The sequence below is a fragment of the Pseudomonas reinekei genome (assembly GCF_001945365.1).
Classification (GTDB): domain Bacteria; phylum Pseudomonadota; class Gammaproteobacteria; order Pseudomonadales; family Pseudomonadaceae; genus Aquipseudomonas; species Aquipseudomonas reinekei.
On sequence record NZ_MSTQ01000005.1, the window covers coordinates 400060 to 456762 of the forward strand.

Sequence of the window (56703 nt, forward strand, 5' to 3'; positions counted from 1 at the left end):
AAAAGCGCTACAAACCTACTTCCTGGCCGCGATCATCGCCATGAACGCCGGCATGGCCGCTTCCTTGTCAGCCGCAATCCGCTGCACATTCGGATTCTGTTCCAGCCGTTGCAACAGTGCCTTGGCCGCCGGCAGCTCGGCGAGCAAATCGATGTCAAACAATTTCTTGGCGACCCCGCAAGCCAACGGCACGCTGTACAGGAAATATAAATCCGCCACACTCAAACGGTCGCCCGCGACGTAGGGGCTGAATTTGCCGTGCCTGCCCAGGGAAGCGATGCCGAGCAGTAACTCGGCCTTGGTCTTTTCCTTGATCGCATCAGGCAGTGTCATGCCGAAAAATGCCTCCGCATAGCAAGCCCGGCCCGGCAGTTCGATATACAGCTCGATCTCCTTGGCCAACGCCAACACCTGCGCCCGCTCAAAAGGATCACTTGGCAGCAGCGGTGTGCCTTTCTGGCTTTGCTCGATGTATTCGAGAATCACACTGGTTTCATTGATGAAACCCTGCTCGGCGCCTAATACCGGTACTTTCCCACGCGGGCTGATGGTGAGGGCTTGCGGGGTTTGCCCGGCATAAAACGGCACTTCTTCAAACGGCAGGCCTTTTTCCAGCAGTGCCAGTTTGACCATGTTGTAATAGTTGCTGACAGCGAATCCATAAAGCTTGAGCATCACATAGCCTCCAGGCCGTGCGGGGTGGGCAGTGCCCTTTTATAGATCGCTCCGTGGTTTCTTGCCAGCAGCATCACGCGCCTGAATACGGGTAAACTGGCCACCTTTCCCCAAGGAGCCTGCCATGAGCGAGCCAACCGATATCGACGCCGACGAAGAAGAGTTCGCCGAAAATACCCTGGTCGAAGCCATCGAAAACCAGATCGAAAGCGACAACCCGCCAGCGGCCAAGGCAACGTTCAACAAGCTGACCCTGGTGGGCTACGAGCGTGAGGAAATCCTCAACCTGATGGCCCACGTTTTGGCGGTGGAAATCGACGCAATCCTCGAAGAAGACCGCGCGTTCAATACCGAATGGTACGAAGCGGCCCTGCGCGCGCTGCCAGAACTGCCACCGGAAAAGAAATAAGCATCGACATCAATTTCTGTGGCGAGGGAGCTTGCTCCCGCCGGGTCGCGAAGGGGGCCCGAAGCGTTGCGTCTGCTTCGCAGTCGAGCGGGCACAAGCGCCATCGCCACACGAATGCTGCTCCACACAATTTGTTGCCAATCCGTCCTGCTGCCTCCCAGACCCTGACTACACTGCAAACACCCCGCTGCCACACGGCCCGACGGGGAATGCTGCCCAAGGCGAAAAAACCCTGTCGCGAGCACTGGACATGCCGCACAAGCGGGTTCACCTTAGGAGCGCTGTCGTCCAATTCCTAGAAAGTCTGGAGTCCTTATGTCGCTTACCCCTGAGTTGGTTGCCGAACTGGAAGTCCTCGCACTCTTCAACCTGGACAGTTCCCAGGAAGGTCTGAAAATTCATCAGACCGCTGCCCCGAAACACATTGCCGCCGCCAAACGTCTCTTTGAAAAAGAACTCACCGACCAGCCTGACGGCGGTTACCTGACCAGCCTGGGTCGCGATGCCGCGCAAAATGTGCAAACCGTGCTGACCATTCTTAACGCCGAAGTAACAGCCTGAATTCCATCGAATCGCCCACGGAAACCCCGCCATGGGATTTCCGCGGGCCTGCCCGGTTACCCGCCTCTGCCAGCTGCTGTCGCCGCGCGATAGAAATCTGACGTCAAAAAACAAAATCAGCTTAAAAATCCCGAGGCCGAGGCGCTAAACTGCCCCTCACCCGAGAGCCCCACATCCTCGCCCTGCGAGCCGGTTTGAGCTGACATGACCCGCACCCATGAAATTCGCCCCGATCTGGACGAGGGAATCGACCGAAAGGTTCTCAGCCAGCTGCGTGCACGTTTTCTCAAGCTCAATGAGGGCCGTCTGGCCCGCGCCGTTGAAGGCCTGTCCACGCGCCAGCAGGCGGTGTTGAGCCTTTTGCCGTTGTTCTTCCACGTCAATCATCCGCTGTTGCCGGGTTACGTTTCGGGCACCACGCCGGCCGGTGTGTCGAATTTCGAGCCGGACACCAATGTCCTGGCCGAAGCCCAGCGCCTGACCCGCTCGTTTTCCTACAAGCCGCGCCACGGCAGCAATCCGCCACGGCCGATTCACGGCCTGTTTCTGATGGGCAGCCTCGGCACCCTGGCCCAGGCCGATCAGAGCGATATGGACGTGTGGGTGTGCCACAGCCCGGACCTGACCGAAAACGAGCTCGCCGAGCTGCGCAAGAAATGCCAGCTGCTTGAAGCCTGGGCTGCCAACCAGGGTGCCGAGGCGCACTTCTTCCTGATCGATCCGGTTCGTTTCGTTCGGGGCGAGCGCGACAACCAACTGAGTTCGGAAAACTGCGGCACGACCCAGCACTACCTGCTGCTCGACGAGTTCTATCGCACCGCGATCTGGCTGGCGGGACGCACACCCATCTGGTGGCTGGTGCCGGTTTATGAAGAATCGAGCTATGACCGTTATACCCACACACTGCTGTCCAAGCGCTTCATCCGCGCCGACGAAAGCCTGGACCTGGGGCACCTGGCGTTTATTCCACCCGGCGAATTCGTCGGCGCCGGCCTTTGGCAGCTGTTCAAGGGCATTGAGTCGCCGTACAAATCAGTGCTCAAGCTGCTACTGACCGAGGTCTACGCCAGCGAACACCCCACGGTCCAGTGCCTGAGCCTGCGCTTCAAACAAGCAGTGTTCGCCAATCAGCTCGACCTCGATGAACTGGACCCGTACGTGGTGGTTTACCGGCGCATCGAGGAATACCTCATTGCCCGAAATGAACCGGAACGCCTGGAACTGGTGCGGCGCGCGCTGTACCTGAAGGTCAACCGCAAGCTGACCGGAAGCGGCGGCCGTACCCAGAGCTGGCAACGTTCGCTGCTTGAACGCCTGGCCCATGAATGGAAGTGGGACCCGCGACAACTGGCCCTGCTCGACAGCCGCAGCCAGTGGAAAGTCCGGCAAGTCAGTTCGGAGCGTCGCGCGCTGGTCAACGAGCTCAATTACAGCTACCGCTTCCTGACCCAGTTTGCCCGCAACGAACAAACCGTCAGCCTGATCAACAAACGCGATCTCAGCGTGCTGGGCCGCCGCCTGTATGCGGCGTTCGAGCGCAAAGCCGACAAGGTCGAGTTCATTAATCCGGGCATCGCCCCGGACCTGGCCGAAGACACTCTGACGCTGGTTTACTCGCCCGACAAAAAAGAATCCGGGCAAAGCCAATGGGGCTTGTACAACGGCAGCCTTACCGCCCATGAATGGGAGCATTTCGCGCCGATCAAGCGCAGCCGCCATCTGCTCGAATTGCTCACCTGGTGCCATCGCAACGGCGTGATCGACAGCAGCACGCGCCTGGCCTTGCACCCCGGCAGCAGCGACTTGAGCGAATTCGAGCTGTTCAATCTGTTCGGCAGCCTGCAACAAAGCATTCCCCTGCCGCTGCCGGCCGTTGCCGAAGAGCCCTTGCTGCGCGCCAGCGTGCCGAGCGAAGTGCTGATTCTGGTGAACGTCGGCGTCGACCCGCTCAAACATCACCGCGACTTGAACATCCTGATGACCACCGAGCGTACCGACTCACTGAGCTATGCCGGGGTCCGGGAAAACCTGGTATTGACCCTCGACCAGGTCACGCTCAACAGCTGGAACGAAGTGCTGGTCAGCCGCTACGACGGCCCCCACGCCCTGCTCGACTGCCTGCGTGATTACCTCAACAACCTGCCGGACGGCCCGCTGCAGCCGAAGTTGCGCGTGCGCTGTTTCTGCCACAACCGCGCACAGTTCATCGCCCAGCGCGTCGAAGACATTCTCGACACCGCGCAGAATCTGCTGCTGAGCCAGCTCAATCTGCGCTACCTCATCCAGGTCCAGCAGCATTACCACGTGCTGGAGCTGGTGCCTGGCCAGGTCAAACATGCCGCCCTCACCTCGCTGCCGGCCCTGTTCGAGTACCTGGCTCAGGAGCCCTCCGGTTATAGCCCGCTGCACCTGGACCCGATGGCGCTCGAAGACCACGATCTGTCACTGCTGCTGCCCATGGGTCAGCCTGACAGCCTTCAAGTGTTCTATCGAGTGAGCGAAGGCCTGGCCGATCTGTACGTCCTCGATGAGCTCAATGCCATGTGGCATCAGCGCTTGCCCTGGCATGACGAGCAAAGCCTGCTGGTGCCTATGCAACGGTTCCTGCTGTCCATCCAGTACCGCCGTGACGCGGCGCTGCCAATGGATTCGGCGCAACCCAGGAATCCGCACATCCTGTATTACCAGCTACTGCCGACCGGTACAGGCCGAGCACGCCGGGTCGAAGCCCGGCCGACACCGCAAACCCCGGTCAACAAGCCGTTCTACGACGTTCAGGCGATCGTCGGCAAAGCTGCACCGGGCAAGGTGCAGGTCACGCTGTATTGCAATCAACGGGAGTTTTCAGAGCTGGAGCATGGCGACCAACTGTTCAGCGTGGTCGCCCGGGAGATTGTCGAGCAGCGCCGCGAGACCAAGCGTTACCGCTGCTACATCACCGACCTGGATCTGTCCGGCCTGCTCGGTGATGCTCAGGGCTCAAGCAATCTTTATTTGCGTTACAAGGCCGACCTGGAGCGCGCATTGAACGCAGCGCTCGATCAGGTCTGACGGGAAATTATTCCGGAAAGTGGCCGCCCTGGGCCGGCTGCGATTCGACTTCCAGCAAGGTCAGCTTCAGCGTCTTGCCGCCCGGTGCCGGCCAGTCGATATGCTGCCCGACCTTCAGACCCAGCAGAGCACTGCCGACCGGCGCCAGAATGGAAATCTTGCCTTCGTCGGCATTGGCATCCTTGGGGTACACCAATGTCAGGTGGTAGTCCTTGCCACTGCTTTCTTCGCGGCAGTGCACACGGGAATTCATGGTCACGACATCGGCGGGCACTTCATCGTGGCCGACCAGCGTATCGGCGCGATCCAGTTCGGTTTGCAGCGCGATAACGCCCGGCAGCGTGTCATCCAGGCTGTCGATCAGACGCTCCAGACGCTGAACGTCCAGACGGGTAAGGGTGATGGAAGGTGCGGTCATGATCAGGGCAGACTCCTTTCTTCTGCGCGAAAAAAGCAAAACCCCGCCAGAAGAAGGCGGGGTTTTCACAAGCCTCGATGGGTTGAGGCGTACCCGGACACTATCACAGCTCAAAAAATATACAAGCCGTGGCCCGGAGCCCGCATTTGTTGCAGGTCAGGTGTTGGCTTTGCGATACGCGGCCTGGGTGCAGATCACCCGTCGACGCTCATCATCCGCCGAGCGCCATTCGCGGATGTCTTCGACATGGCGAAAGCAGCCCAGACAGACTTTTTGCTCATCCAGGCGGCATACACCGCTGCAGGGCGACGGCACCGCAGGACTGACATTGCTGTAGAGCGGCTTGGGTGGGCGCACAGGTGCAGGCTGGGTCACGATCTCACAGACCTTCGAAATCGAATTCAACGCCGGCCTGCTGCTGGACGATGCGCTCAAGCATCTCGCCCAACTGCTCTTCGCTCTTGTCGCACATCCAGCGCTCGCTTTCTTCGTCGTAATCGAAGTGGAAGCCACCGGACACGGCCGCCAGCCACAGCTGACGCAGCGGCTCCTGGCGACTGAAGATCAACTGGGTGCCGTTCTCGAACTTGACGGTCAGCACACCGGCCGAGCTCTCCAGATCGATATCCAGATCGCTTTCGTCAAAGATGTCTTCCAGTTTTTCCTGGGTTTCGTCGACCAGATCGTGGAAACGGGCTTCGGACAAACTCATTGCGGCAACCTCAAAAAATGTCTGATCAGGCTCAAGCGCCGCAAGATACGGGCGAGCCCTGTCGATTGCAAAGGATAACGACCAAGGGGGCCTAACACTTCACCCTGTGGGAGCGGGCTTGCCCGCGATAGGGCCGGCAAATTCAACATCAATGTCGACTGAACCTCCGCTATCGCGGGCGAGCCCGCTCCCACAGGGTTCGATGTGCTTGCGGCCAAGCCCCGCCGGACGGGAGCCCCCTCGCATAGGCAAGCTGCCGGGTGGCCGGTATACTCCGGCGCAATTAATGCATTTTCAAGGATTTCGCCATGAAGCGCCTGATCTCTTCCCTTGCCGCGCTCCTCGCGGTCGCCTGTCTCGTGTCGGCCTGCGGCCAAAAAGGCCCGCTGTACCTGCCGGACGACAGCCAGGACCCTGCAGAGCAGGCACAGTCCTCGCAAAAGCAGCCGTCCAAGGCGCACAAGCACGACGTCTACCAATAAGGGAACATCATGGACGCTTTTAACTACCGTGACGGTGAACTGTTCGCGGAAGGTGTTGCCCTGTCTGCCATCGCCGATCGCTTTGGTACTCCGACCTACGTTTACTCGCGCGCGCACATCGAAGCTCAATACCTGGCTTACGCCGATGCGCTGGCCGGCATGCCACACCTGGTGTGCTTTGCGGTCAAGGCCAACTCCAACCTGGGCGTACTGAATGTCCTGGCGCGCCTGGGCGCCGGTTTCGACATCGTTTCCCGTGGGGAGCTGGAACGCGTTCTGGCCGCTGGCGGCAGCGCCGACAAGATCGTGTTCTCCGGCGTCGGCAAGACCCGTGACGACATGCGTCGCGCCCTGGAAGTCGGCGTACACTGCTTCAACGTCGAATCCACCGACGAACTGGAGCGCCTGCAAGTGGTTGCCGCCGAGCTGAACGTTCGCGCGCCGATTTCGTTGCGCGTGAACCCGGATGTCGATGCCGGCACCCACCCGTACATTTCCACCGGTCTCAAAGAGAACAAGTTCGGCATCGCCATCGCCGACGCCGAAGACGTGTACGTGCGTGCCGCGCAGCTGCCGAACCTGGAAGTGGTCGGCGTCGATTGCCACATCGGTTCACAACTGACCACCCTGCCGCCATTCATCGACGCCCTCGACCGCCTGCTGGGCCTGGTCGACCGCCTCGGCGATTGTGGCATTTACCTGCGCCACATCGATCTCGGTGGTGGCCTGGGCGTGCGATACAAGGACGAGGAGCCGCCACTGGCTGCCGACTACATCAAGGCCGTGCGCGAGCGTCTCGACGGTCGTGACCTGGCGCTGGTATTCGAGCCGGGTCGCTTCATCGTCGCCAACGCCGGCGTGCTGCTGACCCAGGTCGAGTACCTCAAGCACACCGAGCACAAAGACTTCGCCATCGTCGATGCGGCCATGAACGACTTGATCCGCCCGGCGCTGTATCAAGCCTGGATGGACGTCACCGCCGTGCGCCCGCGTAGCACCGCTGCCCGCGCCTACGACATCGTCGGCCCGATCTGCGAAACCGGCGACTTCCTGGCCAAGGAGCGTGAACTGGCCCTGGAAGAAGGCGACCTGCTGGCCGTACATTCGGCTGGCGCCTATGGGTTTGTCATGAGTTCCAACTACAACACTCGCGGCCGGGCCGCTGAAGTGCTGGTGGACGGTGATCAGGCATTTGAAGTGCGTCGCCGTGAGACGGTAGCCGAGTTGTTTGCTGGCGAAAGCCTGCTGCCGGAGTAAGCCATGCTGCTGCGTTTTACCAAAATGCACGGCCTGGGCAATGACTTCATGGTCCTCGACCTGGTCAGCCAGCACGCGCATATTCTGCCCAAGCATGCCAAGCAATGGGGCGATCGGCACACCGGCATCGGTTTCGATCAGTTGCTGATCGTCGAAGCGCCGAGCAACCCGGATGTGGATTTTCGCTATCGGATCTTCAATTCCGACGGGTCCGAAGTGGAACAATGCGGCAACGGTGCGCGCTGTTTCGCCCGCTTCGTCCTCGACAAGCGCCTGACCGCAAAACGGCAGATTCGCGTCGAGACCAAAGGCGGCATCATCGAACTGGACGTTCGTAGCGACGGCCAGATCGGCGTGAACATGGGCGCCCCGCGCCTGGTACCGGCGGATATTCCGTTCCAGGCACCGGAGCAGGCGACGAGTTATCAGGTTGACGTCGACGGTACACCGGTCGAGCTGACGGCCGTGTCCATGGGCAATCCCCACGCCGTCGTGCGGGTCAGCGACATCAACAATGCACCGGTGCATGAACTGGGGCCGAAAATCGAACATCACCCGCGCTTCCCGGCGCGGGTCAACGTCGGTTTTCTCCAGGTCATCGATCGGGGCCGCGCGCAGTTGCGCGTCTGGGAACGCGGCGCCGGGGAAACCCAGGCCTGCGGGACCGGCGCTTGTGCCGCAGCAGTAGCCGCGATCAGTCAAGGGTGGATGGATTCGCCGTTGCTGATCGACCTGCCTGGCGGGCGCCTGTCCATTGAGTGGGCAGGCCCTGGCCAACCGGTGCTAATGACCGGCCCGGCAGTCCGCGTATACGAAGGACAAGTACGTCTTTGAGTGAGCCAAAGCCATGACCGACAAGCCACAGGTACCAGCCCGACAGTCCGACGAATCTCCGTCCGAGCGCCTGGAGGCGGCGGCAATTGCCGCGTACCTGGAGGCTCATCCGGATTTCTTCGTCGAGCACGAAGAACTGCTGCCGGCAATGCGCATTCCCCACCGGCGCGGCGACACCGTTTCGCTTGTGGAGCGGCAGATGACCATCCTGCGCGACCGTAACATCGAGCTGCGTCATCGTCTGTCGCACTTGATGGATGTGGCTCGCGACAACGACCGCCTCTTCGACAAGACCCGCCGCCTGATTCTCGCGCTGATGGATGCCACCAGCCTGGAAGACGTGGTGATCTGCGTCGAAGACAGCCTGCGCCAGGATTTCCAGGTGCCCTTCGTCAGCCTCATCCTGCTGGGCGACAACGCCATGCCAGTGGGGCGCTGGGTCACGCACGCCGACGCACAAGTGGCCATCGGTGGCCTGCTGCTCGAAGACAAAAGCGTCAGTGGCAGCCTGCGTGAACATGAGCTGGACTTCTTGTTCGGCGAAGAACAGCGCAAGCAGATTGGCTCCACGGCCGTCGTCGCCATCAGCCATCAAGGCATCCACGGCATCCTCGCCATCGCCAGCCGTGATCCGCAGCACTACAAGAGTTCGGTGGGCACGCTGTTCCTCAGTTACATCGCCGAAGTCATGGGCCGCGTGCTGCCACGGGTCAATAGCTCCCTGCGCTCGGTTCGCTGAACATGGAACGGCAACTGGACGCTTACTGCGAACACCTGCGCAGTGAGCGGCAGGTGTCACCGCACACGCTGTCGGCCTACCGCCGTGACCTCGATAAAGTCCTGGACTGGTGCGTCAAACAGAACATCGGCAGTTGGGCAGCACTGGACATTCAGCGCCTGCGTAGCCTGATCGCCCGCCTGCATGCCCAAGGCCAATCCTCGCGCAGCCTGGCACGGTTGCTGTCGGCAGTGCGCGGTCTCTATCACTACCTGAACCGCGAAGGCCTGTGCGACCACGATCCGGCTAACGGCCTCGCACCGCCCAAGGGCGAACGACGCCTGCCGAAAACCCTCGACACCGACCGCGCGTTGCAACTGCTTGAGGGCGGTGTGGAGGATGATTTTCTCGCTCGTCGTGATCAGGCGATTCTGGAGCTGTTCTATTCCTCTGGACTGCGGCTTTCAGAGCTGACCGGTCTCAACCTTGATCAACTCGACCTTGCAGACGGCATGGTCCAGGTACTCGGCAAGGGCAGTAAAACCCGCCTGCTGCCAGTGGGCAAAAAGGCTCGCGAGGCATTGGAACAATGGTTGCCGCTGCGGGCGATGGCCAATCCGGCAGACGATGCGGTGTTTGTCAGTCAGCAAGGCCGGCGCCTCGGGCCCCGGGCGATTCAGGTGCGGGTCAAAGCCGCCGGCGAACGCGAACTGGGACAAAACCTGCACCCGCATATGCTGCGTCACTCCTTCGCCAGCCATTTGCTGGAGTCCTCCCAGGACCTGCGGGCGGTGCAGGAATTGCTCGGCCATTCCGACATCAAGACCACGCAGATCTATACCCACCTGGACTTCCAGCATCTGGCCACGGTCTATGACAGCGCCCATCCACGGGCCAAACGCATGAAAGGCGACGATTCATGAGCATTCAGTTGATCACCTTCGACCTCGACGACACCCTGTGGGACACCGCCCCGGTGATTGTCAGCGCCGAAGCCGTTTTGCGTGAATGGCTGACCGAGCACGCGCCCAATCTGGGTGCAGTGCCGGTTGAGCATTTGTGGACCATTCGTGAGCGTATCCTGAGCAGCGAGCCGGGACTCAAGCATCGCATCAGCGCCCTGCGCCGGCGCGTGCTGTTCCATGCGCTGGAAGAATCCGGCTATGCCCATGCGCAAGCCTCGGATCTGGCAGACAAGGGCTTCGAAGTGTTTCTGCACGCTCGGCATCAGATCGAGGTGTTTCCGGAAGTCGAACCCACCCTGGAGATTCTCGCCAACCACTACGCCCTCGGCGTGGTCACCAACGGCAACGCCGATGTACGTCGGCTGGGCCTGGCGGATTACTTCAAGTTTGCGCTGTGCGCCGAAGACATCGGCATCGCCAAGCCTGATGCGCGGCTGTTTCATGAAGCGTTGCAGCGTGGCGGCGCGACGCCCGAGAGGGCGGTGCACATCGGTGATCATCCGGGTGATGATATTGCCGGTGCGCAGCAAGCGGGGCTGCGGGCAATCTGGTTCAACCCGGCGGGCAAGGCGTGGGAAGCGGACCGTTTGCCGGATGCGGAAATTCGCAGCCTGACCGAGTTGCCGGCGTTGTTGGCGCTGTGGAATGCCGCCTCGCGATGACACAAAACATGTGGGAGCGCGCCTGCTCGCGAAAGCGGTGGGTCAGCCGACATAGATCTTGAATGTGAGGGCCTCTTCGCGAGCAGGCTCTCCCACAGGGGATCATGCCGAGTTCAAGGGTTTTGTTTCACCCATGAAAAAGCCCGCGGCGACGGCGGGCTTTTTCAGCAAGCTCGGAGCAGCCTTAGATAGGCCGGCTGCCGTACTTGTTGTCCGGCTTCTTGGGCGGATCGGCGACTACGTTGGCCTCCACTTCCTGCACCTTGCCACCTCTGGCCAAAAACTCTTCCATGGCCCGCGCGAGAGCATCGCGTTCCTTGTTCTTGGCTTCGACACTTGGCAGCTCGTCGACCGATACCGCTGCCTTGGCTTTGCCTTTGGCAGTCGGCGCGGGCGCATCAACGCCGTCGTCGTCAGCAACGTCTTCCGCTGCTGCTTCCAGGCCTTCTTCGGCCTCGTCTTCGTCGCCTACTTCGAGGTCGTCGTTTTCCAGATCATCGTCGCTCATGTTCTACCTCATGACTTGCGAAAAGCAGATTAGTTATAGCCCAGCTTTGCCCTCTGTCGAAGGCTGCCGGAAAAAAATCAACAGCCGCTGCTGACCAGCGGCTATGCCCCATCACCGTGCACGGTGGCGAGGACTTTACGAGCACCGCCATGATCACGGTGCTCGCCCAGATAAACGCCTTGCCAGGTCCCTAACGCCAGTCGGCCTGCCGAGATCGGCAAACTGAGCTGACAACCAAGCACGCTGGCCTTGAAGTGCGCCGGGAGGTCGTCCAGGCCTTCGTCGTTATGCTCATAGCCGTCTGTTCCTTGTGGGATCAGACGATTGAAAAATCGTTCGAAGTCGCGACGTACCGCCGGATCGGCGTTCTCGTTGATGGTCAACGACGCCGAGGTATGCTGCAGCCACAAATGCAACAGACCGACCCGACACGCCTTGAGTTCAGGCAAGCCGGCGAGTAACTCGTCCGTTACCAGATGAAAGCCCCGGGGCCTCGCCCGCAGGGTAATCAGAGTCTGTTGCCACATACAGTTCTCCGCACGTTCGGGGCGCATTCTAGCGCGCTCTGGGAAAAAACAAAGGCCCTAATATTCCTTCCATTGCGTAAGCGATTGCCCGCAGAAAAACCCCTGCCGTAAACCTTCACAAAGCTGTCAGAAAAAACCTTTCAGCCACACGTCCAATGACAAAATCCAGACAAAAAAATGCCCGGCAAGCCGGGCAAGTTTTTTATGCGGGTGCTTACAAGTTGTAGCCGCGTTCGTTGTGAAGCGCCAGATCGATACCGACTGCCTCTTCTTCTTCAGTGACCCGCAGGCCCATGACGGCATCGAGGACCTTGAGGATGATAAATGTGACAATCGCGGTGTAGATCACGGTGAAGCCCACACCTTTGCACTGAATCCAGACTTGTGCGGCGATGTCGGTCACGGTGCCGAAGCCACCCAGCGATGGTGCAGCGAACACACCGGTCAGGATCGCGCCGAGGATACCGCCGATACCGTGCACGCCGAAGGCGTCGAGGGAATCGTCATAACCCAGTTTGCGTTTAAGGGTGGTGGCGCAGAAGAAGCACACCACGCCTGCAGCCAGACCGATCACCAGTGCGCCCATCGGGCCAACGGTGCCCGCGGCTGGAGTGATGGCGACCAGACCGGCGACCACACCCGAAGCAATACCCAGTGCGCTTGGCTTACCGTGGGTGACCCACTCGGCGAACATCCAGCCCAGTGCAGCAGCAGCGGTAGCGATCTGGGTCACCAGCATCGCCATACCGGCGGTGCCGTTGGCCGCAGCAGCGGAACCGGCGTTGAAACCGAACCAGCCAACCCACAGCATTGCGGCGCCCATCAGGGTGTAACCGAGGTTGTGCGGTGCCATCGGGGTGGTAGGGAAGCCTTTGCGCTTGCCCAGTACCAGGCAGGCAATCAGGCCGGCCACACCGGCGTTGATGTGCACCACGGTGCCGCCAGCGAAGTCGAGCACGCCCCAGTCCCACATCAGGCCGCCGTTACCGGACCAGACCATGTGTGCGATTGGCGCATATACCAGGGTGAACCAGATGCCCATGAAGATCAGCATCGCGGAGAATTTCATCCGCTCGGCGAAGGCACCGACGATCAGCGCCGGGGTGATGATGGCGAAGGTCATCTGGAAAGTGATGAACACCGCTTCAGGGAACAGCGCCGCCGGCCCGGTCAGGCTGGATGGCGTGACACCGGCGAGGAAAGCCTTGCCCATGCCGCCGAAGAACGAGTTGAAGTTGACGACGCCCTGCTCCATGCCGGTGGTGTCGAACGCGATGCTGTAGCCATAAATGACCCACAGGACGCTGATCAGACCGGTAATGGCGAAGCACTGCATCATCACGGAAAGAATGTTTTTCGACCGCACCATGCCGCCGTAGAACAGCGCGAGGCCGGGGATGGTCATGAACAGCACCAGAGCTGTCGAGGTCAACATCCAGGCGGTATCACCGGAGTTGAGGACTGGGGCCGCCACTTCGTCTGCCGCCAAAGCAAGGCTGGGCATTACGATGGACAACAGGGCTCCTAGCCCTGCGAATTTACGCAGAGTCATATTGTTTTCTCCTGGGGCGTTGGGTTTGTGGCGGCTTAGATTGCGTCGGTATCGGTTTCGCCGGTACGGATGCGAATCGCCTGTTCCAGATTGACCACGAAGATCTTGCCGTCACCGATCTTCCCGGTGTTGGCGGCCTTGGTTATCGCCTCGATAACCCGGTCGAGATCCTTGTCGTCAATGGCGACATCAATCTTCACCTTTGGCAGGAAATCGACCACGTACTCCGCGCCGCGATACAGCTCGGTGTGACCCTTCTGCCGACCGAAGCCTTTGACTTCAGTAACGGTAATGCCCTGCACGCCGATCTCGGACAACGACTCGCGCACGTCGTCCAACTTGAACGGCTTGATGATGGCAGTGACTAGCTTCATGAAAACTCTCTCCCGAATTGGTGGACTTGCCCCAGGAAAACAAACCCGTCTCAAGTCTAAGCGCAGTGCCTGGCTTTGTAACGCATCGTCGGCTCTAACCTGCCCGTCCGACGCCAGTTAACCGCTCCTTGCGAAACACTCCCCCGTTTCGCCTGGCGCACTGCATTCGTCACAGCGACTGCATCAGTGCATGGGTCACTAGCGTCTAAGCAGAAACCTTGCCATGTCCACAAAACCCTCTGTTTTCAAGCCTTTGCTCGCAGATAGCGACAACTTCACTCCAACACCCGACGTGATACGCACAACAACGGTGCGATGCCGTCCGTCCGCATGCGCGAAAAGCGTGCATTCCTTGCCTGCGAAAATGACTATAGACACTGCGTGATACACTGCCCGCCATTGTTATCAGGACCTCTTCCCATGCTCGCGCCCAAAGACTTCCTCGATGCCCTGACCGGCACCGCCTCCCGCCTCTTCAGCGGCGACACCCCCCTGCCGAAAAGCGAAATCGAAAGCCAGTTCAAGGCATTGTTGCAGAGCGGCTTCAGTAAGCTGGATCTGGTGAGCCGGGAAGAGTTTGATAGCCAGATGGTCGTGCTGGCGCGCACGCGGGCACGCCTGGAGGCACTCGAGGCGAAGGTCGCAGAGATGGAAGCGAAGCTAAGCCCACCAGCAGAAACCGAATAATTGTAAGAGCCAGCTTGCTGGCGATCGCGGTTGTACCGTCGATACATTTGTCGCCTGACCAATCGCTATCGCCAGCAAGCCGGCTCCTACAGACTTAGCATCTGCAACATCCAGTGAAGGTTTGCCTCCTCAAACACCCCGCCAGAAACTCCTCCGCCAACTACCCTTCAAAAAGCCCGCAGGAAGCGGCCCCGATTCATCTCAAGGAACGACCATGTCCCTCTCCATCGTCCACAGCCGCGCCCAGATTGGCGTGGATGCACCCGCTGTCACTGTCGAAGTCCATCTGGCCAACGGTTTGCCATCACTGACCATGGTTGGTCTGCCCGAGGCGGCGGTGAAGGAGAGTAAGGATCGGGTGCGCAGTGCGATCATCAATTCGGGGCTGCAATTTCCGGCGCGGCGGATCACGTTGAATCTGGCGCCGGCGGATTTGCCCAAGGATGGCGGGCGGTTCGACCTGGCGATTGCGTTGGGGATTCTCTCGGCCAGTGTGCAGGTGCCGACGCTGACGCTCGATGATGTGGAATGTCTGGGTGAGTTGGCGCTGTCAGGCGCGGTGCGTGCCGTGCGCGGCGTCTTGCCGGCGGCATTGGCGGCGCGCAAGGCCGGGCGCTCGCTGATGGTGCCGCGGGCGAATGCCGAGGAGGCGTGCCTGGCGTCCGGCTTGAAGGTGATTGCGGTGGATCATCTGCTGGAAGCCGTCGCCCATTTCAACGGGCACACGCCGGTCGAACCCTATGTCTCCGATGGCTTGATTCACGCCAGCAAACCCTACCCCGACTTGAACGAGGTACAGGGGCAGCTAGCCGCCAAGCGTGCGCTACTGATTGCGGCGGCGGGCGCTCACAATCTTCTGTTCAGCGGGCCGCCAGGAACGGGCAAGACCTTGCTGGCGAGTCGTTTGCCGGGTTTGCTGCCCCCGCTGGCGGAGTCCGAGGCGCTGGAAGTGGCGGCGATTCAATCGGTGGTCAGTTGCTCGCCCTTGAGTCATTGGCCGCAACGACCCTTCCGCCAGCCCCATCACTCGGCTTCCGGGCCTGCACTCGTGGGGGGCGGCTGTGGGATTTCGAAATAAATGAGACGTTTTCGAAATTAATGCGACTGATTTAGACGACCGCTTTGTCGTCCGCAAAAAGCATCTTTAAGCAAGAACGAACTCTTTCACATGGAAAGTTTTTTCTTTTCCACAACTGAAGCGGATTGCCTATCGCTTCACTACAATATTCCGATAGCAATATGAGATGATCGAAGACTAAAAGTACTTCTACCTGACAGGGATCGTTATGGCAGCTCCAGATTTCCGCCTCATTGCGTCAGCCAACAGCGACAAAGGTGGGCATTTCGACGATATCGGTGCAATTGGAAAGACGATCACCCCGGAAATCGTTATCGCCCTTTGTGGACCGATGGGTACGCCGCTGCACGACGTAGCCCGAACCTTTAAGGAGCTGCTGCTAGGAACGGACTACAACTACGAAAAAGTTAATATCATCAGGCTGAGTGATGAGATTCGTAAGCAAAAATCTCTCACTGGCGAAAAGTCGATAATCAAGCTCATTGAAGCAGGGAACGAGCTACGCCGAGAGTACGGCAATGAGATTCTTGCTCGCTTTGCCATTCGACGTATCACTCTGGAGCGGGAAGAAGCCCAGCAAGAAGCCGAGGACCACCATGAGCCAGATATGTTTGAGCATCCTGGCGCTGCTCCCATTCCGAAGGTCACTGTCCGCTACTGCCACATTATCGACTCGATAAAGCACATCGACGAACTCAAGCTCTTGCGCTCGATCTACGGCGACATGCTGCATGTGGTAGGGGTCTATTCGCCGATCGAATTACGCATCGCGCGACTGGAAAGATACAAAAGTCAGGGCGACCACATCCACGACCTCATCGACAGAGACTCAGGCGAAGAGATAGATCATGGGCAACGTGTCGAAGACACCTTCCCGCAAGCCGACTTTTTCCTTCGCGTGGAGAAGACCACCGATACCCATCGAAAGGGTCGAGTAAAACGATTCCTCGATTTGATGCTGGGCACTGTTATCGCGACTCCTACGTTGAACGAGAGAGCGATGTACGCTGCCTTTTCCGCTGCACGAAACTCTGCATGTCTTTCCCGACAGGTGGGAGCTGCGATCACCAGTGCGGAAGGTGAGATTTTGGCAACCGGATGGAACGATGTGCCAAAAGCGTTTGGAGGTCTTTATCAAACGGAATCGTATGGAAGCTCACCGGATGAAGATCGACGCTGCTGGAACCTTGATGGGGGCCGATGCTCCAACGATCAGGAAAAGGAAGTCATCTCAAATGCCATCGTTGATCTTCTCGCTCAAGAGGGCCTCATAGAAGAGTCGAAGCGAGACCAAGTCTATAAGGCAATTCGCAAGAAATCACAGCTCAAGAGCTTGATTGAGTTTTCACGCGCGGTACATGCGGAAATGCATGCCTTATTAAGCGCTGGCAGCACGGATGGTGGAAAGATCAGGGATGGGAAATTGTTTGTTACCACCTATCCTTGCCACTCATGTGCAAGACACATTGTCGCGGCAGGTGTTCGTGAAGTGTACTTTCTAGAGCCATACCGCAAGAGCCTTGCGACGAAGCTTCACGAGGATGCTATAACTGAAAACGAGAACGAAACGGAGAAGGTGAGAGTCATGCCATTCGACGGTGTAGCTCCTTCACGATTTCTGCGCTTTTTCTCGGCACATCCCAAAGGTCGGAAAAATTCCGAGGGCAGCATGCACACACGAGAGGCTCATCCCGTCGCCTTTGTCACAATGGAAGCAATTCCGACTCTTGAATCTCTCATCGTTCAAGGACTATCCTCCCGCGGCATTTGAGATCACCCGCATGACCTGTAGCAGCTGTGGAGCATTTTTATGAAAATCGTTGATGACTTTGATATCTCGGAGCGGGGAGCACAGATGGCGTTCACATTTGAAGCCTCTGATATCAACGATCAATCGTACCTTCCAGTACCGAAGGTCATAAATTCCACGAATGCGCTGCCGCTGGCGGAATGCAAGATTGTTTCGTTTCGTCGCCCACCAGTTTCGCCGGCGGAAGCAAGCTTGCTGGCCAGGATTCTACAAAGAACTCGTCATTTCGTTTGAGCGCCCGCCCATACGCTCGCTGGACACACGACGGCAAAAAGTCGCTAATCGAACGTGGTCTGCCTGGAGTTTCGAAAGTTATTACTCTGTTTGAGCCTCATCAGATACAGAGCATAGGCAACGCCGGATGATTACTTGTCCTACAGTTAGCTGGACTGCAATAAAGAGCTTGTCTTAGAGAGGTCGCTCTGGCTGATTCGCGCTACTGGGAGTCCGAGTCCATTGAAGCCTCATACCGAGCACGCATGAACAGCGATTTCGTTTGTTGAGCCTTCGGAAGGGCATCTCATGCAACTATGCGAATTGTCAGGCTACGAAAATTTGACATTAGCCCTGTTCCCGTTTCGCTGGTATGAGACGGGGCGGTGGATAATCCGCGCTCTTAAGTACGTTCAACCGGGGGATGTCACATGGATGCCTCATTACATTGAAGCGAATGGTCATGCGAAGGCCCAAACGTTCCCTACGTATGAAGAGGCCAGAGCATTTTCCACTCAATTCAATGCGCAGATCGCCGACAGAGCGACTTCACTCAACCTCGATGATGTTCTGCGCGCGTCTCTGACGCTGAAGGCAGAGAAAGAAATTATCGTGCAAGAACGCCTAGCGGATGAAGAATGCATGATGCTCAAAGAGGCACTACGCCGAAACGCCCCCCTCGCGCGCCCTCAACAAGCTGACCTAATCCTTCCCCCTGACCTGGAAAATTTAAGTGGCGCACTATTTGAGCAGTTGCAGGAAGCGCCCTATCTTCAGATCGCGTTCTTCCCTAGATACAGGATTGCATTGTCCCGGAGTGGAGAACATGACTGGTCACATCGGTTGAACCCGACTAAAAAATGCGCAATGTACTGCTCTCGCGAAAAGATCGCCCGAGGTTTTGGTCTGTCTGGTACCGCTCATTGGGGCAAAACCAAAGTTGATATCCGCTCCCAATTGCTGCCCAGAGCTAACAAGCTTTTACAATTGGCCAGCGTTCAGAAATTACTGATAGAAGCTAAAGCTCGTGGCCAGCGCGTGGTCGTCGTTGCGGGCTTTGTGTTCTGGTATGAGGAATCGGGTACGCCTGGCTGGACTGTTAAAACAGTCAGTGGTGATTCAGCCAGCAAAAACGGTGAAACCCTATGGCACGAAGGTACGATTATCTCCAAGAACCACGGACGTATCGTGGTGCTGCCCTACATCAAAGAGAATGGCCAGAAGGTACATGGTCATACGAAGAATTCGAGCCATGAGAAAAAAGCATTTCCGCGCCATCCGGATGAGTATGTCGAAGTACCGTTCGAAGTGCTGAGAGGCGACCTAATGATTGAGCTATTCGGCGGCCTTCCCTACGAGTGAAACGCTCCAACCTAATCAGGCAGGCCCCTCCACACCCAACAGGAATTGACGTCAACCGTCCACCAGGGGAGTGTCGGCGCGTAGCCTGTGCAAGCAAAACGATCACGGAGTAAGAAATAAGTGGAAAAAACCTTTGAAACACCCGCTGAAAGCTCGCTGCGAGGATGGAGTTACAAAGGTGCATTGGATGCAGGCTTAGAGCTTAAATCCTATGCTTGGGAAGACGTTCCCATCGGCACATGGCTTGCTCGGTTGGACTTCAAGGTCTGGTCAAATAAGACATCTGCTGGGAGCCTCGGGTGTTATTTCACCTCATTGGCCGATGGCCGACGATACCTGCTTTCCGCTTTCCGTCCTTACCGCTCGACCGCAAGAACCTATACACCAACAGACGGATCCGTCGACTTTTCATCCCGAGGCATCGATGGTCAGGTCTTTTTGTTGGAGACCGGCAAAGGGGCAAACGGGACAACAAAATGGCTTTCAGCGAAGCTCAACGAGTAACACTTAAAGGGTCGTTTTTCTGTAACAGGTCGAGAAAATCATATAAAAACATCGCCCTAGTACTCTGCTCGGCTTTCCAACTGTCGAGCGACGTCAGTCGTGGAAGGTAGCCACCCGGTGACGGCCACAGCTCTCACCTGGTAAAGCGGAAATCATGCTTACAGTGGCAATCTCTCCGCTTTGCCAGTCCAGATTGTCTCGCTCAAAAATGTCGCCAAACAGGTGTGTTCGTAGAAATTCGTTAGCGACTGGTGCGAAGTCAAAAAGGGGACCTTGAACGGGCGCGCCCGAGAGCTTAGTCTGATTCGCTGTACCTGCAGCCATGAGCGCTTCTCCCTTGGGGCTCGGCGAACTGGGCTCTTTGCCAGGCGCATCATTTATGCCTAGCTGTTTTCGCGCCTCAATTACCGTCATCAGCTCCCCCAGGGCGTTTAGGCTTCTCGGAAATCCTGCGTACGCATAAATGGTCAATCTCGGAGAGCATGTATGACGGCATAGATGTCGGAGTTCGAATCTCTCCTTCACCGCCACATTCAGTAAACGCAAGCCCCTGATTTTCGTAGAGAAAGTCGGTGGCTTGTGGTTTCTGGAGTCTGAAAAAGGGCCATATGGGACTGAGAGGGGACTGGCGCGCTATTTTGGTGCGAGACAGCCACATCATGAATGAGCGCCCAAGGCAGTGTGATCCGGTTGCATGAACTAAGCTTTTTAAACCTCTCGCCAAGGAAGACGCTCATGCCAAATAGCCCAGACTCTAATATCGCCACGGCAGATGCGCTGACACTGCTTCTGCACAACCAGCATGCTCTGGGGGCGGCAATAGAGGAGATAACGAAATGGCTTTCAGACAATGGCGTAGAGGGCGTTGCAGATAGCGCATTTGTGGCCATGGAAACCTTGGACACAAATGCAAAAGCGATTACAGACGCGATTATGCAACTACGGCAGCTCTAGAGAATCACCGCCAGAGGGCAGCAGTTGGCCAGCAGGCGCTGCTCAAATGCGTCTAACAAAGTGAACGCGATAACGTGTATCGGTAGAACCGGCTTGGGGAGGCGCAAAGACCTGATCAGACATCGTGTTAGGACTTGGCTTGTTTAACTCTGGACCGTGTCCTCCAAGCGAAACTGACAATCTCGAATGATTCGCCCGAACCCGCCCGGTCAGGTCGCAAGGTGGGTCTGCCAGGTACCCTTGCCGCATGGTATAAATCCTCACTAATTTAAACTCATGATCAGGTCGGGGCCGTTATGAAGGTCGAAGAGTTCGTCGGAAAATACAGAAATCATCCGATCTTATTTGTAGGAACCGGGGTCAGTCTTCGCTATCTGAGCCAGTCCTATACTTGGGATGGCTTACTCAGGAAGATTTCTTGCGACCTACGTGGTTCTGATGAATTTTATTACGACATTAAAGCGGAATGCGAAGTGGATGGTGAGTTCCGATACGACCTGATAGCTACGAAACTGGAAGATGTCTTTAATAAAGAAATTGCGCGTGATCGCGACGGTGCACTGAAGTTTGTTAATGATACTTTCTATGAAAACATGAAAAATGGGGTGAGCATCAGCCGGCTCAAAATCTACATTGCTCACCTTCTCGGCGAAGTAAACATCAGGGAAGAGTACGGTGGTGAGCTTGCCGCTCTCAAGCGCGCCAGTAAAAACATAGGATCCATCATAACAACCAACTATGACCGATTCTTGGAGCAATTTTTTGAGTTTTCGCCGCTAATTGGCAATGATATATTGCTGAGTAACCCCTATGGATCGGTTTACAAAATTCATGGGTGTGTAGATCACCCTACAAAAATTATTATTAGCGAAGCTGATTATAAGGATTTTTTCGCTCGGTACGAACTGATTCGGGCTCAGTTGCTGTCTTTATTTATACACAACCCGATCGTGTTTATCGGTTACAGCGTAAGCGATGAGAACATTAAAGCTCTCTTGCGTACAATATTCACATACGTGAAACCGAATTCTGATCACGCGAAAAAAATTAGGGAAAATTTCTTACTAATTGAATACGAGGCAGAGTCGAACTCCACCGATATTACTGAGCATGACATTGATCTTGAGGGGTTCTCTTCCACTATCAGAATCAATAAGATCAAAACTGACAATTTTGCAGCTGTCTATGAGGCGATTTCGAAGCTTGCGTTACCGGTAACTGCGATGGATGTTCGCAAGGTTCAAAATATCGTCAAAGAGATTTTTGCGGGTGGTGAAATTAAAGTCACCATTACAGAAGATTTGGATACTTTGAAAAACAGCGATAAAATTTTAGCCATCGGTTCCTCCAAAACGATCCAGTACCAATACTTCACAATCTCCGAAATGATCGGAAATTATTTCAAGATTCTAGAAGAATCGAATTATCAACTACTTGAACTAATAAATAAGCAAAAAATTCAATCAGGTCAGTTTTTTCCGGTATTTGGTTTCTCTAAGGTTTGTAAGACTCTGAAGGATGAAGAACGGCTTAAATTGCAGCAGAAAGCCAAAATCGAGACAATCGTGGAAGCAACAAAGGAGCGAGTTAGGACCGACCACAACACTATCAAAGCTATTTTGGATGATGAAGCAGTTGCACAAACTAATAAGTCAGCATCAATCATCTGGTCGGTTTACCACCGCAAAGTCACCGTTGATGATCTTGAGCAGTATTTAAAGTCTTACGTTGATCGGAATTGTACCGAATTTAAAAGGTTGCTATGTGCCTACGATCTGCTCAAGCACGGCTAATGCGTTTAACTAATTGTTAGTAGACGATAAAAATGTTCAGTAAATTTTCGGCATTCTCGCCTGGAACGTTCCTTGCCCATGTGTAACTCGCCGTCTAGCTAAGTCACAAGAGCGCAGCTTGCTATCGATAGCAAAATTGAAAAGCGCTAAATCTCTCGTGCCCCTAGCAAGCTGAAGCCTCACCCGTATGGCCTTCCGCTCCGAGATCGCAGCCACGTCGCTATCATCTTGGGCCCGGTCTCTATGGCTGGCCTAACGTAATCTCGGCTCTACTCGTGGCTAAGAACGTTTGTGAAAAATGCCGCAGCTAATACAACCTTGTGGATAGCCGAGGGATAAAAACCCCATGCTCGTCGCGACACGCGAGGCTTGAAGAAATTGCCGGGACTACCATGACCAATGGTGGTGCTAAGCGTGCAGGAAGAGAGCAAAATGCGATCACAGCATCCAGGCTTATGGGAAGTAGCGGATGAACCTCTCACAGCTGACTGATTTTTTTGACAGGCAGTACACGCCGCTGGACGGCTGCAGTTTATCTGCACGAGAGGCTGAAATCGCTGTTCGCGAAAAACTTCCATCCCGTCCATTTTGCTTGGTTAAGCATTGGACAATCCTTGATCTGCAAGTGAGCGCTGATGAGCTTGAAGCTCTGCGCTCGCGAGGGCTGGAGCCAGTGATGGTTTATGCATCGAGCGTTGTTCTGGACAGTCGTGGACGCTATCAGCCAGGAGATTGGGTGCGCAGCTCTTTCCACACTAGCCATGGGCCGCCGGGCTTCTTCATCACCAAAAACACCGTTTACCTGCTACTCGGCATGGGAAAGCGGCAGGTGATAACTATGGCTGACCTTAATGCACTTACGGGACAGTGACTTCACCACTCATGCACCCGATGCCACCCGCAAGGTCGAGGTTGACGATTATGGAGAAGCGTAGGGTTTGGGTTGTACGCTGCGAATACCCCAACGACGGCAGCGCAGACGTCATCGTCAACCTGCCAAACGAGCTCTTGAAACAATTGGGCCTGGGGTTAGGAGATCTTTTACAAATCGAATTTGAACAGGGCGTCATAATATTGCGCCCTGTCGCTAAATCATCAGGCGGCGTTTTAAGCGATAGACAACAGTCGCGCGCAACTGCTTCGCTGACTTATCGCCAACGGCTGAGGCATCTCCTTCACCTTCCTACCGAGACCACAGATCAACAGATACACGACCTGATCGAGTTGGGTTTCACTTCGAACAACGTGCGAGCACTTATTGATTTGGGCGTGCTCAATACCGATTTGCAAGGCAGATTGTCCAGCGGAGGACACTCAACAGCAGATGAAAGCGACTACGTCTTCAGGATCGCTCACATCCTCAGCCTGGCTGAGATCTTTTTTGGTGACATTGAAAAAGCCATCCGTTGGCTCTCCAAACCCAAGACGCAATTTGCTGGCAAAACTCCTTTTCAAATGCTTTCCACCAGTCCCGGCACGCGTCGAGTAGAAGAGCTTTTGGCTCAGGGCACCGAGGGAATGACCCTTTGAGCCCCTAAATTGGCTGGACAGCTTCATAGCTATCCCACAGCGGCTGAGATATCGTAAGGCCACTATCATTGTGCGCGAGTCGGCCGTCTGACATCTCAGCGACCAAGTGCATGAACAGGGAAGTCACATGTCGTCGATACCAATGGAGTACCACGGTCGTGAGCAGGCTTACGTAAAGCACACCATACTCAAGACCTATCTCCAACGCCTCTTTATGATCATCGGTCGAAATGAGACCGTGATTAATTACGTAGATTGTTTCGCAGGGCCATGGTCGGAAGAGTCTGAAGACTTGCACGACACCTCCATCGGAATCTCACTGCGTCTGATGAAGGATTGTGCCAAATCACTCGAAGAAGTGCATGGATGCAAAGTGAAGTTTCGCGCGTTGTACATCGAGAAAAACAAGACCGCCTTTGCGAAACTCAAAAATTTTCTCGACAACGATACCAGTGAGTGTGTGTCATCACGCTGCATCCAAGGCGACTACACCACCAAGATCGACGAAGTTGCTGCCTGGGCATCCCATCACTTCACCTTCTTCTTCATAGATCCCAAAGGATGGAACAAGGTTATCAATGCGCCGGTACTGGCTCCGTTGCTAGCGTTGAACAAAGCTGAATTTCTGATCAACTTCATGTATGACTTCCTCAACAGAGCCATGGCGATGAAGTCACAACAGACCAATGTCGAGGAGTTGCTGGGTAAGACCGTAAAGTTTTCGGGTGATGAGACAGCCGCGCAGCGCCAACAGATCATCGTCTCGCAGTACCGCCAAGCCATCTGCTCCCTATATGGCGGGCGCTCAGCCCATGTGACAGTCGAACGGCCCGGCATGGATCGAGTGTTGTATTTTCTGATTTATCTGACTCGCCATCCCAAGGGTCTGATTGTCTTCAAAGAAGCCGCAGAGCAAATGCACATGCTCCAGCGCGTCAGCCAATTCGAGACAAAACTGCGCCACCAATCGAGCAAGCGCGCACCAGTCGATGATCTCTTTGGTGGCTTCGAAGAACCTGAAGTGATGCACGCCCAAGATAACCGAACACTTGCGAAAACCTATGTGCTGGCGCAACTCTCCTCCGGGGCCTTGCTCATCGACAACGAGTGCTGGGCGGGTTTTCTGGAACAAACCGATTTCTATCCTAGCGACTTCCAGCTTGCCTTCAAAGAACTTGTGAAGGAGGGGAAAATAGTGAACTTGGACGTGGAGGTTAAAAAACGGACGAAAAAGCCGGTAAGACCAAACTGGGCAAGAGCAAGCGAGCACTGGGCACTGACACAAAAATAACCAAATAAAAAACCTATCTACTGATAATTTGAAACGATACTAAACTCCAAAAAAAATAAAGCTTTACATAACTAACTGTGGCGCCTTAACTTTATGGCGCCAAATATTTTGCCTATATTTTCCAAGCATATGTGTTATGCTCAAAATTTGGCAGGAACTCGAAAAAACTCTAAGCATTTCGATGATCAGAGTTTAAACCCGAATCCGTTATTAAGATCTTCCTGCACGACAGGAGTTTAAGTGCAATGAGTACCCAGACGAGTATTGAATGGACTGAAATGACTTGGAACCCAATTGTTGGGTGCACCAAGGTATCACCGGGCTGCAAACATTGTTATGCGGAAAATATGGCTCACCGCCTGCAAGCAATGGGAACGCCTGGCTACGAGAATGGATTCAAGCTCAGCCTGCGTCCGGAGAAATTGCGTGAACCACTGCTGCGCAAAAAGCCGACTATTTACTTTGTAAACTCGATGTCGGATCTATTTCATGAAAAAGTCCCCGACCACTACATTGATCAGGTCTTTGACGTCATCCGGGACGCAACGCAGCACACCTTTCAGATCCTTACAAAGCGCGCAGAAAGGCTGGCGGACTACTTCACCAAGCGCACGCCTCCGACCAATGCGTGGCTGGGCGTTTCAGTTGAAGACAAGGCTTATGGCGTTCCTCGCATCGATTGCCTGCGTAAAGTAAACGCGACGATCAGATTCCTCTCCGCAGAACCTCTTTTGGAAGACCTGGGTGAAATCGACCTGACCGACATTCATTGGGTAATTGTCGGTGGAGAATCGGGCAACAAGGCACGTCCGATGCAGCAGGAATGGGTCGACAATATTCATCGCCAATGCGACGAATATGGCTCAGCCTTCTTCTTCAAGCAATGGGGCGGCTGGGGTGCAGACGGCGTCAAGCGCTCGAAGAAAGCCAATGGTCGACTGCTAAACGGTCAAACCTGGGATGAAATACCTCTGTTGAATTTAGCCTGAGTTAGGGACTCTCCGAATGGCCAAGGATGAAAAGTACGAATGGAACATTTCCACAGGAACGTATCCCCAGATCGATCCTCACAGCAAGATCAAGCACAAGATCATTGAGGACTATATCCGTACCTACATCACGGTTGTGATGAGCAATCAGCGAATTCCCAAGATAGGGATAAACATCATCGATGGCTTCTGCGGGGGTGGTGTTTACAAAGACGATGACGGCCTAGGTACTCATTACGGATCGCCCATTATTGCTCTGGATACCGTCCAGCAAACCGTCGCAGAGCTCAATATTTTGAGAAGGCAGGAACGCGAGGTCAGAGCCAGATATTATTTCGTTGACATCAAGAAAGACAATATCGATTACCTGCGTGCGGTGCTCTTCGAGAAAGGCTATAGCCACCTCATTGATCAAAATGTATTTCTGTTGAAGTCGCGCTTCACTAATGCCCTTGCCGCCCTCATTGATCGGATAAAAAAATTCAAGCTGTCTGAACGCGCACTCTTCCTTCTCGACCAGTACGCTTACAAGGACGTACCGTTTTCAAGCATACGAACCATTTTCAAACAAGTAGAAAATGCCGAGGTGTTGCTGACGTTCAACGTGGACAGCCTAATTGACTACCTGTCCGAGCGAGACGAAAACCGCAAAGCACTGCAAAACATCGACCTGGAGAAATACATTCCTTGGGACAAGCTCCCAACCTTCAAAGCCACCATGCGCAGGGAATGGCAGCACCTTATTCAAAGATTTTTGGCGGAAGGAATCCTGAGAGAAAGCGGTGCAGAGTTCATGACCGTCTTCTTCATCACGCCCTTCGGCTCTAACCCAAGAACGTACTGGTTTATTCATCTTGCCAAAAGCTACCGCGCCAATGCGGTGATGAAAGAAATTCACTGGAAATACGGTAATCACTTTTCGCACTCCATGACGCCGGCACTCTTCGTGGGCTACGACACTAAACGCGATATCCAGGTCACCGATCAGCAAAACCTCGGTTTTGGTGATGAGCATTTCTTCGATGGGGTGACGAGCAAGCGCATTGAGACAGAGCTTTCTGAATTGCTGCCTCGAAAGATCTACGAGCAGCCCACACAGTCATTCGGCATGATGATGAGAGCCATGGCGAACGGAACAATGGCCAACGAAAGCATCGTTCGTGAAGCATTGCACATGCCCATCCTGTGCAAGGATATTGAAGTCTTCGACAAGGATGGACGAACCAAACGCCGCAAAGGCAGCAGCATCAAGTCCACTGACATTCTTGTGCCAGCGTCTCAGCGCACAATGTTTTTCGCTCAGCCTGTGACTCACCCTCGCAAAGCTCAGCCAGACAGCGAAGATTAATCACCGTTTTCCCCAAACCTTATTGCTCTCAGATCCCGTTGTGGGTGGTGAGCATTTTCGTTGCTTTGTATTGGAGCGGTTAATGGAACGTAGAAAATTGACTTGGGCCTTACTGATCAGCCTCGTCTTGATGTTTTGTGGTGTGGTGCAGGCCCAGCAGCCACCGGTGATGGCTCAACGACCGCAGAGTGAGCCTTATGAAGTGACTCAGGGCACCTTTCTCAACATCACCTTGGAGCGTGTCGATCCTGACCATGTATCCGCAATGCTCTATGAGAATGTTTATGACGACTTCGAGAACGTGGCCATTCCAAGAGGTAGCCGCCTATTTGGTCGGCAAATCAGCAAGGTCAACGACAGGTACGACGTGTACTTCACCCAACTGCAGTTGGGCAGCACTGGACAGACGCTCACTCTCGACCCACCGTTGCAAGCCACGTCGCCTCTGGGATCAGCCGGGATTACCAATTTCAAACCAGACGCAACCGCCGCGACCATCTGGCGTCGAGATCAAGTCATACCTCATTAACTCAAAATAATCGCGACAATGAGATCTCAATCCATCGTTCAGTGCATTTGAGTACCGTCAGACTAGCACTACTCACACAGCCAAATGTTTGGGATCAGAGGTCGGTTCAACGCGCTTCTGTCAGAGAAAGCCCGCGTGCCCATTCAAAGCTCTAAATCTCTTCATGAAATCCAGTTCATCTGTCGACGAGCGGTTGGCCAATGATGGCCATAACCCATCAAAAAAGATAATCTACGCGCCAAATGATAGGCAGAATTGCCTATTTTTCGGCTAACCTGAGTCTGAAAGCATGGCGCTAAGTGGCTCAGTTTTTTCAACCTCAAAATTTCCAAGTGGAATCATGGACTTTTCAACATTCAGGGATGTCTACCCAGCACGCGAACCAGCTGCTGATAAAATTCGAAACGATGACGAGCTCGTGCTAATTCCAGAATCGGCTGGGCTCCAATTTTTTCCGACCAGCCTCAACGACATCAGGTTGAGCGAGCCACCGAGAGTTTACGACGCTCGCGGCAATACCTATCTATGGGCTATCGGAACCGAAAAAGTCCCTGTGGCGATTGAGTCGCTTGAATTTGGCAAAACGCTCAAGACTCCTGTGATCAAGCACACAAACCTCACAGGAGGTGCTCTCGCACATTGCGGGGGAGAGCTATGGTTCGTTGCGGAAAAATCGATGTTGATTGGTGGCAGCTCAGGTCGGTACGGGCCGAAGACCGACCAGGAGCTAGCGGATGCTGTAGCTTCGTTCAAATGTGAGGGTTTCCAGGTAGCCTCTATGGGTTTTGACGAAGAAACAGGCGAGCCAAATACTGTGTTAGTGGGGCAGCCAAAATGGCAGTAACTCTGTGGGATAAAGTGACACTCGATGCTGTATTCGGTGTAGAAAGTACCGGCGACAGTGTCGAGGAACGCGCGCGCACATCAAATAGAGAGTTCGTGCGAAGCCAAGTTCAAATCGCATTTGCGAATGAGCGCGCGACGGGCCGAAAACTATCTGCTCGCGAGGCACTAGATAATTTTGGCTCGAACATATTACTCGGACTTAGCCACAAAAATGCTGTCCCATTAATATTGAAAGCAGGCGAACCAGGACTAACGATCAAGTCTCGACGCTCTGAGATGTCATTGTCGGTTGAAGATTTGGCACGAGCCACAAATATAGATGTAGAGCGTTTAATATCTTTCGAAACTGGCGACTCCATATTGCCGTTCAGAGACATTGAAAAAATATCTCGCTCTTTAGTACTTGATGAATCTGTCATAGGATATCAGCCGGGCTCAGGGGGCGATCCACAATTAGGTGTAAGATTTAAGGAGTTCTTTAAAGGCGCCGGTGATGGCGCTGGCCTTTTATCTTCCGCCTTGGTTCTTCGATTAAGCGAGTCAGCTTGGGTAGTTAAGAAGCAACTCAGCTTGCAATCGAAACTTGGCGTTTCTCAAGCAGACGTTATACGTGACCTCGGCATCAAGCCAGATAATGATTACAAGTGGCCCGCTTACAAGAAAGGCTATGCGCTAGCAGCACTAACTAGAAAACTTCTTGGCATTGGCGAAACTGATCCTATTCATTCTCTGTCAGATTTGGTCGAGAACAAACTCTGCATTCCGGTCGTGCAGTCGGACTTCTCTAGTAAATTCGCTGGAGCTACCGTTTCGCCTAGCGACACTGGACGAGGCATAGTTCTGAACACCAATGGCGCGAACTCAAATGTTTGGGTGCGACGTACAACGTTGGCACACGAACTGGGGCATCTATTGTGGGATCCCGACCACAGGCTGAATAAACTCGTTGTGGATGAGTACGACGATTTTAATCGAGCTACCGAAAGTCAAGACTTCTCTTACGATGAGGTTGAGGCAAGAGCTAACGCCTTCGCCGCAGAATTCCTGGCTCCGGCTCAAGGTGTAAGAGAATTGTTTAGCTTGCACCCTAGGGCTGAGGATGGACTTCGCGCAGTTATGGAACGCTTTGGAGTTGGATTAACAACTGCAAAGTGGCAACTGATTAACGCAAAACTTATCGGTCCAGATGAAAAGTTCTCAAACGTTGATTACTCTCATACCAATGATTGGGTCATCAGTGAAGAAGCCTGCTTGAGCTACTCTCCTGTGCCCTCGATTCCTGAATCGAGAAGAGGACGCTTCGCAAAAATTGTGTCTGATTGCGTTCAGGAGAGAATCATTTCAAATGATAGCGCGGCTTTTTGTTTGTCCATCTCGGAGAGTGATTTTTTAGAAAACAGAGATAGGATAGCAAGTCTGCATTAAAATTTTCATGCTCACCTAAGGCGCCTCTTTCAATAGTGGCGCCTTTTTTATTTTCCGTTCTATCAAGCCAGTAAGAACAGCCTCATCGGCGATATCACTTCTGAAGCAAACTAAAATGATTCCAGTTTTTGCCCTCGGCTATTCAAGATAGTCACAGACGTGATGTCGGATCGGACAGTCGAAGAGTAGCGACATGACACAACACTGTGATATTTGTACACCACCGCTTCAGGCACTGGTGCTCCGTTGTCCTTCTTTACTGACCCATACCGTTATCAAAAAGCTTCCAAATCCAACGTCAATTTTGCGGGCGTTCTTCAGGAAAAGGATTACGACCTGCTCGTCTGGTTTTACGGCGGCGTGTGGAAGAGCCCCAACAAATCACATGAACCGCTAGTTGATGTGGTGTTTCGCAGACGGGAGGCTGACGGAGTACTGGGCACTGTTGAAGTTCTCCCTGTCGCATTGTCGTTTCTTGGCCATCTGAGGATCGGAAGTTGTTGGCGGGGCGGCCGATGGGTAGGAGCTATGGAGCTGGAAGTCCTTCCACTCACGTTCGTGGATTTCAAGGACGGCGAAAAGTGGCGCTTGGTTCAGGCTCGCGACACCGTGTTAATGGGCAATGCGGTGCACGGTATTCCCTGGCGGGAAGGCACAACCTGGCTCGTCGAAATTGATTTCGGACGTACAAAAAAACTCCTTATACCGTGTCTCGAGTTCTTTACTCGCTATTACGGCCGTAACTCGGAGTCCGCCAGGGTGATTGCCACCTATCCATGGGACACTGTCTTGGAGCGATTCTTCTATGACTTCCCCATGGAGCCAGATGATCAGCGGGTGTGCTTGAAAAATTGGGTGTCTTCCGTAGAGGCGGTATTTTTATGGCATCTGCTCTATGACCCGCATACCCAGAAAGCCTGCAGGAGCATTTACTCTGAGCTCGAAGTTCAATTTGGTTCAGCGGCTAGCTCCAACAAAGCCCAACTAAAAGTCGGGCCATGGTTCGAGGGCAGCGCAATGTTGACGGGAGCAGGAAAGTGGTTGGACGATAACACCTTCCTTTGCTTGGATCTGACCGGCGTCAGCGAACCGAAAGGCCCGCCGGTAAAAATCGAACGCTCCAGCTTCGCAACGGATGGAACCCTCGATGGCGGTTGGTGCAGAGAACACAGAATCAAACAGCTACCTGAAGATCAAAGGGTTTCGCTAACCGATGTGGAACCTCCGGATGTCGATTCAGAAAAGCTTCGAGTACCCAACCCTGAAATCATTCTGCTTGGCGAAAGAAGGCGAATCATAAAGTCGCGCCGAACGCATGCAGGCGTTAGGGGAAGAACCATTCCTTCGTCCACGGATCATCCCCTGCACGCACCAGGTGAGGGTCAAGGTACGGATAAAGGCGTTGGCTCGGTCGTGTTTTACACCGAACACAAATGGGAAAGACAGGGTGACTTGAAAGACATCTGGGAGGCATGTGGACGGATGGCCGATAAATATCCCCTAATTACCAGTGTGCAATGGTTCACCTTCAAGCGAGGCTATCAGCAGATTGGCCCTCCTGAGCTCGAACTGTTGCGGCCAATGGAAGACACAAACGTATCACCGAAGGTGCGCAACTGGGCCTACCTGGATGTTCGAGAGAAGGTATTGAGGGGATTACTGATTATCAGGATACGTGCTGATTCGCGTAGTTTCTTCCTCATCGAATCCCAACGCCGACCGCGTTTCGTGAGTGAGAAGAAAAGCGACGATGCTAAGGGTCATCAGGGATTACTGCTGGAAATCAATGCCAGTCGGACGGACACGGAACAAGCATTGCGAGAGGTTTGTTCGAGCATACGATACGTCGAAGGTCAGGTGAAAAACATGCGACTTGAGGCAGGATTTCCTAAAACCACCTTCAATCATTCGCCACGAGCGCGGGGCGATTTTCTGTTTGAAGGAGTATTAATTGGAAAATTTGCCGAACTCAATCTCACCCTGCAGTCAGAACCTGTCGGTTGAACGCTGCGCCGCGTCGCACGGGGACGGAATCCAATAGTTTTGTCGCTCGAAAGACACCTCAAAACCGTTCCCGTCGGCCAAGGGGCGTACGGTTATTCCCCGCATCGAGCGACGGGTGAGGCTGTAAAAATATTTGAGCCCCACGAGGATCCATCGTTCTGTGACATCTTCGCCAGCGCGAGTCCTTTTGAACAAAGTGAAGAGTTCGTGCTCAAGGTTTCGCCTTCCAAATGACTTCGCCTTACCCCTCAAGATCTGAATGTCGATTTCAGCTTCAAATCTCAAGTTCAGGTAGTGGATGAACCCCGTCAACGAGGCCATCCGTCCAGGCGCATGCCTTAAAAACCGGGATATCTCATCGGCATCAGGTAGCTCGTCCGTGTGGCGGTGCACTTCGATCAGTAGACTCGTCGCAGTACTGAGCGCCAACCGAACGGAACGCAGCGACGTTTGCTCAGTGCTTACGCGAGACATTAACAGGTTGTAATAGCCACTCAACGCCTCGCGTTGTTGCCCACCCACCCCAGATGCCAAACATACCTCAATCCGCCGCTGCTCCGAATCCAGTGCTCGGGCTCGACCATCTACCGCCACACCTCGATTTTCAATCAACCAGGTCACTGGTAGCCGCGTGCGTCTAAGACTCTCAGCGCCAAAATGCGTCAGCAGGTCTGAGTAGGCTGGAGGCCAGGAACAATGTTTCTCGACCTCTCGAAAAAACAGTAAATACCGGTTGATCGAACGTGCCGCTTTTTTGTAATCAGTGTGCGAAGGTAGCCAGTCGCCGAATCGCAGAAAATCGTCTTTCACTTCGGCACTGCGCAACGCCTCAACGTCCATGGCAAGACGTTTTCTGAAGGTGCGCTGCCAGTAGCATTCATTGCATTCTTTCCCCACCCCAGCAGGCATATCGGCCCCACAGCACCAACAGGAAATTGTTCCCACCGTCGAACACAGCCAGCACAATTTGCGCCCGTCTGGACGCAAAGTTAGTTGCCGATTGCGCCTGCACAAAGCGCAGGTTTCAAAACCAATGCGTGCACATTTAGGACAAGCTTTAACCGTCCTTCCGTCCGCCACAACTCGACTCCGTCGCGTTGAATAGGTCCCGCATATCTCACAGGGCTGAGGTTGAGTGAAGTAATGTGCACAAGAGTTACAGGCAGGCCCATAGGGCGTCATTCGCCCCACCCGCCGACCTGTGCGTCCGCAGCGCACACACGGGCTACCTGATAAACAGCGCTGACAGACCGCTTTCGAATCAAAAGTGGGTAGGCGTGCAACGCTGGCGCAGCGCGGACAAGCGCGACGCTTAAAAAGGCGGGCATAACAGGTCGAACAATACCTCTGCTGCTTATATATCTTCTTGACTGTGAAAAATGACGCACCGCAGCCTTCGCAAACGCTCGACCTGGATTCTTCACTGTCAGCCATCTCTTGAAAACTTCCTCAACAGGCGCGCCCAGGCCTTGGCGGCATTTGGTCGAGCACCACCAGATACGCGCCTTGATCGATGCTTTTTCGGCCCATCTCGCAGCGCCTGCACAATGATGGAAAGACTGCTAGGCACACTGCTCCCACGCGGCAATTGAATGGCTGACCGTGGAAGTTCATGTGCCCTAAATACCTTGACCAAAATCATCGGATCCAAAGACATGATTTTCCAAGCCTGCCTTAGGAGTACCGCACGGTCTCTCACTGGAAGTGCTTCAAAAGCAAGGCCCGAGCAATTGACTCCGATCGTACCGATCCCTAATTCATCGAGCACTGCGATGAGCGATCGGCTTGGATGAAGCGAGGCAAAACGTACGAAAGATACGATGCTCCTCGCCCAGCAGAACCAATCATGCGTGGCCATAGACTGGCATTGCGTCACCTGCCGTCCAGCTAAACACTCATCGGCCGCTTGTTGAAACGCCAAGAAGGAGTCAGGAGCTTTCTCGACCAGCGTCGTCGACAATAAATAGCCACATCGGTGGCATGCACAGCAATCTTGATGTGGGGGCAAGAGACAGTGAGGCTGTAAGGCCGCCCAGCAATTCGGGCAATGGTCGATTAGCCAGGTTTGATGACGTGCACAGACAGTGTGCCAGGCAAGTCGACTACGGATGCTGTAGTAAGGCACAGCCTCAGCAAAGCACGATGGACAGAGTTGCAACCCAGCCGCGCAACGAAGATTCCTACTACCTCGTGCAAGTATCCAAGGCCATGTTCCCACGGGAGCTGTGGGTTTATCGGTGAGGGTCTCAACCAGAGAATGCAGGCTACAACTTTCAACCTGAGCGACGGTGCATCCTGCTAAGCGACCGAGGCTCGCCGCTCGTTCAGTGCGCATCCCACGGTCAAGATCATTGCCGAACGCACGCCACTTAGGCCACACGATACCGCTCAGAGCCAATGGCGCGCATCCATGCGCCAATGCCGTACGAACCAGCCAGGAACTGAGTAACTCATCTTCCATAATCGGCGGCGTCCTGGGCCACACTGAATTGCCTAGATCAATTCGCGGATGCCACGTGTAGGGCGTAGCCATGATTTGCTCTCAATTATCGACTGGTCGATATGCTCCTTGCCGGACTTGATGGCGTCTGTCGCGCACTCAAGCAGTAGTCGTTGGAGATCTCCGGTATTCCCGCCGGAAATTGAGTGAAGCAACTGCGCCAAATGAGGTCGATACAAACCCGACGGCTCGCGAAGCGGAAGGACTGACTCAAACCCTTTGACCAATTTCTGAAATTCCGCATTAGGCTGCCATGTGTTCAGCGGCATCACATCAAAACGACTGGCGTGCTGGGGATCCGTATGAAGCACTAGGACTGCATCAGCGGTGCCGACCCCAACCACTGGAATTGCTAGCGTGTTACAGAGAAACTTGAGGGCATTCATTGTTTCACGCTGCTTTATCGCAGACCCGGTTAGCAACGAATGAAACTCATCGATGATTAGCATCCTGACGCTGCAGGAGCGGAACATGTGAACAACCTGGTACCTAAGTTTGGTAACAGAATCAGACTCGCGGTATGGGGCCCAGAATTGATCCAAGATAGCGATGTACAGTCCTTTTTCGCCAGATGTAGGAGGCGACTCAGTCAGTATGACGGGTTTAACAGCATCTCCTTCCTCATTGACGTAGCCCTCGCCGTGCAAGGCCATAAACCTACGCACGATTGTGGTTTTGCCGTTGTTGGAATCGCCCACGATAAGCAGATTTCTCATGCGCGGTCGCGCAGGCATCTGCATCAAATGCAGCAAGGTATCCAAGATTTTCTGAGCAGCGGGATAGCCAATCCAGCGAGGCTGATCAAGAAAGTGAATACGCTCGCTATCAGCCAGCTGAACAACAGCTCGGAACTCCGGATGAACGTGCGTGTACTGGGTCATGAAACATCTCCAAAGCCTTCCAGCTCGAAGTCGACCATGCCTTCCGGAATACCTTTGGCAAAAGTCTCCTGCTTGCGCTCCACTGACTGAGGCTGAGGTGCAGCAGGCGTGACATTCTTAGAATGGCGATGGTGCCGCTCAGCTTCACGCCTCACTTTCTTGGTTAGCGCCTTCGAAGACTCGACCAGTTTGCGGTTTTCAAGGATATACCTTTTGATGAGTTCTTCGTTTATCTGACTTCGCCCCTCATCGACTGCTCTTTTCTTCGCCGCTCGATACTCCCAGATACTCGCCGCAGGGAAAGCCTGGTTCGCCACCGGAATCTTAAAGTACTGCTTGATCAACGGATCGAAGAACCATAGGGCACTGATATCCCGAGGATCTCGTCGGAAGATGAACTTGCGAGTCTTGCCTGTCGCCCCATCCTTGACATTGATCCACGGCCGCAACGCTTCTGAGTAATAGCGTACGTCTAGTTCAACGCCATAATGCTGAATCGTCCGCTCGAATGAAGGCAGAAAATCACGCTGGATCGTAAAGGGGTCAGCAGGACGCATCGGCAAGCCCACCAGCGGATCAACGCCGACATTTCCGAAGATACCGATGTGCCACTTGCGCGCGGGGCTCATGAAAATTTTGGAATGGTATTCCTGATTGTATTTGAGTATTTCCCGAACCAGCCAAATCTCAAACTCTTCAGCCGTCAGTGCTGCCTTACCTTCTGAATCGTAACCGTCACGGTCGTCGACATTCCCAAAGGTGGTTCCGGGAAGCGAGTGGACTTTCTTCATGAACGTGCCTAACAGACGCTCGATATGCCCGCCGAATTTAGGTCGCCTCACGGGACGAAATCGATTTTCGATGCCATACAACGAACAAGAACGCTTCAAACTCTCGGCCTGGAAATCGGGGCCATTGTCAGAATGCAGGACTGCTGGGAAACCCCAGACCGGCCATTCACCTTCTAGGCCATGGACAGTCAACCAATCCTCCTTGGGAAGCGCGGAATGAACGAGGCACATAGCGACCGAGATGCCCGAAGGCTCATCAAATGCCAAGTAATACCCAGTGATCATCCTCGTATGGACACAAATTGCCAGCGTCAGCCACATCCTGCCGACCGAAAGCCGATGGACTTTATCCACCAGCATCACATCAATTGGGGTGTGATCGATCTGCACAACGGACAGCGGATAATCGGCTCCCGGAAACGAGCCAGGTGAAGGCATGTACTTGTTCCGCGCAATCTCAGCGAAACCACGGCCACGGAAGTAATCCTTGTCCGAAACCTGCTTTATACGAGCTCGTATCGCGGAAGGACTCGGAGGAGTGACATTTGCATTTTCACACGCCTCTTTAACCCTCGCGACAGCCTCTTGAACAGTGGGTCGTTGGTTCGTCAGGAAAAAATCATTGATGATTGACGTGATGATGTCTTCCGCGACCTTCGACAGTCGCGAATTTCCTTGTTGCCAGCCACGTTTGCGTGGAATAAGCGCCAGAAGCTCGCCCCAGGTTCTGTATCGCTCTAACCATCGGTAAAGAGTAGCGGGTGCCACGTCGACTTCCTTGGCTCGCTTTTCGACCTCTTTACGCCCAACAACAGAGTTACCCAGCAATGGCTGAATAGCGGCATAACGAGTCTGCGCAACGGCCCACTCTTCAGCTGCAATCATCTCGATGTCGTAATTGACGTAGAGCCCTTCGACCTTGTCCCTTGGCACGGGTCTCAGAGCTGCAACTGGAAGCGATGCTGCGCGCCCGGACTCGACGTCGATGCCGATGACCGTCTTGAAATCTAGTACCTGAGAGATTCGATAGACGTGGTTCGCATGCGTCACCATCGAATTGATGTTGACATCAACGCGAGCTCGATCAGGTACAAACGGCACCAGCTCGTCGTTTTTTTTGTCTTGATCGCTCATCACTCAGGTATCCAAAGTTCGAGAAAACTATTGAGTGGAAGTCGGATATCGCAATCCAACTGCCGAGTCGCCACCAGGTGCCAGATGTGACCGATGCCTTCAGCCTGATAAATGCCACCGAAATGCCGGGCTAGCAGATAGTGGAACGGCACCACGCCCATCTGCCTGACCGTTTCAAGAATCCATGCCGTGTTCTCAGGGGGATAGTGGAAGCGCTTGTAACGCTCCAAAAACTGGACATTGGCAAAGGCCGTATCACGGATGCGGCTCTCATCGTGGATATGAAAGCTCCAACCTTGCTCGTTGGCGTATCGCCATGCGGCTTTCCATTTAGGTAGCCACTTTCTCCAGTTCGCTCGCCAGTCTGCTTCCGGCTTTACCTCCACCAACAATGGCTTCGGATATTGCTCAAAACTGCGGTTACCCAGTCGGTAGTAGACTAAGAAATCTGGCGTGTACTGGAAGGGGCGTCCATCTCTACCGGCGAAATCAATTTTCACAGGCTGGGACACAATCATTTCTACGTCGCGGGAAAAAGCCGTCCTCGCGAGAAAATCGCGCTCCAGCATCGATTCGTAAGGAATCCCTTCCTCTGATCGAAACGGAAAGACCCCGGACATACTGCGTTTAGTGGGTTTGATCGCGCGGGTCGGGCGCGGCCTAGGAATGTCGCAACTATTTTTATCCATAGGTAGTTTTGTCGCGCCTAATCTGAAAAACCGTCTCAGCTATTTCAGCATTTTTGTGACGGTTTACAAGGGTTGTAGTGAACCACTGTCTCATTTATTTCTAAATCCTACAGCGGCTCGAAACCGCAACCCGGCGAAATCACGCTCGCCCATCACGGAGTGTTGTTTCTTGATGAACTTCCTGAGTTCGAGCGCAAAGTGCTGGAAGTGCTGAGGGAACCCCTGGAGTCCGGCCATATCGTGATTTCCCGCGCAAAGGATCGCGTGCGTTTTCCGGCGCGCTTTCAATTGGTCGCGGCGATGAATCCTTGCCCCTGCGGTTTTCTCGGCGAACCCAGCGGTCGTTGCACCTGCACGCCGGACATGGTCCAGCGCTATCGCAACAAACTCTCCGGCCCCTTGCTGGATCGCATCGATTTGCACCTGACCGTGGCGCGGGAGGCCACCGCGTTGAATCCAGTCCTTAAACCGGGAGAGGACAGTGCCAGCGCGGCATTACGCGTGGCCGAAGCCAGGGAGCGCCAGCAGAAGCGTCAGGGGTGTGCCAATGCTTTTCTCGATCTGCCGGGTTTACGCCGCTACTGCACGTTATCCACAGCCGATGAGCATTGGCTGGAAACCGCTTGTGAGCGGCTGACCCTGTCGCTGCGTTCCGCGCATCGATTGCTGAAGGTAGCGCGGACACTGGCTGATCTGGAGCAGGTTGACGGGATCAACCGCGAGCATCTGGCGGAAGCATTGCAGTATCGGCCGGCGACGCAGTAAATGCCTATACCGCGTCGCCCCCACAGAGATCCAGGCTGCAGCCGACCGGGATCAAATGTGGGAGCCTGCTCGCGAAAGCTATTTCAAAAGCGACTCAACGAAACCGGTCGACCTCAGAGCGCAAATCCGCCGCCAGCTTCTCCAGCTCTTTGGCGGTCACCGCCAGGTTGGACACCACCTCACGCTGCTCACTGTTGGCCAGGGCGATGCTTTGCAGATTGCTGCTGAGCAAGGTCGCGGTACTGCTTTGTTCCTGAGTCGCGGTGGTGATCGCGGCGAACTGCTGACCGGCCGAGCGACTTTGTTCGTCGATCCGCGCCAGTGCCGAAGCGACATTGGCGTTGCGCGACAGGCCTTCCTGCATCAGCACGTTGCCCTGCTCCATGGTGCTGATGGCGTTGCCGGTTTCCTGCTGAATGCTTTGGATCATCACAGAGATTTCGTCAGTCGCCTGACGGGTACGGGACGCCAGGTTACGCACTTCGTCCGCCACCACAGCGAAGCCACGACCCTGCTCGCCGGCGCGGGCGGCTTCGATCGCAGCGTTCAGCGCCAACAGGTTAGTCTGTTCGGCAATCGAGGTAATCACGCCGACGATGCCGCCGATTTCCTGGGAACGCTGGCCCAGGGTGTTGATCACCGTCGCGGTGCTGTTCAACGCCCCGGCGATTTGCTCCAGCGACGAGGACGCTTCGTCCATCGACGTGCGACCGATCTGGGTTTGCTGGGCGTTTTCCTGCGCCAGACGCTGGGTGCTGCCCATGTTGTCGGCGATGTTCAGGGACGTGGCACTGAACTCTTCCACCGCACCGGCCATGCTGGTGATCTCGCCCGACTGCTGCTCCATGCCTTCATAAGCGCCACCGGACAAACCGGACAAGGCCTGGGCACGGCTGTTGACCTCCATCGACGCGTTGCGGATGTGCTCAACCATGGTCGACAGCGCCTGGCTCATCTGATTGAACGCGCGGGCCAGTTGGCCGATTTCGTCGTTGCTTGTCACGCTCAGGCGCACGCTCAGGTCGCCTGCGCCCAACGCTTCTGCCTGACGCACCAGATCATCCAGCGGCGCGAGTTTGCTGCGCAGCAACCAGACCGCCGAACCCACCGCGATCAACATCGCCAGCAGGCTGCCGATGGCCAACTGGATGCCGACGCTCCAGGTCACGGCGCTGATTTCGGTTTTTGGCATGCTCGCCACCACCGACCACGGACCGTCCTCGAATGGCACGGCAATGCTGTAGAAGTCTTGCGACGAGTCGTTCCAGAAAACGCCCTTGCCCGGGGTCTTCGCGAGCGCCACGACGGCCGGGACCGCTTGATCCAGCGCCTGCACACCCGCAATCGGGACCAGCCATTTGTTTTGCTCATCCAGCAACGCCAGAGAGCCGGTCTGGCCGATACGGAAGCGCTTGAGGTTTTCGAACTGGGCATTCTGCGCGTCGGTGTAATCGAAGCCCACGAACAGCACGGCGATCACCTTGCCGCTGCTATCGCGCACAGGGGTGTATTGCGTCATGTAGAAGCGCTCGAAGAGCAAGGCGCGCCCCACGTAGCTCTGCCCCGCCATCAGCCGCGCATAGGCCGGGTGGGCGTGATCAAGCAGCGTGCCGATCGCGCGATTGCCATCCTGCTTGGTCAGGGATGTGCTGACCCGAATGAAGTCTTCCCCGCTGCGCACAAACACCGTGGCCACACCGGCGGTCATCTGCTTGAAGTCGTCCACTTCCTTGAAGTTATTGTTCAGCACTTCGCTGCCCAGGTGCAGACCCGGCGTCTGCGTACCCGCGACGGCCACCGGTTCATCCGGGTGCACGCTCAGGCCGGCGCTGAAACGCTTTTCGAACAGACCTGCCAGGCGCTGGGTGCTTTCACGCAGGGTGCCGTGAAAGGTGCTCAACTGATCGGCCAACAGCCGGGCCTCACTGGCCAGGTGTTCTTCGCGAGTGGCCAGGTTGGCCGCGTCCAGCGAACGCAGGGCAAACAAGGTACTGCCGGTGATGACAATCGCCAGTATCACGGCAAGCGCAAGACCAAGCTGTGAAGCGATCCGGGCACGAGGTTGAGACATGACAGCTCCTGGCCGAGCGACCGGATCATCCTGATCGCGACGCATGCTCAGCAAAATTTCTAATAATGGGGGTAGCGTCGAACCTGCACGTAGGTCCCACGAGGAGATTTTCGGCGGCAAACGGCAATACTTGAGTAACGCGTTAGGATATGGCGCAAGGCTGCTACTTCTGCGGCTTCATCGTTTCAGCTCAAGTGCACGACTTCGGGCAGTTCCATGGCCCGGACTTCGCCTTGCAGAAAGTCGCTGAGACGGCGCATGCGCTCGCCGCCGGGGCGGGTTTTTGGCCAGACCAGGTAGTACTTCTCCCCGCTGGCAACCGCAGTCGGCCACGGCAGACTCAAACGACCCTGGGCCACATCCTCCGCCACCATCAGCAAGTCGCCCATGGACACACCGTAGCCTCGGGCGGCGGCGATCATGCCCAGCTCCAGCGTATCGAACACCTGTCCGCCCTTGAGCGACACCTGCTCGGCCAGGCCCATACGCTCCAGCCAATTACGCCAGTCGCGACGATCCGGCGTCGGGTGCAGCAGTTCGGTGTTGACCAGGCGCGCCACATCCCAGGGCTGATCGTTCAACAGATTGGGCGCGCCTACCGGAATCAACTCCTCGGGGAACAGGTAACTCGCCTCCCAGTCCGGCGGGAAATGGCCATTACTGAGCAACACCGCACAGTCGAATGGTTCCTCGTTGAAGTCCACCGAATCGACATCCATCCAGGCGCTGGTGAGTTGCACCTCGTTGCCCGGCTGCAGATGGCGGAAGCGGCTGAGGCGCGCCAGCAACCAGCGCATGGTCAGGGTCGACGGAGCTTTCATGCGCAGGATGTCGTCTTCGGCGCGCAAGGTGTTGCAGGCGCGTTCCAGGGCAGTAAAGCCTTCGCGGATACCCGGCAACAGCAAACGGGCGGACTCGGTCAGTTGCAGGTTGCGGCCACTGCGATGAAACAAGCGGCAGGCAAAATGCTCTTCGAGGGTACGAATATGCCGACTGACCGCACTCTGGGTAATCGACAGTTCTTCCGCTGCGCGGGTAAACGAACTATGCCGCGCCGCCGCTTCGAATGCGCGCAGGGCATACAAGGGAGGAAGACGACGTGACATTCGGAAAGCTCCTATAGCGAGGTTGCGCCACCCTAGCAGAAACTCTCCAGCATGAGTTTGAATCATGCCATCCATCCTTTTTATCCCTTTGTGCAATCCCCGCGAAGCGCCGAGAATCGACGCTTTCCTGTTCTCTCTGACATTCGAGCGTGATGACCATGCAGCATCCAGCGCGTATTGAACTCTGGGCCATCCTGCGGCTGGCGGGGCCGTTGATTGCCTCGCAGTTGGCGCACATGTTGATGGTCCTCACCGACACCCTGATGATGGCGCGCCTGAGCCCCGAGGCACTGGCCGGCGGCGGGCTCGGTGCGGCGTCCTATTCGTTCGTGTCGATTTTCTGCATCGGCGTGATCGCGGCGGTCGGCACCCTGGTGGCGATCCGTCATGGCGCGGGCGACATCCTCGGCGCGGCCCGCCTGACCCAGGCCGGGGTGTGGCTGGCCTGGTTGATGGCGCTGGTTGCCGGGTTGCTGCTGTGGAACCTCAAACCGGTGCTGTTGCTGTTCGGCCAAACCGAAAGCAACGTCCAGGCGGCCGGGCAATTCCTGATTTTTTTGCCCTTCGCGCTGCCCGGCTACCTGAGCTTCATGGCGTTGCGCGGCTTCACCAGCGCCATCGGCCGCGCGACACCGGTGATGGTTATAAGCCTGGGCGGTACGGTGGCCAACTTCCTGCTCAACTACGCATTGATCACCGGCATGTTCGGCCTGCCGAAACTCGGTTTGATGGGCATCGGACTGGTCACCGCGATTGTCGCCAACCTCATGGCACTGGCGCTGGCGTGGCACATTCGCCGGCATCCGGCTTACGACGCCTATCCGCTGCGCCAGGGCTTGCTGCGGCTCAACCGGCAGTACCTGAAAGAACTGTGGCGCCTGGGCCTGCCGATTGGCGGCACCTATGCCGTGGAGGTCGGGCTGTTTGCGTTCGCGGCGCTGTGCATGGGCACCATGGGCAGCACGCAACTGGCAGCGCACCAGATCGCTCTGCAAATCGTCTCGGTGGCGTTCATGATCCCTGCGGGGATGTCGTATGCGATCACCATGCGCATCGGCCAGCATTACGGCGCCGGGCAATTGCTGGATGCGCGACTGGCCGGTCGGGTCGGCATCGCCTTCGGTGCGGCGGCGATGCTGTGCTTTGCGATGGTGTTCTGGTTGCTGCCGAATCAGTTGATCGGCCTGTTCCTGGATCACAACGACCCGGCGTTCCACGACGTCATCAAACTGGCCGTGAGTCTGTTGGCGGTGGCGGCATGGTTCGAGCTGTTCGACGGCACGCAAACCATCGCCATGGGCTGCATTCGCGGGCTCAAGGACGCCAAGACCACCTTCCTGGTCGGCCTGGGCTGCTATTGGCTGATCGGCGCACCGGCGGCGTGGTGGATGGCCTTTCATTTGAATTGGGGGGCGACGGGAGTCTGGTGGGGGCTGGCGCTGGGCCTGGCTTGTGCGGCGGTCAGTTTGACGCTGGCGTTTGAGTGGAAGATGAAGCGGATGATTCGGCGTGAGCCAACACCTGAGGAAGGTTTCCGGATGGCTCAACCTGACTGAAATCCCATGGGGTGTGTGGCGAGGGAGCTTGCTCCCTCGCCACAAAAGCGCGTTCCTGCAAGTGTTGTGGTTACACCACCACTTCCAGCGGCGCCTGCTGATTGCTGCCAAACATCAAATATTCCACCAGATCCGCCAACGCCAGTGGCTTGCTGATCAGATAACCCTGTACTTGATCGCAATCGAATCCGCGCAACAAATCCAGTTGCTCCGGCGTTTCCACGCCTTCGGCCACCACTTCGAGGTTGAGGTTGTGCGCCAGGTTGATCATCGCGTGAACCAGCTTGCGGTTTTCTTCGCGCTGCTCCATGCCGCCGACAAAGCTCTTGTCGATCTTCAGCAAGGTGATCGGCAGGCTGTTGAGGTGCACGAACGACGAGAATCCGGTGCCGAAGTCGTCGAGGGAAAAACGCACGCCCAGTCGCCCGAGGGCGTCCATGGTTTGCTTCACCAGATCGCTGCGGCGCATGACCGCGGTTTCGGTCAATTCGAATTCCAGCCACTGCGCTTCGACGCCACGCTCGGCAATCAACCGGCTCAGGGTCGATAGCAGCTGGCTGTCCTGAAACTGGCGGAACGACAGGTTGATCGCCATGTGCAGCGGCGGCAAGCCCAGTTCCAGCAGCGCCTGCATGTCACGCAGGGCACGGGAAATCACCCAATAGCCCAGCGGCACAATCAAACCGCTTTGCTCGGCCAGCGGCACGAATTCACTCGGCGGCAGCAAACCGCGTTCAGCGTGACGCCAGCGCACGAGGGCTTCGAGACCGACGATCTGCCCGTCTTCGAGGTTCAGGCGTGGCTGGTAGTGCAGTTCCAGTTCATCGCGACGCAACGCCCGACGCAGCTCGGTTTCGAGATCGGCGATGCTGCGGGCATTGCGATTGATGCGTTCGTTGAAGATATGAAAGGTGCAGCCCTGAGTGCTCTTTGCCTGCTGCATGGCAATGTGCGCGTGCCACATCAACGGGTCGGCACCGGCCTGGGCACGGGCGTGGGCGATGCCCAGGCTAGAGCCGATCAACAGGCTTTCGCCATCGACCCAATAGGGCTCGGCCAGCGCTTCGGTGATGCGTTCGGCCATCCATTCGGCGCGCTGCGGGGCGCGGCGGGTATCGATCAGCAGGGCGAACTCATCGCTGCCCAGTCGCGCCAGCTGATCACCCGCTTCGAGCTGGCTTTTGAGCCGGGCGACCACCTGCAGGATCAACCGGTCGCCTGCCTGATGGCCGAGGGCGTCGTTGGCATGACGAAAGTTATCGAGGTCGAGGTGCCCGAGGGCCAGGCCGCGACCGTCGTTTTCCGCCAGACGCGCCGCCAGCAAGGTCTGGAAACCCTGGCGGTTGGCGATGCCGGTCAACGGGTCTTGCTCGGCCAGGCGTTGCAGGGTGTTCTCCAGCACACCGCGCTCACGCACATGACGCAAGCAACGGCGCAGCATGCCGGGGTCGAGATGGTCGCGGACCAGCCAGTCGCTGACGCCATCGGGCGGTGTGAGCGGTTCGTGTTCAAGCAGCAACACCGTTGGCAAACTGCAACGGCCCGGCGCCGGCTGAAGAGCCGGGATCGTCAATAACACCGCAGTGCGGTTGTCATCGAACAGACTGCTGACCGACTCCCAACTCGGCGCGCTGATGAGCACGGCCGAGCTCCCCATCGGAGCCAGACACTCGCGCAACAACGCTGCCCACGCTGGCTCTTCGGCCAGTAGCAGCAAACGCAAGGGTTCGACAGGCGTAGACAAGCTAGCTCCCTAGACTCTGCAAAGATGTAGGCGACGGGCATTATGCCGTGCCGACAACTAATGACAATGACATCAGTTATCAAACGAGATCTTTGTATCCGGAATTACGTACATTAGACGCAAATCCGTTGCGCATCCTGCGTGAAAGTAACAAAACCGGCAATTAGAGTTCGCGTTGTGCGTCACAAGTCGGAGAGAGCAGCACAAATCGCTGAGCCTGTTAAAATGCCGGCCCATTTCGTGACTGACGCCTGAGTTTACCTATGTCCCGACTCAATCCCCGGCAGCAAGAAGCCGTGAGCTACGTCGGCGGCCCTCTTTTGGTGCTCGCCGGTGCAGGCTCCGGCAAGACCAGCGTGATCACGCGCAAGATTGCGCACCTGATCCAGAACTGCGGCATCCGCGCCCAGTACATCGTCGCCATGACCTTCACCAACAAGGCTGCCCGCGAGATGAAGGAACGGGTCGGCACTCTGCTGCGCGCCGGTGAAGGTCGTGGCCTGACGGTCTGCACCTTCCACAACCTGGGCCTGAACATCATCCGCAAGGAACACGCGCGGCTGGGCTACAAACCGGGCTTCTCGATTTTTGACGAAACAGACGTCAAGGCCCTGATGACCGACATCATGCAGAAGGAATACTCGGGCGACGACGGCGTCGACGAGATCAAGAACATGATCGGCGCCTGGAAAAACGACCTGATCCTGCCGGCCCAGGCCCTGGAAAACGCCCGCAATCCCAAGGAACAGACCGCCGCCATCGTCTACACCCACTACCAGCGTACGCTCAAGGCGTTCAACGCAGTGGACTTCGACGACCTGATCCTGCTGCCGGTGAAGCTGTTCGAAGAACACGCCGACATCCTGGAAAAGTGGCAGAACAAGGTGCGCTACCTGCTGGTGGACGAATACCAGGACACCAATGCCAGCCAGTACCTGTTGGTGAAAATGCTGATCGGCAAGCGCAACCAGTTCACCGTGGTGGGCGACGACGACCAGTCGATCTACGCCTGGCGCGGCGCCCGCCCGGAAAACCTGATGCTGCTCAAGGACGACTACCCGTCCTTGAAAGTGGTGATGCTGGAGCAGAACTATCGCTCCACCAGCCGCATCCTGCGCTGCGCCAACGTGCTGATCTCGAACAATCCGCACGAATTCGAAAAGCAGCTGTGGAGTGAAATGGGCCACGGCGACGAGATCCGCGTGATCCGCTGCCGCAACGAAGACGCCGAAGCCGAGCGCGTGGCCATGGAAATCCTCAGCCTGCACTTGCGCACCGACCGGCCGTACAGCGATTTCGCGATCCTCTATCGCGGCAACTACCAGGCCAAGCTGATCGAGCTGAAACTGCAGCATCACCAGGTGCCGTATCGCCTGTCCGGCGGCAACAGCTTCTTCGGGCGCCAGGAAGTGAAAGACCTGATGGCCTACTTCCGCCTGATCGTGAACCCGGACGACGACAACGCCTTCCTGCGGGTGATCAACGTGCCGCGCCGGGAAATCGGCTCCACCACCCTCGAGAAACTGGGCAACTACGCCACCGAGCGAAAAATCTCGATGTACGCCGCCACCGACGAAATCGGCCTGGGTGAACATCTGGACAGCCGCTTCACTGATCGCCTGTCGCGCTTCAAGCGCTTCATGGACCGGGTGCGCGAGCAGTGCGCCGGCGAAGACCCGATCTCGGCCCTGCGCAGCATGGTCATGGACATCGACTACGAGAACTGGCTGCGCACCAACAGCTCCAGCGACAAGGCCGCCGACTACCGCATGGGCAACGTCTGGTTCCTGATCGAGGCGTTGAAAAACACCCTGGAGAAGGACGAAGAAGGCGAGATGACCGTCGAAGACGCCATCGGCAAACTCGTCCTGCGCGACATGCTGGAGCGTCAGCAGGAAGAGGAAGACGGTGCCGAAGGCGTGCAGATGATGACCTTGCACGCGTCCAAGGGCCTGGAATTCCCCTACGTGTTCATCATGGGCATGGAAGAGGAAATCCTCCCACACCGTTCCAGCATCGAAGCCGACACCATCGAAGAAGAACGCCGGCTGGCCTACGTGGGCATTACCCGCGCGCGCCAGACCCTGGCCTTCACCTTCGCCGCCAAGCGCAAACAGTACGGCGAGATCATCGATTGCGCACCGAGCCGCTTCCTCGATGAACTGCCGCCGGATGACCTGGCCTGGGAAGGCAACGACGACACACCGACCGAAGTCAAAGCCGTACGCGGAAACAACGCATTGGCGGATATACGCGCGATGTTAAAGCGCTAGAATTGACCACTTTTTTAAAACCTTAGGGCGTACAACGCGCCAACAGAGGACAGCTTCATGGAAGCCCTGCACCAGAAAATCCGCGAACAAGGCATCGTGCTTTCCGACCAGGTCCTGAAGGTCGACGCCTTCCTGAACCACCAGATCGACCCGGCCCTGATGAAGCTGATCGGCGACGAATTCGCCACGCTGTTCAAGGACTCGGGCATCACCAAGATCGTCACCATCGAAGCCTCGGGCATCGCCCCGGCGATCATGACCGGCCTGAACCTCGGCGTGCCGGTGATTTTCGCCCGCAAGCAACAGTCCCTGACCCTGACTGAAAACCTGCTGTCGGCGACCGTTTACTCGTTCACCAAGAAGACCGAAAGCACTGTGGCCATCTCCCCGCGCCACCTCACCAGCAGCGACCGCGTGCTGATCATTGATGACTTTTTGGCCAATGGGAAAGCGTCCCAGGCGCTGATCTCGATCATCAAACAGGCTGGCGCGACAGTTGCCGGCCTGGGCATCGTGATCGAGAAGTCGTTCCAGGGTGGCCGTGCGGAGCTGGATTCGCAGGGTTATCGCGTTGAATCGCTGGCACGCGTCAAGTCGCTGGCTGGGGGCGTCGTGACCTTCATCGACTAACGCCGCCACACCGCAACCCCCTGTGGGAGCTAGCCTGCTAGCGATGGCGTCGTGTCAGTCACCACCTTCATGACCGACAGACTGAAATCGCTAGCAGGCTAGCTCCCACAGTTGGTTTTTGGGTGGGCAGTTATTGCGCAGTGGCCTTGAGGCCCGTGAGCAGCAAACGCTGGTACAAATCTTCTTTCAGCCCTTGAGGGCTCGTCAGCCGCATGCGCTGCAGATGCTCAGGAAAGGCCGAAGGTTGCGGCGCATCCAGCGCAGCCTTGCCCAACTCCAGCACTTCGCTCAGCTTGAACTTGCTCTTCAACCAGTTCAGCGCGCGCAATACATCCCGCTCCACGTCGGTGAAATCACAGCCCAACGGGTATTCCGGAAACAGCTGCGCATGCCGTGCCTGAATCGCCTGCAAACGTTCTGGGCGGTTGTCGTTGAAACGCGGATCAAGGCGGAAATCCTTCGGTAGCTTGCCAATCTTTTGCGCCTGTTCGATCAGCCCTGGCTGGAAGCGTGAGTCACTGATATTGAGCAAGGCTTCGATCACCGCCGCATCGGTCTTGCCGCGAAGATCGGCAATGCCGTATTCGGTGACCACGATGTCGCGCAGGTGCCGCGGGATCGTGCAGTGGCCGTACTCCCAGACGATATTGGAACTGACCTCGCCGCCCGACTCGCGCCAGCTGCGCAGCAGCAACACCGAGCGTGCGCCTTGCAGCGCATGGCCTTGCACCACAAAGTTGTACTGCCCGCCGACGCCGCTGAGCACGCGGCCGTCTTCCAGCTGATCCGCCACCGCAGCGCCCAACAGAGTCACGGTGAACGCCGTGTTGATGAACCGCGCATCGAGGCGCTGCAGGCGCTTGAGCTCTTCCTGGCCGTACAACTCGTTGATGTAGCTGATGCGGGTCATGTTGAATTCGAGCCGCTTGCTCTGCGGCAACGCTCGCAAGCGCTCATAGAAACTGCGCGGCCCGAGAAAGAAACCGCCATGCACCGAGATGCCGTCGGTTTGCGCCGCCTCGTCGAGGGTGCCGGCATTCGCCTGCTGCTGGGTGGGCACGTCCGGATACACCTTGCGCCTCACGATGCCTGCATCAGCCAGCACCAGCAGACCGTTGACGAACATTTCGCTGCAACCGTAAAGGCCTCTGGCGAACGGCTCAATGCCGCCTTCGCGCTCGATCAGTTGCGCCCACTGGCTGAGGTTCACGTCCGCCAGCAAAGCTTTATAACCGTCATTGTCGGCTTGCCGCGCCAGCAACGCCGCCGTCAGCGCGTCGCCCATGGAACCGATACCGATCTGCAACGTGCCGCCATCGCGCACCAATGTACTGGCGTGCAGGCCGATGAAATGGTCCTGGAAGCCCACCGGCATGTTTGGAGTGGAGAACAGGGTGGTGCTGTCCTTCTTGTCGATCAACAGGTCAAAGGTATCAATGCCGACCTCTGCATCACCGGGCATGTAAGGCAACTCATCGTGCGCCTGGCCAACCATCAGGATGGTCTCACCGGCCGCCCGGCGTTTGGCGATCATCGGCAACAGGTCGAGGGTGATGTCCGGATTGCAGCTGAGACTCAAGCGGTCGGGATGATCAGCATGGCTGGCAACCAGCTGCGCCACCAGGTTCAATCCGGCGGCATTGATGTCCCGGGCCGCATGGCTGTAATTGCTGCTGACGTAGTCCTGCTGCGCCGACGCACTGTTGAGCAGGCTGCCCGGCTGCATGAAAAACTGCTGGATGTGGATGTTGGCGGGCAGATTGTCGTGCTGCAGGCCGGCGAGAAAATCCAGTTCCGGATAATCACCAAAAACCCGTTCGACAAAGGGTTCGAGAAAGCGCTTTTGCAGCCCGTCACCCAACGCAGGGCGGCCGAGGCACAGGGCGGTGTAGATCGTCAGTCGCCGCTCCGGCAATTGCGCGATGCGTTGATACAACGCGTTGACGAAGTGGTTGGGTTTGCCCAGCCCCAAGGGCAGGCCCATGTGAATATGCGCCGGCAATCGTGCCAGCACATCCTCGACCGCTTGCTCGATAGAACACAGCTGCACCATCCGATCCTCCCTTCCATTCCATGACGTGGGGTTGGACCGAGCTTGCCGGGTCTTTGCTGCAATAACCAGCCTCGGGCGGCAAATCGCGGGCATAAAAAAGCCGCTCGAAAGCGGCTTTTTCGCGCAAGAGGCAGGCGTGTTACAGGCCGGACATCTCTTTGATGGCGCCCTTCAGCTCTTCATCGGTGCAGTCGGCGCAGGTGCCTTTCGGCGGCATTGCGTTGATACCGGTAATGGCTTTGGCCAGGATGCCGTCGAGGCCGCCCTGGTGGTCGGCACGTTCTTTCCAGGCCGCCTTGTCGCCGATTTTCGGCGCGCCCAACAGGCCGGTGCCGTGGCAAGCGTTGCAATGTTTTGCAATAACGTCTTTAGGTGCTTTGGCACCACCACCACCGCCGGCAGCAGCGGCGACTTCCATGCCCTTGCACTCTTGACCGGTCACACAGACCTGGCCAACCGGCTCCAGGCGCTTGGCAATCTCGTCGTTCGTCGCAGCTTGAGCGCTGGCAGCCCAGAGGGCCAATACGGTTGCTGGTACAGCCAGCATTTTCATAATTAGGTTCACGCGTTCACCCTCAATGGTGGCTAGTCACGCCTACGGCCACGGTTCGCAGGCGGGCGCAAGTATAGCGGTAAGCCCGCGACACTGAAACAACCCCAAAGTCGAAGGGGTCTTGTTGTGCAACGGTAAAACGTCTCGGGTGCCTCGGCCGTGCTGGCAGGGCGCCTCTTTTGTTAAAAATTTGCCGGTGTTGCTGCGCTGATTAGTCGCGCCGGTGCATCGAACGGATTACGGAAACGATGGGGCTTGGTACTTTCAAAGTAGTAGCTATCGCCGGCTTCGAGCACAAAAGTTTCCAGCCCGACCACCAGCTCCAGCCGCCCTTCCACCAAAATGCCGGTCTCCTCGCCCTCGTGGGTGAGCATCTCATCACCGGTGTCGGCACCTGGCGGGTAGATTTCATTGAGGAACGCGATCGCCCGGCTCGGGTGCGCCCGGCCGACCAGTTTCATGGTCACTGCGCCATCGGAAATATCGATCAGCTCGTTAGCCTTGTAGACGATCTGAGTCGGTTTTTCCTGCAGGATTTCTTCGGAAAAGAACTCGACCATGGACATGGGAATCCCGCCCAACACTTTCCTCAGCGAACTGATCGAGGGACTGACGCTATTCTTCTCGATCATCGAAATCGTGCTGTTGGTGACGCCCGCGCGTTTGGCGAGTTCACGCTGGGAAAGACCTTTGAGCTTGCGGATCGATTGCAGTCGTTCACCGACGTCCAAGCTTGCGCCTCCAGGATTCAGATTGTTGGAATAGTGAGCGTTATCATGGCGACAGCGTTCAGTATTTACAACACTTTGGCCTGAATCCTGTTCGGCGAGGCGACTTCCGGCCCCCCCTCGTTCTGCGCTAGCTGCCGGAATAGAGCAGTGGCACCCGACGCAGATTGCAGAAGATCTGGTAAGGAATCGTGCCAGCGGCCATGGCCACATCACTGGCGAGGATGTTTTTGCCCCACAATTCGACCGTTGACCCCAGGCCTGCTTGCGGGATATCGGTCAAATCAACGCACAGCATGTCCATCGACACCCGGCCAATCAACTGGCTGCGTTGTCCGGCGACCAACACCGGCGTACCTGTCGGGGCATGACGTGGATAACCATCGGCGTAACCCATCGCCACCACGCCGACGCGCATCGGCTTGGGGGTGATGAATTTCGCACCATAACCAATCGGCTCGCCGGCCGGCAATTCACGCACACTGATCACTTTCGATTCGAGGGTCATCACCGGTTGCAGCCGAGAGGCCATGGCGTTGGCCTCCTCGAAAGGCGTGGCGCCATAGAGCATGATGCCCGGGCGCACCCAGTCACTCGGGATTTGCGGCCAGCCCAGCACTGCCGGCGAGTTACGCAAGCTGACTTCGGCGGACAAACCCTGACGCGCCGCTTCGAACACCGCCGCCTGCTCGGCGCTGGCCTGACTGTTCAATTCATCGGCCCGGGCAAAGTGGCTCATCAGCACGATTTTCGCGACGTTGCCGCTGGCCAGCAGCCGTTGATAGCCCGCCTGATAATCCTTCGGATGCAGACCCACCCGGTGCATGCCCGAATCGAGCTTGAGCCAGACGTTGATCGGCTTGCTCAACGCGGCCTTTTCGATCGCCTCGAGTTGCCACAGCGAATGCGCCACGCACCATAAGCCGTGCTCGACGATCAGCGGCAACTCATCGGCTTCAAAAAAACCTTCCAGCAACAACACCGGCGCACGAATGCCCGCAGCACGCAGCTCCAGGGCCTCTTCGATACAGGCCACGGCGAAGCCGTCCGCCTCGGCTTCCAGCGCCTGGGCGCAACGCACCGCGCCATGGCCGTAGGCATCGGCCTTAATCACAGCAAGGGCTTTGGCCCCGGTGATTTCACGGGCGATCTGGAAGTTGTGACGCAGGGCTTGAAGGTCGATCAGGGCACGGGCAGGGCGCATGGCGGCAGACTTCTGGTCGGTCGTTTGGAAGAAAAACCGGCGCTGGCTGACGGCGTATACCGCCAGCAGCACCGGAAGAGGGATCTTTACTACGGTTTACGGCAGCGCGGCGACGATCGAAATCTCGACCAGGATGCTTGGCTTGGCCATTTTCGCTTCGACGGTGGCGCGAGCCGGGGCGGCGCCCTTTGGCAGCCACTGATCCCAAACAGAGTTCATCGCGGCAAAATGCGCATCGATGTCGTTCAGGTAAATCGTTGCCGACAGCAGATGTTGCTTGTCAGTCCCGGCCAGATCGAGCAGACGCTCGATGTTGGCCAGTACATCGCGGGTCTGCTGTTCGATCCCGGCGTCGAAATCGTCGCCAACCTGTCCGGCCAGATACACCGTGCCGTTGTGGGTGACGATCTGGCTCATGCGCTCATTGGTGAGCTGGCGCTGGACTGACATGCTTTGCAGACTCCTGGGTTTTGCTGCCATAACGGGAAATATCGAGGCCTTCGGCGCTGATCTGTGGCTTTTTCCTGGCCATCAGATCAGCCAGCAACCGACCCGAACCGCAGGCCATGGTCCAGCCGAGTGTGCCGTGACCGGTGTTCAGGAACAGGTTCTTGAACGGGGTGGCGCCAACGATCGGCGTGCCGTCGGGGGTGGTCGGACGCAGGCCTGTCCAGAAACTGGCCTCGGCCAGATTGCCGCCCTGAGGATAAAGGTCGTTGACGATCATCTCCAGGGTTTCACGCCGACGCGGGTTCAGCGACAGGTCAAAACCGGCAATCTCCGCCATGCCGCCGACGCGAATGCGGTTGTCGAAACGAGTAATCGCGACCTTGTAGGTCTCGTCGAGAATGGTCGAAGTCGGCGCCATCGCCGGGTTGGTGATCGGCACGGTCAGCGAATAGCCCTTGAGCGGGTACACCGGCGCCTTGATCCCCAGCGGCTTGAGCAGCTGCGGCGAGTAGCTGCCGAGCGCCAGCACGTAGCGGTCGGCGGTTTCCAGCTTGCCGTCGATCCACACGCCGTTGATACGGTCACCGGCGAAGTCCAGGCGCTGGATGTCCTGGCCGAAACGGAATTGCACGCCGAGGTTGGCAGCCATCTCGGCAAGCTTGGTGGTGAACATCTGGCAGTCGCCAGTCTGGTCGTTCGGCAGGCGCAGGGCACCGGCGAGAATATCAGTGACGCTGGCCAGAGCCGGCTCAACGCGGGCAATGCCCTCGCGGTCGAGCAGTTCGAACGGCACGCCGGACTCTTTCAGCACGGCGATGTCTTTCGCAGCACCGTCCAGTTGAGCCTGGGTGCGAAACAGTTGGGTGGTACCCAAGCTGCGGCCTTCGTAGGCGATGCCGGTCTCCAAGCGCAATTCGTCGAGGCAGTCACGGCTGTACTCGGACAGACGGACCATGCGCTCCTTGTTCACCGCGTAACGGCTGGCGGTGCAGTTGCGCAGCATCTGCGCCATCCACAGGTACTGATCGATATCGGCGGTGGCCTTGATCGCCAAAGGTGCGTGGCGCTGCAGCAGCCACTTGATGGCCTTGAGCGGCACGCCCGGCGCGGCCCACGGCGAGGCATAACCCGGCGATACCTGGCCGGCGTTGGCGAAACTGGTCTCCATGGCAGCAGCCGGCTGCCGGTCGACCACCACCACCTCAAACCCGGCACGCGCCAGATAGTAAGCACTGGTGGTACCGATGACGCCGCTACCCAAGACCATAACGCGCATTTTCATTTCCCTCATCGCGGCGAACCGCTGACGTTTATTGTTCAGAGCTTCAGATGTGCGCAGTGTAAAAAAGATCTGCCAGTGCTTTTCACTATATAAGCGCCTATATTTGGCGACAATTCTCGGCAAAAACCCTTTTTACGGAGGCGCATCCCCTATGCGTACCAATACTCAAACCAAACGGGAACTGGACAAGATCGACCGCAATATTCTGCGGATCCTGCAAGCGGACGGGCGTATCTCTTTTACCGAACTGGGGGAAAAGGTCGGGCTCTCGACCACACCCTGCACCGAACGGGTCCGCCGGCTGGAGCGCGAAGGGATCATCATGGGCTACAACGCGCGGCTCAATCCGCAGCATTTGAAGGGTAGCTTGCTGGTGTTCGTCGAGATCAGCCTCGATTACAAATCCGGCGATACGTTCGAAGAGTTCCGACGCGCCGTGCTGAAGCTGCCCCACGTGCTGGAGTGCCATCTGGTGTCAGGGGATTTCGACTACCTGGTGAAGGCGCGGATTTCCGAGATGGCCTCATACCGCAAACTGCTGGGCGACATCCTGCTCAAGCTGCCGCATGTGCGCGAATCCAAGAGTTATATCGTGATGGAAGAGGTGAAAGAGAGCCTGACCCTGCCGATACCGGACTGACATTTGTGGTGCTGCTATCGCCAGCAGGCTGGCTCCCACAGGTTAGGTGGTGAACAAACATCTGTGGTTCACCTGCATTCCCTGTGGGAGCTAGCCTGCTAGCGATGCGGAAAACTCGGTTCGAGGATCTAAACCAACACCTGCCGGTTGGAAGCCATGTATTCGAATATCTGCTTCTCGACTCTTGGATGAATCAATTCCACCGGCCCGCGCTCATTGGGGCACGGCAAGGTCTTGGTGGTGCCGAACAACCGACAGATCAGCGGGCGCTCGTCATACACCGTGCAGCCGTTCGGCCCGAGGTGAACGCAGTTGAGCTCATCCATGGCCGCATCCTGCTCGGCCCGGGTCTTGCGCGGCAGGCGCGACATTTCTTCCGGCGAGGTGGTCACGGGCCCGCAGCAGTCATGGCAGCCGGGCACGCACTCGAACGAGGGGATCTGTTGGCGCAGCGTGCGGATTTTCTGGCTGTTGCAACTCATTGAAGCCTTGACCGAAAGCGGAATAGAACCGGATTCTGACGCAAAACCCTTGATCCAGACAGCGCCAACCGACCAGTGTTGCCCGTCCGGGAAGGTCCGGCTTATGCTCCGTCAAATTTTCTAAACATAGCCATCAGGATGACGCGCATGAACGCCCGTGCCCAGCACACTGCCTCCTATTACGCGGCCAGCAGCCTGCCGCAACCGGATTATCCGGCGCTCACAGGTGAAATGGTGGCCGATGTGTGCGTGGTCGGCGGTGGTTTTTCAGGGTTGAACACGGCGCTGGAACTGGCCGAGCGCGGCCTCAGCGTGGTCCTGCTCGAAGCCCGCAAAATTGGCTGGGGCGCCAGCGGCCGCAATGGCGGGCAGTTGATTCGCGGCGTCGGCCATGGCCTCGATCAGTTCACCCACGTGATCGGCACCGACGGCGTGCGGCAAATGAAACTCATGGGCCTGGAAGCCGTGGAAATCGTCCGCCAGCGAATCGATCGATTTCAGATTCCTTGCGACCTGACGTGGGGCTATTGCGACCTGGCCAACAAACCCAGCGACCTCGAAGGTTTCGCCGAAGATGCCGAAGAACTGCGCAGCCTCGGTTATCGCTATGAAACCCGCCTGCTGCAACCTGAAGACATGCACACGGTGGTGGGCTCCGACCGTTATGTGGGTGGCCTGATCGACATGGGTTCCGGGCATCTGCAACCGCTCAACCTGGCGCTGGGCGAAGCGGCGGCTGCGCAGCAACTCGGGGTGCAACTGTTCGAGCAGTCCGCCGTTACCCGCATCGACTACGGCCCCGAGGTCAAGGTTCATACCGCCCAAGGCTCGGTCCGCGCCAAGACGCTGGTACTCGGTTGCAATGCCTATCTCAGCGATCTCAACCCGGAACTCAGCGGGAAGGTGCTGCCCGCCGGTAGCTACATCATCGCCACTGAACCCCTGAGTGAAGAATTGGCCCACGCCCTGCTGCCTCAAAACATGGCGGTCTGTGATCAGCGAGTGGCACTGGATTACTACCGACTCTCGGCGGACCGCCGCTTGCTGTTTGGCGGCGCCTGCCATTATTCCGGTCGGGACCCAAAAGACATCGCGGCCTACAT

53 protein-coding genes and 3 pseudogenes (1 of these 56 only partly in view) are annotated in these 56703 nt (G+C 56.5%); 32 read left to right on the forward strand and 24 right to left on the reverse strand.

What is annotated here, in order from left to right; all coding sequences use genetic code 11:
• Positions 1–15: 15 nt before the first annotated feature.
• Positions 16–675, reverse strand: coding sequence for a glutathione S-transferase family protein (locus BVK86_RS10945; RefSeq protein ID WP_075946454.1), 660 nt, complete (start codon positions 673–675; stop codon positions 16–18).
• Between the two features lie 124 nt (positions 676–799).
• Here BVK86_RS10945 and BVK86_RS10950 point away from each other — a divergent pair, with 124 nt between their 5' ends.
• The 3 genes from BVK86_RS10950 to BVK86_RS10960 all read left to right on the forward strand — a co-directional run bounded on the left by BVK86_RS10950 (position 800) and on the right by BVK86_RS10960 (position 4696).
• A complete protein-coding gene (locus BVK86_RS10950) occupies positions 800–1084 on the forward strand; it encodes a hypothetical protein (protein WP_075946455.1) in 285 nt (94 codons plus the stop codon).
• Positions 1085–1399: 315 nt separating this feature from the next.
• Positions 1400–1645, forward strand: a complete 246-nt coding sequence (locus tag BVK86_RS10955) for a TIGR02647 family protein (RefSeq protein ID WP_057712785.1) — start codon at positions 1400–1402, stop codon at positions 1643–1645.
• 204 nt (positions 1646–1849) lie between these two features.
• Complete coding sequence (locus BVK86_RS10960) at positions 1850–4696, forward strand: class I adenylate cyclase (RefSeq protein ID WP_075946456.1); 2847 nt, start codon at positions 1850–1852, stop codon at positions 4694–4696.
• Positions 4697–4703: 7 nt separating this feature from the next.
• On the opposite strand, the gene rnk is transcribed toward BVK86_RS10960, so the two are convergent.
• The 3 genes from rnk to cyaY all read right to left on the reverse strand — a co-directional run bounded on the left by rnk (position 4704) and on the right by cyaY (position 5826).
• A complete protein-coding gene (rnk, locus tag BVK86_RS10965; RefSeq protein WP_075946457.1) occupies positions 4704–5114 on the reverse strand; it encodes a nucleoside diphosphate kinase regulator in 411 nt (136 codons plus the stop codon).
• Positions 5115–5270: 156 nt separating this feature from the next.
• Positions 5271–5489: a DUF1289 domain-containing protein gene (locus tag BVK86_RS10970; protein WP_075946458.1), complete on the reverse strand. Its 219-nt coding sequence runs from the start codon at positions 5487–5489 to the stop codon at positions 5271–5273.
• A 4-nt stretch (positions 5490–5493) separates the two neighbouring features.
• A complete protein-coding gene (gene cyaY / locus BVK86_RS10975; RefSeq protein WP_075946459.1) occupies positions 5494–5826 on the reverse strand; it encodes an iron donor protein CyaY in 333 nt (110 codons plus the stop codon).
• A 308-nt stretch (positions 5827–6134) separates the two neighbouring features.
• Between cyaY and lptM the strand changes: the two genes are divergently transcribed.
• From lptM to BVK86_RS11010, 6 genes are read left to right on the forward strand one after another with little or no spacing between them, the layout of a single operon-like run.
• A complete protein-coding gene (gene lptM, locus BVK86_RS10985) occupies positions 6135–6308 on the forward strand; it encodes an LPS translocon maturation chaperone LptM (RefSeq protein WP_075946461.1) in 174 nt (57 codons plus the stop codon).
• Positions 6309–6317: 9 nt separating this feature from the next.
• Positions 6318–7565 (forward strand): diaminopimelate decarboxylase, encoded by a 1248-nt coding sequence (gene lysA, locus BVK86_RS10990; RefSeq protein ID WP_075946462.1) that lies wholly within the window; start codon positions 6318–6320, stop codon positions 7563–7565.
• A gap of 3 nt (positions 7566–7568) precedes the next feature.
• Positions 7569–8399 (forward strand): diaminopimelate epimerase, encoded by an 831-nt coding sequence (dapF, locus tag BVK86_RS10995; RefSeq protein WP_075946463.1) that lies wholly within the window; start codon positions 7569–7571, stop codon positions 8397–8399.
• A gap of 13 nt (positions 8400–8412) precedes the next feature.
• The gene (locus BVK86_RS11000) at positions 8413–9138 is read left to right on the forward strand and encodes a DUF484 family protein (protein ID WP_075946464.1); all 726 of its coding nucleotides are present in this window, start codon (positions 8413–8415) and stop codon (positions 9136–9138) included.
• Between the two features lie 2 nt (positions 9139–9140).
• Complete coding sequence (gene xerC / locus BVK86_RS11005; RefSeq protein WP_075946465.1) at positions 9141–10040, forward strand: tyrosine recombinase XerC; 900 nt, start codon at positions 9141–9143, stop codon at positions 10038–10040.
• Complete coding sequence (locus tag BVK86_RS11010; protein WP_075946466.1) at positions 10037–10744, forward strand: HAD family hydrolase; 708 nt, start codon at positions 10037–10039, stop codon at positions 10742–10744. Before xerC ends, BVK86_RS11010 begins: the two co-directional genes overlap by 4 nt.
• Before the next feature lie 184 nt (positions 10745–10928).
• On the opposite strand, the gene sutA is transcribed toward BVK86_RS11010, so the two are convergent.
• The 4 genes from sutA to glnK form a co-directional block, all read right to left on the reverse strand.
• Entirely contained in the window at positions 10929–11252 is a 324-nt protein-coding gene (gene sutA, locus BVK86_RS11015; protein WP_075946467.1) for a transcriptional regulator SutA, read from the reverse strand.
• A 101-nt stretch (positions 11253–11353) separates the two neighbouring features.
• Entirely contained in the window at positions 11354–11779 is a 426-nt protein-coding gene (locus BVK86_RS11020; protein WP_075946468.1) for a secondary thiamine-phosphate synthase enzyme YjbQ, read from the reverse strand.
• A 214-nt stretch (positions 11780–11993) separates the two neighbouring features.
• Positions 11994–13331, reverse strand: coding sequence for an ammonium transporter (locus BVK86_RS11025; protein ID WP_075946469.1), 1338 nt, complete (start codon positions 13329–13331; stop codon positions 11994–11996).
• Positions 13332–13366: 35 nt separating this feature from the next.
• Complete coding sequence (gene glnK, locus BVK86_RS11030; RefSeq protein WP_002555808.1) at positions 13367–13705, reverse strand: P-II family nitrogen regulator; 339 nt, start codon at positions 13703–13705, stop codon at positions 13367–13369.
• 420 nt (positions 13706–14125) lie between these two features.
• Between glnK and BVK86_RS11035 the strand changes: the two genes are divergently transcribed.
• The 6 genes and pseudogenes from BVK86_RS11035 to BVK86_RS11060 all read left to right on the forward strand — a co-directional run bounded on the left by BVK86_RS11035 (position 14126) and on the right by BVK86_RS11060 (position 19359).
• Positions 14126–14392, forward strand: coding sequence for an accessory factor UbiK family protein (locus tag BVK86_RS11035; protein WP_075946470.1), 267 nt, complete (start codon positions 14126–14128; stop codon positions 14390–14392).
• Between the two features lie 214 nt (positions 14393–14606).
• A pseudogene (locus tag BVK86_RS11040) lies at positions 14607–15452 on the forward strand (YifB family Mg chelatase-like AAA ATPase); the annotation flags it as partial.
• A gap of 226 nt (positions 15453–15678) precedes the next feature.
• Positions 15679–17241: an anti-phage dCTP deaminase gene (locus tag BVK86_RS11045; RefSeq protein ID WP_075946472.1), complete on the forward strand. Its 1563-nt coding sequence runs from the start codon at positions 15679–15681 to the stop codon at positions 17239–17241.
• A gap of 39 nt (positions 17242–17280) precedes the next feature.
• Entirely contained in the window at positions 17281–17514 is a 234-nt protein-coding gene (locus tag BVK86_RS11050; protein ID WP_075946473.1) for a hypothetical protein, read from the forward strand.
• A 414-nt stretch (positions 17515–17928) separates the two neighbouring features.
• The gene (locus BVK86_RS11055) at positions 17929–18855 is read left to right on the forward strand and encodes a hypothetical protein (RefSeq protein ID WP_083659322.1); all 927 of its coding nucleotides are present in this window, start codon (positions 17929–17931) and stop codon (positions 18853–18855) included.
• Positions 18856–18975: 120 nt separating this feature from the next.
• Positions 18976–19359 carry a hypothetical protein gene (locus tag BVK86_RS11060; protein WP_075946475.1) on the forward strand — a complete coding sequence of 128 codons (384 nt, stop codon included), beginning with the start codon at positions 18976–18978 and terminating at the stop codon, positions 19357–19359.
• Between the two features lie 135 nt (positions 19360–19494).
• Here the strand turns inward: BVK86_RS11060 and BVK86_RS30105 are convergent.
• A pseudogene (locus tag BVK86_RS30105) lies at positions 19495–19896 on the reverse strand (carboxymuconolactone decarboxylase family protein); the annotation flags it as partial.
• Between the two features lie 198 nt (positions 19897–20094).
• On the opposite strand from BVK86_RS30105, the gene BVK86_RS11070 reads away from it, so the two are divergent.
• The 11 genes from BVK86_RS11070 (at position 20095) to BVK86_RS11125 (ending at position 32068) form a co-directional block, all read left to right on the forward strand.
• On the forward strand, positions 20095–20313 hold the full coding sequence (locus BVK86_RS11070; protein ID WP_075946476.1) for a hypothetical protein: 219 nt from the start codon (positions 20095–20097) through the stop codon (positions 20311–20313).
• A gap of 296 nt (positions 20314–20609) precedes the next feature.
• Complete coding sequence (locus BVK86_RS11075) at positions 20610–22106, forward strand: SIR2 family protein (protein WP_075946477.1); 1497 nt, start codon at positions 20610–20612, stop codon at positions 22104–22106.
• A 469-nt stretch (positions 22107–22575) separates the two neighbouring features.
• Positions 22576–22977 carry a DUF6957 family protein gene (locus BVK86_RS11085; RefSeq protein ID WP_075946479.1) on the forward strand — a complete coding sequence of 134 codons (402 nt, stop codon included), beginning with the start codon at positions 22576–22578 and terminating at the stop codon, positions 22975–22977.
• A 50-nt stretch (positions 22978–23027) separates the two neighbouring features.
• Positions 23028–23636, forward strand: a complete 609-nt coding sequence (locus tag BVK86_RS30110; protein WP_231977968.1) for an antitoxin Xre/MbcA/ParS toxin-binding domain-containing protein — start codon at positions 23028–23030, stop codon at positions 23634–23636.
• A gap of 127 nt (positions 23637–23763) precedes the next feature.
• Positions 23764–24927, forward strand: a complete 1164-nt coding sequence (tcmP, locus tag BVK86_RS11095; protein ID WP_075946480.1) for a three-Cys-motif partner protein TcmP — start codon at positions 23764–23766, stop codon at positions 24925–24927.
• A 245-nt stretch (positions 24928–25172) separates the two neighbouring features.
• The gene (locus tag BVK86_RS11100) at positions 25173–25916 is read left to right on the forward strand and encodes a phage Gp37/Gp68 family protein (RefSeq protein ID WP_075946481.1); all 744 of its coding nucleotides are present in this window, start codon (positions 25173–25175) and stop codon (positions 25914–25916) included.
• Positions 25917–25932: 16 nt separating this feature from the next.
• Positions 25933–27264: a three-Cys-motif partner protein TcmP gene (locus BVK86_RS11105; protein WP_075946482.1), complete on the forward strand. Its 1332-nt coding sequence runs from the start codon at positions 25933–25935 to the stop codon at positions 27262–27264.
• A gap of 82 nt (positions 27265–27346) precedes the next feature.
• Positions 27347–27793: a TraB/TrbI/VirB10 family type IV secretion system protein gene (locus BVK86_RS11110; RefSeq protein ID WP_075946483.1), complete on the forward strand. Its 447-nt coding sequence runs from the start codon at positions 27347–27349 to the stop codon at positions 27791–27793.
• Positions 27794–28133: 340 nt separating this feature from the next.
• The gene (locus BVK86_RS11115) at positions 28134–28637 is read left to right on the forward strand and encodes a hypothetical protein (protein WP_075946484.1); all 504 of its coding nucleotides are present in this window, start codon (positions 28134–28136) and stop codon (positions 28635–28637) included.
• Positions 28628–30064: an XRE family transcriptional regulator gene (locus BVK86_RS11120; protein WP_075946485.1), complete on the forward strand. Its 1437-nt coding sequence runs from the start codon at positions 28628–28630 to the stop codon at positions 30062–30064. Before BVK86_RS11115 ends, BVK86_RS11120 begins: the two co-directional genes overlap by 10 nt.
• Before the next feature lie 246 nt (positions 30065–30310).
• On the forward strand, positions 30311–32068 hold the full coding sequence (locus tag BVK86_RS11125; RefSeq protein ID WP_231977967.1) for a hypothetical protein: 1758 nt from the start codon (positions 30311–30313) through the stop codon (positions 32066–32068).
• On the opposite strand, the gene BVK86_RS29035 is transcribed toward BVK86_RS11125, so the two are convergent.
• From BVK86_RS29035 to BVK86_RS11150, 5 genes are all read right to left on the reverse strand, one after another.
• Positions 32051–32977, reverse strand: coding sequence for a hypothetical protein (locus tag BVK86_RS29035; RefSeq protein ID WP_083659319.1), 927 nt, complete (start codon positions 32975–32977; stop codon positions 32051–32053). The genes BVK86_RS11125 and BVK86_RS29035 overlap by 18 nt on opposite strands.
• A gap of 517 nt (positions 32978–33494) precedes the next feature.
• Positions 33495–34601, reverse strand: coding sequence for a TniQ family protein (locus tag BVK86_RS30515; RefSeq protein ID WP_083659320.1), 1107 nt, complete (start codon positions 34599–34601; stop codon positions 33495–33497).
• On the reverse strand, positions 34562–35449 hold the full coding sequence (locus BVK86_RS11140) for a TniB family NTP-binding protein (RefSeq protein WP_075946488.1): 888 nt from the start codon (positions 35447–35449) through the stop codon (positions 34562–34564). Before BVK86_RS11140 ends, BVK86_RS30515 begins: the two co-directional genes overlap by 40 nt.
• Complete coding sequence (locus BVK86_RS11145; protein WP_075946489.1) at positions 35446–37374, reverse strand: Mu transposase C-terminal domain-containing protein; 1929 nt, start codon at positions 37372–37374, stop codon at positions 35446–35448. The genes BVK86_RS11140 and BVK86_RS11145 overlap by 4 nt, the downstream gene beginning before the upstream one ends.
• Complete coding sequence (locus BVK86_RS11150; RefSeq protein WP_083659321.1) at positions 37374–37943, reverse strand: TnsA endonuclease N-terminal domain-containing protein; 570 nt, start codon at positions 37941–37943, stop codon at positions 37374–37376. Before BVK86_RS11150 ends, BVK86_RS11145 begins: the two co-directional genes overlap by 1 nt.
• Before the next feature lie 234 nt (positions 37944–38177).
• Here BVK86_RS11150 and BVK86_RS11155 point away from each other — a divergent pair.
• Positions 38178–38828 (forward strand): annotated as a pseudogene (locus BVK86_RS11155) (ATP-binding protein); the annotation flags it as partial.
• Positions 38829–38922: 94 nt separating this feature from the next.
• Here the strand turns inward: BVK86_RS11155 and BVK86_RS11160 are convergent.
• Both BVK86_RS11160 and BVK86_RS11170 read right to left on the reverse strand, forming a co-directional pair.
• Complete coding sequence (locus BVK86_RS11160) at positions 38923–40899, reverse strand: methyl-accepting chemotaxis protein (RefSeq protein WP_075946491.1); 1977 nt, start codon at positions 40897–40899, stop codon at positions 38923–38925.
• Between the two features lie 185 nt (positions 40900–41084).
• Entirely contained in the window at positions 41085–42005 is a 921-nt protein-coding gene (locus tag BVK86_RS11170) for a LysR substrate-binding domain-containing protein (protein WP_075946492.1), read from the reverse strand.
• Between the two features lie 158 nt (positions 42006–42163).
• On the opposite strand from BVK86_RS11170, the gene BVK86_RS11175 reads away from it, so the two are divergent.
• On the forward strand, positions 42164–43561 hold the full coding sequence (locus tag BVK86_RS11175) for a NorM family multidrug efflux MATE transporter (protein ID WP_075946518.1): 1398 nt from the start codon (positions 42164–42166) through the stop codon (positions 43559–43561).
• A gap of 70 nt (positions 43562–43631) precedes the next feature.
• Here BVK86_RS11175 and BVK86_RS11180 read toward each other — a convergent pair whose 3' ends face one another.
• Positions 43632–45305, reverse strand: coding sequence for a putative bifunctional diguanylate cyclase/phosphodiesterase (locus tag BVK86_RS11180; RefSeq protein WP_075946493.1), 1674 nt, complete (start codon positions 45303–45305; stop codon positions 43632–43634).
• Positions 45306–45568: 263 nt separating this feature from the next.
• Between BVK86_RS11180 and rep the strand changes: the two genes are divergently transcribed.
• Together rep and BVK86_RS11190 are read left to right on the forward strand one after the other, a co-directional pair.
• Positions 45569–47578 carry a DNA helicase Rep gene (gene rep, locus BVK86_RS11185; RefSeq protein ID WP_075946494.1) on the forward strand — a complete coding sequence of 670 codons (2010 nt, stop codon included), beginning with the start codon at positions 45569–45571 and terminating at the stop codon, positions 47576–47578.
• Between the two features lie 57 nt (positions 47579–47635).
• Positions 47636–48208 (forward strand): xanthine phosphoribosyltransferase, encoded by a 573-nt coding sequence (locus BVK86_RS11190; RefSeq protein WP_075946495.1) that lies wholly within the window; start codon positions 47636–47638, stop codon positions 48206–48208.
• Between the two features lie 130 nt (positions 48209–48338).
• Here the strand turns inward: BVK86_RS11190 and BVK86_RS11195 are convergent, their stop codons facing one another.
• The 6 genes from BVK86_RS11195 to dadA all read right to left on the reverse strand — a co-directional run bounded on the left by BVK86_RS11195 (position 48339) and on the right by dadA (position 54472).
• Positions 48339–50261, reverse strand: coding sequence for an acetyl-CoA hydrolase/transferase C-terminal domain-containing protein (locus BVK86_RS11195; protein WP_075946496.1), 1923 nt, complete (start codon positions 50259–50261; stop codon positions 48339–48341).
• A 139-nt stretch (positions 50262–50400) separates the two neighbouring features.
• Complete coding sequence (locus BVK86_RS11200; protein WP_075946497.1) at positions 50401–50814, reverse strand: c-type cytochrome; 414 nt, start codon at positions 50812–50814, stop codon at positions 50401–50403.
• A 182-nt stretch (positions 50815–50996) separates the two neighbouring features.
• Complete coding sequence (locus tag BVK86_RS11205) at positions 50997–51545, reverse strand: cupin domain-containing protein (protein ID WP_007947433.1); 549 nt, start codon at positions 51543–51545, stop codon at positions 50997–50999.
• A gap of 127 nt (positions 51546–51672) precedes the next feature.
• The gene (gene alr / locus BVK86_RS11210) at positions 51673–52746 is read right to left on the reverse strand and encodes an alanine racemase (protein WP_075946519.1); all 1074 of its coding nucleotides are present in this window, start codon (positions 52744–52746) and stop codon (positions 51673–51675) included.
• 96 nt (positions 52747–52842) lie between these two features.
• Positions 52843–53196, reverse strand: coding sequence for a RidA family protein (locus tag BVK86_RS11215; RefSeq protein WP_075946498.1), 354 nt, complete (start codon positions 53194–53196; stop codon positions 52843–52845).
• The gene (dadA, locus tag BVK86_RS11220) at positions 53168–54472 is read right to left on the reverse strand and encodes a D-amino acid dehydrogenase (RefSeq protein WP_075946499.1); all 1305 of its coding nucleotides are present in this window, start codon (positions 54470–54472) and stop codon (positions 53168–53170) included. Before dadA ends, BVK86_RS11215 begins: the two co-directional genes overlap by 29 nt.
• Before the next feature lie 157 nt (positions 54473–54629).
• Between dadA and BVK86_RS11225 the strand changes: the two genes are divergently transcribed.
• Positions 54630–55118 carry an Lrp/AsnC ligand binding domain-containing protein gene (locus BVK86_RS11225; RefSeq protein WP_007975155.1) on the forward strand — a complete coding sequence of 163 codons (489 nt, stop codon included), beginning with the start codon at positions 54630–54632 and terminating at the stop codon, positions 55116–55118.
• A 128-nt stretch (positions 55119–55246) separates the two neighbouring features.
• Here the strand turns inward: BVK86_RS11225 and BVK86_RS11230 are convergent, their stop codons facing one another.
• A complete protein-coding gene (locus BVK86_RS11230; RefSeq protein ID WP_075946500.1) occupies positions 55247–55600 on the reverse strand; it encodes a YkgJ family cysteine cluster protein in 354 nt (117 codons plus the stop codon).
• 147 nt (positions 55601–55747) lie between these two features.
• Here BVK86_RS11230 and BVK86_RS11235 point away from each other — a divergent pair, with 147 nt between their 5' ends.
• Positions 55748–56703 carry the 5' portion of an NAD(P)/FAD-dependent oxidoreductase gene (locus BVK86_RS11235; RefSeq protein WP_075946501.1) on the forward strand. Its footprint extends 337 nt past the window's final position, so only the first 956 of its 1293 coding nucleotides appear in the window; the start codon lies at positions 55748–55750; the stop codon falls past the right edge of the window.

Excerpts from the sequence above, each read along its gene's own strand:
- BVK86_RS10945 (WP_075946454.1), bottom strand. The coding sequence starts at position 675 with ATGCTCAAGCTTTATGGATTCGCTGTCAGCAACTATTACAACATGGTC.
- BVK86_RS10950 (WP_075946455.1), top strand. The coding sequence starts at position 800 with ATGAGCGAGCCAACCGATATCGACGCCGACGAAGAAGAGTTCGCCGAA.
- BVK86_RS10955 (WP_057712785.1), top strand. The coding sequence starts at position 1,400 with ATGTCGCTTACCCCTGAGTTGGTTGCCGAACTGGAAGTCCTCGCACTC.
- BVK86_RS10960 (WP_075946456.1), top strand. The coding sequence starts at position 1,850 with ATGACCCGCACCCATGAAATTCGCCCCGATCTGGACGAGGGAATCGAC.
- rnk (WP_075946457.1), bottom strand. The coding sequence starts at position 5,114 with ATGACCGCACCTTCCATCACCCTTACCCGTCTGGACGTTCAGCGTCTG.
- cyaY (WP_075946459.1), bottom strand. The coding sequence starts at position 5,826 with ATGAGTTTGTCCGAAGCCCGTTTCCACGATCTGGTCGACGAAACCCAG.
- lptM (WP_075946461.1), top strand. The coding sequence starts at position 6,135 with ATGAAGCGCCTGATCTCTTCCCTTGCCGCGCTCCTCGCGGTCGCCTGT.
- lysA (WP_075946462.1), top strand. The coding sequence starts at position 6,318 with ATGGACGCTTTTAACTACCGTGACGGTGAACTGTTCGCGGAAGGTGTT.
- dapF (WP_075946463.1), top strand. The coding sequence starts at position 7,569 with ATGCTGCTGCGTTTTACCAAAATGCACGGCCTGGGCAATGACTTCATG.
- BVK86_RS11000 (WP_075946464.1), top strand. The coding sequence starts at position 8,413 with ATGACCGACAAGCCACAGGTACCAGCCCGACAGTCCGACGAATCTCCG.
- xerC (WP_075946465.1), top strand. The coding sequence starts at position 9,141 with ATGGAACGGCAACTGGACGCTTACTGCGAACACCTGCGCAGTGAGCGG.
- BVK86_RS11010 (WP_075946466.1), top strand. The coding sequence starts at position 10,037 with ATGAGCATTCAGTTGATCACCTTCGACCTCGACGACACCCTGTGGGAC.
- sutA (WP_075946467.1), bottom strand. The coding sequence starts at position 11,252 with ATGAGCGACGATGATCTGGAAAACGACGACCTCGAAGTAGGCGACGAA.
- BVK86_RS11020 (WP_075946468.1), bottom strand. The coding sequence starts at position 11,779 with ATGTGGCAACAGACTCTGATTACCCTGCGGGCGAGGCCCCGGGGCTTT.
- BVK86_RS11025 (WP_075946469.1), bottom strand. The coding sequence starts at position 13,331 with ATGACTCTGCGTAAATTCGCAGGGCTAGGAGCCCTGTTGTCCATCGTA.
- glnK (WP_002555808.1), bottom strand. The coding sequence starts at position 13,705 with ATGAAGCTAGTCACTGCCATCATCAAGCCGTTCAAGTTGGACGACGTG.
- BVK86_RS11035 (WP_075946470.1), top strand. The coding sequence starts at position 14,126 with ATGCTCGCGCCCAAAGACTTCCTCGATGCCCTGACCGGCACCGCCTCC.
- BVK86_RS11045 (WP_075946472.1), top strand. The coding sequence starts at position 15,679 with ATGGCAGCTCCAGATTTCCGCCTCATTGCGTCAGCCAACAGCGACAAA.
- BVK86_RS11050 (WP_075946473.1), top strand. The coding sequence starts at position 17,281 with ATGAAAATCGTTGATGACTTTGATATCTCGGAGCGGGGAGCACAGATG.
- BVK86_RS11055 (WP_083659322.1), top strand. The coding sequence starts at position 17,929 with ATGCCTCATTACATTGAAGCGAATGGTCATGCGAAGGCCCAAACGTTC.
- BVK86_RS11070 (WP_075946476.1), top strand. The coding sequence starts at position 20,095 with ATGCCAAATAGCCCAGACTCTAATATCGCCACGGCAGATGCGCTGACA.
- BVK86_RS11075 (WP_075946477.1), top strand. The coding sequence starts at position 20,610 with ATGAAGGTCGAAGAGTTCGTCGGAAAATACAGAAATCATCCGATCTTA.
- BVK86_RS11085 (WP_075946479.1), top strand. The coding sequence starts at position 22,576 with ATGAACCTCTCACAGCTGACTGATTTTTTTGACAGGCAGTACACGCCG.
- BVK86_RS30110 (WP_231977968.1), top strand. The coding sequence starts at position 23,028 with ATGGAGAAGCGTAGGGTTTGGGTTGTACGCTGCGAATACCCCAACGAC.
- tcmP (WP_075946480.1), top strand. The coding sequence starts at position 23,764 with ATGTCGTCGATACCAATGGAGTACCACGGTCGTGAGCAGGCTTACGTA.
- BVK86_RS11100 (WP_075946481.1), top strand. The coding sequence starts at position 25,173 with ATGAGTACCCAGACGAGTATTGAATGGACTGAAATGACTTGGAACCCA.
- BVK86_RS11105 (WP_075946482.1), top strand. The coding sequence starts at position 25,933 with ATGGCCAAGGATGAAAAGTACGAATGGAACATTTCCACAGGAACGTAT.
- BVK86_RS11110 (WP_075946483.1), top strand. The coding sequence starts at position 27,347 with ATGGAACGTAGAAAATTGACTTGGGCCTTACTGATCAGCCTCGTCTTG.
- BVK86_RS11115 (WP_075946484.1), top strand. The coding sequence starts at position 28,134 with ATGGACTTTTCAACATTCAGGGATGTCTACCCAGCACGCGAACCAGCT.
- BVK86_RS11120 (WP_075946485.1), top strand. The coding sequence starts at position 28,628 with ATGGCAGTAACTCTGTGGGATAAAGTGACACTCGATGCTGTATTCGGT.
- BVK86_RS29035 (WP_083659319.1), bottom strand. The coding sequence starts at position 32,977 with ATGCCTGCTGGGGTGGGGAAAGAATGCAATGAATGCTACTGGCAGCGC.
- BVK86_RS30515 (WP_083659320.1), bottom strand. The coding sequence starts at position 34,601 with ATGGCTACGCCCTACACGTGGCATCCGCGAATTGATCTAGGCAATTCA.
- BVK86_RS11140 (WP_075946488.1), bottom strand. The coding sequence starts at position 35,449 with ATGACCCAGTACACGCACGTTCATCCGGAGTTCCGAGCTGTTGTTCAG.
- BVK86_RS11145 (WP_075946489.1), bottom strand. The coding sequence starts at position 37,374 with ATGAGCGATCAAGACAAAAAAAACGACGAGCTGGTGCCGTTTGTACCT.
- BVK86_RS11150 (WP_083659321.1), bottom strand. The coding sequence starts at position 37,943 with ATGCTGGAGCGCGATTTTCTCGCGAGGACGGCTTTTTCCCGCGACGTA.
- BVK86_RS11160 (WP_075946491.1), bottom strand. The coding sequence starts at position 40,899 with ATGTCTCAACCTCGTGCCCGGATCGCTTCACAGCTTGGTCTTGCGCTT.
- BVK86_RS11170 (WP_075946492.1), bottom strand. The coding sequence starts at position 42,005 with ATGTCACGTCGTCTTCCTCCCTTGTATGCCCTGCGCGCATTCGAAGCG.
- BVK86_RS11175 (WP_075946518.1), top strand. The coding sequence starts at position 42,164 with ATGCAGCATCCAGCGCGTATTGAACTCTGGGCCATCCTGCGGCTGGCG.
- rep (WP_075946494.1), top strand. The coding sequence starts at position 45,569 with ATGTCCCGACTCAATCCCCGGCAGCAAGAAGCCGTGAGCTACGTCGGC.
- BVK86_RS11190 (WP_075946495.1), top strand. The coding sequence starts at position 47,636 with ATGGAAGCCCTGCACCAGAAAATCCGCGAACAAGGCATCGTGCTTTCC.
- BVK86_RS11195 (WP_075946496.1), bottom strand. The coding sequence starts at position 50,261 with ATGGTGCAGCTGTGTTCTATCGAGCAAGCGGTCGAGGATGTGCTGGCA.
- BVK86_RS11200 (WP_075946497.1), bottom strand. The coding sequence starts at position 50,814 with ATGAAAATGCTGGCTGTACCAGCAACCGTATTGGCCCTCTGGGCTGCC.
- alr (WP_075946519.1), bottom strand. The coding sequence starts at position 52,746 with ATGCGCCCTGCCCGTGCCCTGATCGACCTTCAAGCCCTGCGTCACAAC.
- BVK86_RS11215 (WP_075946498.1), bottom strand. The coding sequence starts at position 53,196 with ATGTCAGTCCAGCGCCAGCTCACCAATGAGCGCATGAGCCAGATCGTC.
- dadA (WP_075946499.1), bottom strand. The coding sequence starts at position 54,472 with ATGCGCGTTATGGTCTTGGGTAGCGGCGTCATCGGTACCACCAGTGCT.
- BVK86_RS11225 (WP_007975155.1), top strand. The coding sequence starts at position 54,630 with ATGCGTACCAATACTCAAACCAAACGGGAACTGGACAAGATCGACCGC.
- BVK86_RS11230 (WP_075946500.1), bottom strand. The coding sequence starts at position 55,600 with ATGAGTTGCAACAGCCAGAAAATCCGCACGCTGCGCCAACAGATCCCC.